Here is a 57,671-nt window from a genome sequence, read left to right as displayed (position 1 = left end):
CAGGATTTATAAGCAAATTTTGTAGATTATACTTTTTGTTTTTAATTTGCTCTTCGGACAATGCAACTGTCAATATTGCCCCTTTATCGCTGAACTTAAATTTATTAACTTGCGCTGCTTTTTCATCAATAAACAAAGGCCCTAATTGAATTGCATTATTATGTATCTTACCCATTTTCTCAAGTGAGCCAAACAAGCTATCCTCTTTCATGTCGGAAGTTTCAATGTTTTTATTTTCATTTAAATGCTCGTAGTCTCCAATGTTTGCAGAAATTATCATACTGTTCAGCTCAACCATTTTACCCTTTCCAATCTTTGGATTAAAGTAATTATAGAAAGCTACATCAATCGAATCATCAGATGTTACTTCTTCCAGATTCATTATTATCTCCTGCGATTTATCATTGAACAGCTTTAATGGATTGTGAATCTGCACATTTTTAAAGCAGTACTGCTCTTTCCTTCCGAAAATTAAACTATGCGCCTGAGCCCCAATTTCCATACAACCAACAATAGGCATCAAAGGTGTTTTACCAAGTCTATGGTTATTAATAATCGGATCAGCTTTTACAGAAAGAACCTTGTACACATTATTGATTTCTCCATCTTTTTTACTTACCCAGTCAATCATTGGTACCACATTCTTTATATTATACCACTTTTCCATACCTGTCAAAGAGCCAAGGCCCTTGCTTACAACAATTTCATCCAGATTCAGATTACTGGCTAAAATATTCAAGAACTCGTTTGTTCCTCTTTCCGGCTCTATCAAATGCAGCCCCATTTCCTCGGAGTTTTCTTTAACAAACTCATTCCTCCAAGCCATACCTGTGTCTTTCCAACCAGACCATGATATACTTAAAGCTCTAATTCCCTTATGCTTTGATTTTACCATAGACATAAAGCTGCTTATAAAATTGTTCGCAGAACAATAATCCAATTGGGCCTCATTTCCGAATCTTCCGGATATGGAAGACAAACCGATTAGCACTTTTAAAGCTTCTTTATCTGCCAAACGATACAAATTGCACAGCCCATTAGCTTTAACAGCGAATATTTCATTAAACTCTTCTTTTGTTTTCTGTCCCAATAATCTGCTCTTTTCAATTCCAGCTCCATGAATGATAACATTAGCAGGACCATACATTGAAGTAGCTTTATTAATGACAGTTTTTAAAGCTTCATAATCTGCTACATCACAATTTAAGTAAACCGCTTCACTCCCATTTTCCCGTATGTCATGTAAAAGCCTGTATACTGAAATTGCTTTTATGAGCTTTGAATGTTCTTTTTGTACCTCTGCAGGAGTTGCCTTCTTTCCTTCTTTCTTCAACTGCTCATATATTTCAACCTTTTTTTCCTCTAAAGAAGCTTCATCAAGTTTGGAAAGCTTCTCGATATCAGCAGGAAGGTGAGTTCTACCGATTATTGTATATTTGCCCCTTATCCTCTTTGAAATTCCAAGGACAATTTCTGCTGTTATTCCATTTCCTCCGCCAGTGATTACAAAATGGTTTGAATCGAACTTTTCAACCGGTGTCATCTGCGAGCGATCTACATTATCCAGTTTTAATGTCACTCTTTTATTGTCCATATACCCTAACTCATAGGACTTGAATTCTACCTCAAATTCTTCTTTAAGCCTGTTTAATACCTTATCTGTCAATTTAAATTTTTCAGAACTACCCAAATCAATTATTTTTACTTTAGACTCTCCAAACTCTTTCCTAAGCCCTTTATAAAAACCACTCAGAGCACCATAAAACGGATCAAATTTTAAATTCTCTTGCTCTGTAAATCCAAAGCATCCGTCCATAGCTACAGCACATATAATTCTCAAAGCAGGATTAGATGCCTTTTGAGAAACATTTTTATAAAACAGGAATCTGGATAAACTGTTTAGAATAAGTATGTTCTTTTCTTTTTCACCGGATAAGTTTTCAAAATCAATGGCTTCTCCCAAATGACTTAAGTCAAGAATAACATCTACGTGATTCACATTCTCAGTAAAATATGAAATTCTATTTTCCAGTTCATCAAGGCTCATTTTTTCGTCGAATACAAATTCACTCACGTTTCCTGAGGCCTTTTTAAAATACGCAGCAGCTTTTTTTACAGTCTCAGAACGATCACCAATAATAACTACATTTTTGTTATTCAGATCAAAATCCTTGTCACCTGATTTTTCTTCAACAATTACAGGGTACTGCACACACAATTCTCTTTCGAACTCATTCTCCCTAGTGTTTTCATTGTTATTGGAAACTGTTTGTGGGTAATCAGCTTTATGCTCTGCAGGAAGAACCTTTTGTACAGAATTACTACTCTTATCAACCAGATTTGTACCAATATTCTCTTCCAAAACATTAATTATTGATTTAATTGTTTTTAATTCTGAAGGATTCATAGTTACACTTTCAACAATATTAAATTTCATGATTAATTCTGAAAGAATTGTTGCTTGCTTGATAGTATCAACACCCAAGTCAGCTTCAATTTCCATATCTTCATCAAGCATTTCAACAGGATATTGAGTAATTTGAGAAATCAAATCAAAAACCTGTTTTCTGATTGAACCAATGTTGACAGTCGCAGTTTCTGCTTTATAAGCAGTGTTGCTACTACTTTGATTTTCAATTGCATCCAGTTGGTCACTCTTGTTGTTTTTACTAACCAAATCAATTAATGCCCCAATTGTACGATATTGTGAGATATTACTTGACATTTCCTCAGTCAATCCATACTTGTCGCTTAGAATTGAAAAGATTGTTGCCTGCTTTACTGTATCAATTCCCAAATCTGCTTCCATTTCCATATCCTTTTCAAGAAGCTCAACAGGGTATAAAGTAATTTCTGAAACCAGTTTTAGCACTTCTTCCTCATAATTATGCGATAATGCTCCTGTCTTAACACCTTCAAAATTGTTTGATATAGCCACGTTCTTAAAATCTTCAATCTGACCGTTGTTTACAGGTTGCTTTGAATAATTACTGTTTTCCAATATTAGCTCAACTATTTGGCCAATTGTAGTGTAATTTGAAAGAGACTGTCCTTCTGAAAATTCTAAATTAAACTGTTCTGCAAGCATTGAGAAAATTGTTGCCTGCTTTACTGTATCTACGCCAAGATCAGCTTCAAGCTCCATTGATAACTCAAGCATTTCTTTAGGATATTGTGTTACATTAGCATAGATAGTTAGTACTTCATCTATTATTGCCTGTGGATCTGCCGCAACTTTAGCATCAACACTAAGCTCTGGCGAGCTGTTTGCTTTTAAAGTTTTATAAGGTGCTGTACTAACCGTTTTCTCTGATGTAATCTCAGCAACTACTGCAACTTCCTGATGCCCTGTTTCATGTAAATATATATTCTCACCATAATCTTCAGCCACCATAATCCTGCCGTGATTTTTAAGCTCGGCATTTTTGGAAGAAATCCTGTCAATCCATTCTCTATAAGCTTTCTTATCGACAATTCTTTCATCCCCGTTTGCAATCCTTTGCATAAGATGGTAATTACCCTGTCCTCCGAAAGCAGCTACAGCTCTTAAAACATATTCAAAATCGTAGGCCCCGCCCTTTGATAAATTAAGGCCTTCAAGTTCAGGATCAAGTTCCTTTAAATTTACGACAGGAGGAATCTTTTGATACTGTAATGCTTTTGCAGATACAGCTTCATCAATTGATGCGCCCATTATATGTCCGGTCATTCCCTTTGTATTAATAACTTTAATCTCTCTGAATTTTTCACCGAACGTACTTTCCAAGGAGGTCTTTTCCATGTATGAACAGCCTGGCTTGTGTGAATAGGTTTCATGTGAGCAATATACCAATTTTGAAGTTATATCGTTTCTATTCAAATTATGCTCGTTTTCCATCTTTGAAACAAACCTGTCAAGTTCAATACAGTGCTTATTAGTATCGATTTTTGAAATGTGACCGGCAGCATTAAACGCATGTGTTCCCAAAATACGACAGATACCGTTCATACCTCTTTTCAAAACATCGTCCTCTTTTTCAATTATAAGACCGGAAGCTCCGGAACTAAGAATCATTCCGCTTCTTCGATTATCAAATGGAACTGCAGCGTCAAATAAACTGTCAGACTCGGTCAGTGCACCAATGCTCGAGAATCCGGCTCCAAACCATGGCAGCAGATTTCTGGTACTTGATATATCTGCACCTATTACAATCATTCTGCGTGCATGACCTGCTCTTATCATATCCTCAGCAACAGTTACAGAACTTGCATTTGATGCACAAGCAGTGTTGATGTACATATTTGGTCCTGTAGCACCAATAAACTGAGCCAACCTGTTATTTGCCTGACCGGACAGGAGGTTCATGAAATTGTGATTAAACTCATAAACGTCTGATTCTCCTGGATTAGCGGATAACCTTGAATAATATAACGCAAACCAATCACCCAGCATTTTTTTTGTTTCAGGATCACTTACTCTTGAAATAATTGACTCAAAGAAGTTCAAAATTTCAGTTCTTGTTTTTGAGCCAAATTTAGCTGCTGTATATTTTGAAACTTCCGCTATTACCGATTCAATTGGCCATAGTCCATTTGCGTAAATTATTCCCGTATCATCCTGCATTTCTGAAGGTAATACAAGCCTTCCTGGCAGCATGGAACCTCCTGAAGTCTTCCTATACTCCCTCACAAGTGGAATACCTGCATCCTTTAATGCCTCATACCCTGCTGCAACCCCGGCACATACTGTCTGAGTCATCTGATTTAAAAGCTTTTCATCAATCAGATAATCATTTACCATATCCATTTTTCCAAACTTACCAACAAAATGTATAACCTCATTTATTGATGATATTCTTTTAAAGACAGTTTCCTTCTCAGTTTTTATAAGTCTAGTGATATTCAAATCATATATACTCTGTGCTTCATCATCAGTCAGTAATTCAATTTGATTTTTACCCTCAAATATGTAATCAAAATTATCATCACAAAATGCTTTTTTGAATGTTCCAGGCAAGCCTATTGATACGCCGCTGTATACTATGCTTTCTTTAGCAGTATTTATATTATTGATTTTTGAACTTTCAGCCCTTTGCTCAATATTTGCCCATGCATCAACTTCAGGAGCTTTAGTCTCTGCATGATAAACAACAGTAGTTATTCCTTCTTCCTGCAGCCCAAGAATACTGTTTGAAGGTATAGGTGAAACCTCAACACCATGTGCAAAAAGAACTGCCATCGCCTGTTTAAAACCATCCACAGAAGACTTGGTTTTGCTATTGATGTTAACTATCTTAACCTCTTTGTCAGAAAGAATGGTTTTAACAAGGTTGGTTAAAACATTTGAAGGACCCGCTTCAATAAATACTCTGACGCCTGCTTCATAAAGCTTTAAAACGGAATCTACGAATTTAACAGGTGATAGAATTTGCTTCTTTAATATACCAGACATTTTATCTGAACTTGATTTTATATTGTTATAAAAATCCGCTAAATGGCAAGCCATTATTTTATATTCCGGTTTATTGAATTTTACATCTTTTATACTTTCACCAAAGTCATTAGCTGCTTCTGATACAACATCAGTATGGAAAGCATGGGATACATTAAGCTGTGTAAATTTATAGCCATTCTTTCCTAAGAAATCTATAAATTCAGCTATTTCTTCACTTTTTCCGCCAACAACAGTCTGCTCTGGAGAATTAATATTTGCGATACCTACTTTAAAGCCATTATCTTTAATTATTTCTTCTACTTTGTCTGCCTTCTCTTTGACACTTACCATCTTGCCGCGGTTATTCACAGCAATCTTGTCAAAGGAAAATCCTCTTTCTCCAATGACCTTCAAAGCTGACTTTAAATCAATCATTTCACCGGCATACAGTGAAGTAATCTCTCCCAAGCTATGTCCTATCATATAATCGGCCTTTACACCCGCTTCGCACAATAGCTTGTAAACAGCCATATTACTAACAAACATAGCAGGATGAGTGTTCTTGGTATCTTTAAGCACATCTTTCAATTCTTCTTCGTCTTCACCAAATACCAAAGGCATAAGCGAATTGCTATACCTTGCTTTCCAGAGAGCATCGGTCTTTAGGTAGAAAGACTTAACCTGAGGATATGTTTCATACATTTCCTTTAGCATATTTGGATATTGAGATGCCTGTCCAGGGAACATAAATGCAATTTGTGATGAATCTATTTTAGGACCATTTCCAATATAAATACCCTTAACACTCAACAAATGGGAATCTTGTAATTTATCTTCTCTTATATTTTGTTCTAAAAGCTGAACTTTCTCCTTTAATTGTTCCATTGAAACCGCACAGATTGATATACGCCATTCCTTATCTGAGTTGGTTGATAAGTTATTCATATATACAGCTTTTTCAAACGAAACATCACTGTTATTATCAATAAAGGACTTCATTGCCGTGGTTGCGGCTTCTATGGAATCAGCTGAAAAGAATACTGCTTCTTCTTTTGCTTCAGTTTTAATATCATTGTTTTTTGCCTTTTTGTTATTAAAACTATATGTCTTTTGTAAAAACTCAGGCCTGAATTCTTCCACACAAATATGGCAATCGGCTCCCCCAAAACCATAGGAACTAATATTCGCTCTTCTAGGATGCAAAGCATTTTCAGCCCATTTCTTGTTCTCGCTCAAAACATAAAAAGGCGAACCTTCCAGCATAAGCTTTGGGTTAATTTCCTTTATATTTGCAGTTGCCGGAAGCACCTTGTTGTCTAATGCCAATGAGGCTTTGAGAAAACCTGCAATTCCAGCTGCATTTCTTAAATGACCAACATTGGACTTAATTGAACCAAGACCACAGTTATTTTCCTTTTGTGCACCAAGACCCAAAAAGGCTTTTTTCAAAGAAGCTACTTCAACTACATCTCCAACAGTGGTTCCTGTTCCATGAGCTTCAATCATTTCAATGGTATCAACAGAATAGCCTGCCATTTTACAAGCATCCTGTATAACCCTTACCTGGCCTTCTTCACTAGGAGCAGCGATGTATTTACCTTTGCCGTCACTTCCTAAACCATAACCTGATATAACAGAATAAATGTAGTCTCCATCCCTTAATGCATCTGACAGTCTTTTAAGTACAACTATACCGCCTCCAAGACCCATTACAAAACCACACGCCCTTGAATCAAAAGGATATGAACCATGCGGAGACAGGGCATTTATTCCACAAAAAGCTGCAAACCCAACTTCTGAAGAGGTTACTTCCGATCCACCTGTAACAACAGCATCATATTCATAGTTTAAGAGTCCTGCAACACTATCTGAAATAGTTATCAAGGAAGATGCACAAGCACCATCAACTACATAGGATGGACCCCACCAGTCAAATATATTTGAAATTCTTCCTGCTGTTATATTTTGCAAATAACCCGTCGTAGTATCTTCTGTTATGGGCTGAGTGTATTTTAGAATTTCCTCTTTAACCTCTTCTAGAACCTGGTTAATCTGCGGAAGTTTACCGCTATTAACCAGAGGATGATTGAGAATATGACTTTCCACATTTCTGTAAAAAGTTCTTCTAACAACATTTTCAAATTTTTGTCCTGGTGCACCAGCACACAATATAACAGCTGTTTTTTCCTTAGGCAAAGTGCTTTTCAACTGATTTACAACCTGATCAACACAGAATATTGTAGCCTTTTGGTTATTATCCAAATAAGACGCAACCGCAGGAGGAATTTTATATTTCCTGCTTAGTCCCATAAAATCAAAATCATCAGGTATAGCAGCATATTTTGTATAAGTCTTGTCATTTTTGCTTGTTTTTCCGAAAACATCCGGTTCATAGAATACTGATTTATTAAAGACATTATCTGGTACTTCTCTTATTGAAACTTTTTTATTTATAATATTTTCCCATAATATATTTGTATTAACAGCATCAGGCATAAGACAGCCCATTGCCACCACTGCGATTCGTTCCGCAGGATAGTAATATTTATTCATTAAAATAGCCCTCCAAACCATTCAATTAAAATTAAGTAATATTAGTTTTCAAACCATTCTTTAGGCTCTTTTATCTCTTTAAAGCCTAACTACCCTTAAAAAATCATTTAAATTTCAACCCATATTTAGAAATTCTTTAGCGCATTTTTATCAATCTTACCAAGATTGTTTCTTGGAAATTCGTCAAGAAATGCTATATATTTTGGTACTTTGAAGTTTGCTATTTTTGTTGATACATACTTTATCAAGTCTCTTTCTGATGTTTTTGCATTATCCTTCAAAACCACGAACGCTTTTACTATTTCACCATAAACATTGTCCTCAATACCAACTGCAGCTGAATCAACTACATCTTCATGAGAGTTTATCGCAGCTTCTACTTCAAGCGGCGAAATCTTTAATCCGGCAACATTTATAACGTCATTCTTTCTGCCGCAAATTACAAAAGAACCGTCACTTCTTCTATATCCATGATCTCCGGAATACATCCATCCATCTCTTAATCGTTCTTGAGTTTCCTTAGGTCTATTTAGATATCCCAGCATTAATCCTTTTCCTCTAATCCTAAGTTCCCCAATAACTCCATCCTCACAAACATTACCTTCTTCATCAACTGCGTTTATTTCTAAAACACCCTTAGGTGGAAAACCAACATTTCCAGCTGGCTCAGGCAACATATTCATTCTAGTGGAAATAAGAGTAGTTGTCTCTGACATACCATACCCTTCATCGAGGTATATTCCTGTTGTTTTATACCAGGCCGAAGCTGTCTCGAAGTTTAGTGGTGCTGCTGCTACAAAGGCAGCTTTCAACTTTCTGAGTGAACCATGTATGGCTTCATATCGTAGAAGTTGCTGGTAATGGGTTGGAACCCCAAAAATATGTGTAATATTTTCATCTTCTATCGCTTTTGCAATTTTAATAGGCTGAAATGATCTTAAAAACACAATTGCTGATTTTCCATTCAGGGAAGGAATAAGAATAGAAACAGAGCCAAACCCATGAGAGAACGGCACAAAACATAGTATTCTATCCTCTTTGGTATAGCGATACATTGAACAATTACTTTTTTCTAAAAACACAAAGAAACATCCAGCTGTAAGCATAACACCCTTAGGCTTAGATGTTGATCCTGACGTGTAAAGAAGCAGTGCAAGTTCATCTTCCTTATAACAGTAAAATTCCTTATTTTCGTATACATATTCCTTTATTTCATCATTGAAATCATTAATATTAATTATATCAGTTTTTACATTTTCAGTCAGATTTATATCAACACTTTTTAAATGTGTAATCAGGCACTTGGCACCAGAGTCTTCCAGATAATATATTACCTCATTCGCTTTAAAAAGCGGATCTACAAGACATATAACACCACCAATGTATTGAATGGCCAGCAAAATAACCGCCGCTTCAATGCTGTTATACAAATGAGTTGCAATTACATTTCCACTTTTATATCCCTTTGATTCTAATAGACCTGCAGTTTTTTTAACTTCCTCAATTAATTCTCTGTAGGTAAGTCTTTTTCCATTTTCCGCATCAATAAGTGCTTCAAGATCCAAATCCTGTTCCTTTGTATCAAGTAATAACTCACAATAGTTCATAATATTTTATCCCTCCAAAAAAAAATAATTTAAATTAAATTGAATTAAAACAATTTTTGTGCAATTAATATCTAAATATCATACCGCCACTGCTGGCTCCTGCACCATGAGCTTGCATCATTACAAGGTCTCCCCTTTTTAATCGTCCTGAAACTATCAGTTCATTCAGATTTAAAGGGCTCATAGCAGCAACAGTATTTCCATGCTTATAAAACAAACTAACGCTCTTCTCTTTAGGAATTCCCAACTCTTTAAGCTGAGCTTCCCATATCTTTGTGGATTGGTCTGAAGTCACAAAAAAATCCATATCATCCAACGTAAGACCAGTCTCACCGAGCAGCTTGTCCGCGATAACTTTAGCATACTGCGCAGAACTATTAAAAACTAAGTTTCCATCAGCTATTTTCATGAAGAAAATGTTATGGTCCAATTTTTCCAAATCAGCTTGATTAAAACTGCTTCCAAATGTTATTTTAGCATTGTCATACAAAAAGTGATTGGTAAGCAGGTACGATGCCATAAAGCTCTTGATTTCTGAATACCCTATGAGTGTAGCTACTATCGCATCTCCAAACAAAAACACAGTTTTTGGGTCAGGCTTTCCCCAATACCTTGTACATTTTGCAGAAACGCTTCCTCCCAGTATAAGCACATAATCATCACCAGTTGCTACATAACGTATTGCCAGGTCCATTGCATGCATAAACCCGCTGCATGCCGAACATATATCAAAAGCAGGTATTCCCTTTTTGGCATTAAGCTTTTTTAGTAATCCTATAGAAGACGCAGGAATTTGATAATCTCCAAACAGCTTTGTATAAATAACCCTATTAACCTTATCAATATCAATACCTGCTCTCTCAAGACATTGACTAACTGCCTCTGCCATAAGGTCCTCTACCTTTTCGTCAAACTGGGTCCATCTTCTCTCCTTTATTCCTAAAGAATATTGAACTGCTCTGTCTGTTGCAACTATTTTATATTCATCAATTATATCCTGATTTGTAACCACATTCTTCGGAAGGCCGATTCCGGTAGATACGATCCTCGCGTATCTGTCAATATTAAGTGGTCTTATTTCAGGAAATTTAAATTCTGTATACATTCTTCCTCCGATCAAAATCGCCACAACTGCCTATATGTTGTTCTTCATTTTTTCTGTAATAAAATCTGTAAGATTCTTCATAATAAAGAGATCTGAATCCCCTTCGACCATAGGAATGGAGAAAGTCTCCGAAAATCTGAATCCCAGCTCTACAAGAGCAATAGAATCTGCACACAGCTCTTCGACAAGATTGGTTTCAGGATTCACTTCGCTTTCATTCACATTTAAGTAATCTACTACTATTTCTTTTACCTTTTCATAAACTTCATTTTCTTTCATTTCGATTTTCAACCTCCATAAATTTTTTTTAAATTTAAACTTTATATATTAAACCTCCACCGCTTAATCCTTCTCCATGCGATATCAGCATAATATTCATACCTTTTTGAATTTTACCCGTGCTAAATCCATGATCTAAAAGTAAAGGCAGCATTGCGGACATGGTATTTCCATGATCATTCAAAAGTGTGAGGCTTTTTTCCTCTCCTATTCCCAATACTTCCAACGTTAGCTCCCATATCTTGCGATTATTTTCAGTTATGAGCACTAAATCAATGTCCCCAATTCCCAGACCACTTTCTAAAAATAGATTTTTTGACACGGTAATTATAGCTTCCCTGTAAAAAGCTTCTGCCTCTTTCCAATTTTCCATCCTGTATGTATCGTGAATCAAATCTATCTGCCCTTTGATATCTAACGTTTCACGCATATCGATAAGTGTTAATGGAGTTATAGCTGTTGCAAGTTCATAGTATTCATAATTTGAATAAAAATAGCTTGCTAAAATATGTTGCTCATCTGAGTATCCAAGCAATATCGATGCTGCTGCATCTCCAAACAAAAACGCAACTCTTGGATCGGTTTTGCTAATAAGCTTATTGCAAACTCCTCCTGATGCTATAAGGATATTGTTGTCCCCAGTACTAATAAATCTTGATGCTGCATCAAAGGCATGCAAAAAAGATGATACTCCTCCATCAATATCAAAAGCATGAACTGCTGTATTACTTCCAAGCTTTCGCTGCAATATACTTGCAGTCATAGGCAGAATATTATCCCCATAAAACTTATTAACAATAAGCCTTGATAAATTATCAACCTTTAACCCATAACTCTTAAGACACTTGTCAGCAGCTACCATTAATATATCGCTGTCCGACTCATTCTCCTCTGCCACATGTCTTGATTCAACTCCTATAGATTTAGCAATAATGGAAGCTTTAAAAGGAAGTTTGTACTTACTGATAATATCATCATTATTGATTGATTTTTCTGGCGTATAAGACGCTGAAGCTTTAATTTCACAGTAACGATTAATATTTTTCCTTTTATATTCAGGAAAAAAGTAACTCATATTTTTCATATTCACCCCAAAAAAAAATAGTAAAACAAATACTAAACTACACTCTATCTATTAGGTCGCTGATAAATCACTTGAAAATTCCTTTCACTTTATTATAAACATAAGCACTTCAACGATTTAACGGATTATTGGATCTAGTTAGCATTATTTCCAGTATTTATTTTATACATAAGATTTCGACATTTCAACAGTTTTTTCATTTATTTTACTTAACATTTGGTTAAATGTAGGTTAATCTCCGTTTAAAAAACGCTTGAAATGTAGGTTTATAAATATTTATGTAGCAATTTAGCGAACATGGCAGCACCTCCTGTTTTTCTCAATATTAGTTTATCTTCCTTATTTTCATATAATACGAAATATCTACATTTTTCGTCAGGAATTTTGATAAGAAATAATCAAATGCAGATTAGGCGCATCCACAACCGCATGAGCTTTCAAGGCCACTAAACAGTACATAGTCACCGCCCTCAATTCTTAAAACTTTTCCATTGACCAATGATTCTGCAAGTTTTTTTCTTGCTTCATTATAAATGCGTTGCACAGTTGCACGTGCTATATTCATTTGTTCAGCTGCTTCTTCCTGCATAAATTCGCTAGACTCCAATCGTATCTTACCACGATTTTGATACATCTTACCCTAAAATAGTAGAGCAAAAACTCAGCATAATCTATCATAAAAACAAATAAGAAAGGAGTTTCAAATATGGCTATTATTGAAGTGAAGAATTTAAAAAAGAATTATCATACACTTGAAGCGGTTAAAGGAATTAACTTTTCCGTTAAGGAAGGAATCTTTTTCGCTTTTTTAGGTGAAAACGGTGCTGGTAAATCAACCACCATTAATATTATTTCAACTCTTCTTAGAAAGTCATCTGGCCAAGTCATTGTAAATAATCATGAACTCGATAAAGATGATCATGGTATACGAGATAGCATTGGTATTGTATTTCAAAATAATATGCTGGATCACTTCCTAACAGTACGTGAGAATTTAATCTCTCGCGGGAGAATGTATGGGTTAAGTAAAGAACAATTAAAAAAAAGGATCATCGAGCTTTCTTCAGATCTTGATGCAGGCGAAATAATAGATAAGCGCTACGGCTCCCTAAGTGGCGGGCAAAAAAGAAAAGCAGATATTTGTAGAGCATTAATACACTCACCTAAAATACTCATATTAGATGAACCCACTACAGGGCTTGATCCTTATACAAGGCAAAAAGTTTGGGAAATGATGAATAAACTACGGCATGAAAACAAACTGACTATCTTTTTAACTACTCACTATATGGAGGAAGCAGCCCAAGCGGATTATATTGTGGTAATAGACAAGGGTATGATTAAGGCAGAAGGGACGCCTGAATCATTAAGACTAAAATATAGCCATGACCGTCTAATTATAATCCCTAAGGATCAAGCAAAAATGGTTAAGCAACTTGAAACATTGACTCAAACCTATGTTTTAGATAGAGATAGGATAATAATACCAATACAACATGCTTTCGAATCCCTTGACGTCATTCAGATGGTCAAAGATAATTTGGACAGTTTCGAAGTCATTAGGGGTAATATGGATGATGTATTTATCAATATCATTAAGGAGGAAGCGTAAAATGGAAACATTGAGTTTTGCATTAAGAAATATTAAACGTTATCTAAGAGAACCAGGAACAATAATATTTTCGTTTTTAAGTGTTTTTATTGTCGTTGGCTTATATATTTTTTTCATGGCCGACATGCAGATAAAAAATTCACAAGCAATGATGGGACAGTTTGCAGACATGGATCAAATCATTATAAATTGGATTTTAGGTGGACTGGTATGTATTCCTGCAATTAGTGTGCCACTTATGATTTTAAGTTTCAAGGTAGATGATGTCGTTGACTGCACACAAGATGATTTTTTTGTCACATCAGCAAAGCGGGTTCATTTTGTACTAGGCTATATTCTCTCAGCTTTCATTTTAGGTCTTCTTATGACGTTGTTGACATTACTGCTAGGTGATTTATTTATTGTTGCCAAAGGCGGGCAATTTTTATCACTTAACGCTTTCGCAAAAGTCACAGCAATCCTTGCATTAACCATATTTTCATTTTCAGGTTTTTGTTTTTTCATTATAACATTTTTAAAATCAAAATCATCTCTTACAATTTTAAACGTCATTTTAAACACTTTGATTGGTTTCTTTGCAGGCTTATATGTGCCACTTGGCATGCTATCTGACAGTGTTTCAAACGTTATTAAGTTGTTCCCCCTTGCACAAGTTGCTGCACTTTTACGACAAATTTTGATGGATAATTCGATTCATACTATTCTAAAGGATGTACCAGCCAAGCAATTATCTGATTTTAAAACACAATATGGCATAGAATTAGTTATAGGAGGGCATCTATTAACTCCATTTGAAATATTAACTATACTTGTAAGCTTTGGTATCATCTTCTATGTAGGTTCTATAATAATCATTAAACGTAGTAAAAAATAGTCTGCTGCTCTTTTTGGGATTGACAATTAATGATATACTATAAGAAATTCGAGAGTAGAGGATAAAAAATGATTGTTAAACTAATATGCCAAGACCAACATAAGTTGATGCTTGAAAATATTTTGCACAATCATCGTGTCACAATAAATGAAGCTGCTGACATTATCATTGTTGAAAAAGGTATGGATTTTAAAGACGACTATCATCTGATTATAGTTTTTAGTGTAGATTATATTCATACCTTAATCAATTTTCTTCAAGGTTTTCAATGTGATGATTTGCAAACAAATATGTTCCTAGGTAAGCAAGGGGAAGCATGGGTCCCTATTGCAGTAGATGATGTTGCCTATTTCAATGCACAAGACAATGATACTTTTGTAAATCTTAGCGATGGACGTAATTTAAAAATCAAATATAAGCTCTATCAATTAGAAGAAGGGCTACTCCCAAATAGTTTTATTCGAATTAATAAATCTGAGATAGTTAATATTAAAAAAATTAAATCTATCTCTCCAATGTTTAAAGGCAATTTGCTTATTTATATTGATAGCTACAAAATGCCACTTGATATCTCAAGAAACTATGTCAAGAGTTTTAAAGAAAGGTTGGGCATAACATGATTATCACTAAAGATACTTGGATTCGCTTTATTTATACCATAACCATTTCAGCAGCCATATATTTGTCGAGCACTCTGATATTTACTAACGGTACAGTCAAGCTACTTAGTCTACTTCAAAGTATATTATTAGGTGTTGGTATATGGTTTTTTGCCGAGGTAATGTTTGCATTAGCTCAAAAAGTTTGGCCTCTAAGCAATTTGCCTAGCTATATAGTGCTTATCTTGATTATTGGTATAGGTACTTCTTTAGGCTCCTATATATTAGGTGTTCATTCTATCCTTCTAATGCTTACAATTTGCCTATCGGCTGAAATATTTGGTGTTCTTATAGTATTTTTATATCAAAAGCATTACAAGAGAGTATTGAATGAAAAGTTAAAATCTTTTAAAGATGAAGTTCATTAACCCAGCCTTTAAAACGTTAATATAGATGGAATTAGATTGACTATTGGAATCTGGAATTACAGCGTTCGAGAATTCTACTTTGATTGTAGCCTTATGCTGCTAATAAGCAAATACCATTTTACCAACGCTTAATGCAATAGGCTTCGAGCGTATCGACTTCTTTTTTGAACTATTATCATAATAATACAATGCGCCATTCGTTGGGTCAGCTCCATTAAGTGCTTCTAGTGCAGCTTCTTTTGAAGATGATGTTGCAAGTTTTTTTATCGCGCCATTCTTAACAGGAGTAAACTGATAGTTTCTACCATCGTTCTGATTAATGACCTCACTGATAGTGTTTGGAAAACGGGAATCCTGTACTCTGTTTACTACCACTGCGCCAACAGCAACCATTGCTTGATAAGATTCGCTTGCTGCTTCAGCATTTATCAACCTTGCAAGTAGATCGAGTTCATCAGATGAATAGGAAACTACCGGTTTTGAAGCTTTAATTTTTGTACCTTCCCCATTCGTAACAGGTAATATTAACTTCTGTCCAATATAAATTGAATCATCCAACTTATTGTTTATTTTTCTCAAGGTTGAAAGTGAAATTCCAGCACTTTTGGCAATATGGCAAAGTGTGTCTCCTCTTTTTACTGTGTAATCTACAGTAGGAACTTTTAGTACCTGACCTGGATAGATTATGTTGCTTGACAGATTATTGTCTGTCTTGATTTTTGATGTACTTGTATTGAATAATTGACTTATTGCGTAAATGGAATCATTTTTTACAACAGTATAATTACCAGCAAGAACTGGTATAGCCAGTATCAAAGTAAAGACTATAGCGGCAAGAAAAACCGATAACTTTTTTATAAAATACATAATATGTCTCCTTAACAGCCTCAATTTATGAGATTTTCCCAGTTATTAGCTTCCAAGAGTTATTTTAGCAGAGTCTATAGAGTAACTCAATGCAAAATATGGTAACTAGATAATAAATGAATCCTTTGCCAGTACATTTCAAGTATTAAAATTATGTCAGAGTCAAACAAATTAAGTACTGGTACTGAATTAAAAACTATACCCATAAAAAAAAGAGATGTTTTCACTTTCCTGAAAACATCTCTTTTTCATTTTACTGCTCTATATTCTCATTTCCATTAGGGAGTCTTATGAATTTGTGCGTTCCAACTGCTTCTTCAATCCACGTATATGCCCAGTGGGTTTTTGGTACATCCGAAAAACTCTGTTCTGCATTCATAAGTGGACCTCTGAACAACATCTTATTAATCATAACAATAGCTTCAGCACGTGTTACTTTATTATCAGGTCTGAAAGTTCCATCTTCATATCCATTTACTATTTCAAACCTGTAAATGCTTTCAATACACTTACTAGCCCAATGCTTGTTTATGTCCTTAAAATGAATCTGTATCGGCTCTTCGTTCGAAAGCTTCAAGTATTTAAATATTACAGCTGCCAGTTCAGCTCTCGTTATATAAGCATTCGGGCGGAATTCTCCATTTCCATATCCACCGAATAATCCGGCTTTTGTAACTGCCCCTATATACGCCGCTGCCCAGTTATTCATATCTACGTCCGTATAAATAGCTTTCGTGCTTTCGCTTGTATCAAGTCCTAAAGCCTGTGCAAATATAGTTGCTGCTTCAGCCCTTGTTATTGGTTTGTCAGGTTTGAAAGTCCCGTCAGCATATCCCTTTATGTACTGATTATGAGCTTCTTCCGTTTTATAACGGTTTGAGTAAAGTAAAACTTCAACCGCTGATTTAGAATACTCTTTGTTTTCTATTTTCTCAATACATGTTATCACTGCACTTACGGTTTCTTTCACTTCTGCTTTTTTGAGCTCGTTAACTTTTACTTTAAAAGTTAACGTACCAATTTCGTTTATTCCAATTTCGGATATATCCCAAACAATCCTGTTTTCATTTACTTTACCCACACCACATTCTGTAACTGTCATATACTCTGAAATACCAGCCTCTACAACTACATTGGATAAGATTGCCTTTGCCCTATTCTTGTAAGTTATTGTGAAATCCATAGTTTGCCCTTCTTCACCCAACCTGCTGTCAGCTGTTATTTCAACCAGCAAATCGGAAGGTATGAAGTTTGGTATATCAGTTTCCGGAGGTTCTTCCGTCGTTTGAGGCGGCAAAGTTGGTGTAACTTCCGGCACCACAACAGGAATATCTATTGGTGGTTGCCCAGCGTCTCCACCTAATGAAGGAACATCGCCACCAGATGTTGAACCTCCATTATCCGATGGTGTACTTGGTGTTGGTGTTGGTGTCGGTGTTGGCGTCGGTGTTGGTGTCGGTGTTGGTGTCGGCACGTTAATTACTGTTATTGATTGATTTTTAGTTGCACTGTTTCCATTTGCATCGACTGCCCTCCATGTTACTACGGTTGTTCCAGCATTGAATATTTCAGGAGCGTTATTAGTTACTGCAACTTCAAATATATCATACGCAGATGCTTTACCAATATCTACTGATACTTGAGTCTTTTCTGTTTTCACAGTTACGTCTGCTGGCACACTTAATACCGGTGATGTAGTATCTGCAATCGTCACCTTCTGAATTTTGCTGGAAGTATTCCCTCTTGCATCTACAGCAGTCCATGTTACTTCTGTTGTACCTAACGTATAACCCACCGACGGTGCATTATTTTTTATAGTAAACTCAGATTCATCTTTCGCTGAAGCATTACCTATATCCACCTTGGTTAATTTGCCTTCCGCCTCTTTAGTTATATCTTCTGGCACATGTAGTACAGGTGCTTTATTGTCCTCTGTTTCCTCAATCTCAACTTTGTATTTCTCTGAAGGCAAACTTTCAGTTCCATATGCATTTACTGCACTTACATAAACCTCATGAAGCCCCTTATCAAGTAACAAAGATATATCAAATTTACCTTCCTCATTTACATCATAGACTCCCTTTGCCACTTCATCAACCCATACAACTACATTTGTTTCTGATGAAGCTTTACCTGTCAAATGCATGGTGTGAGAATTTTTATCTGATGACTGTTCTAAAGGCTCTAATAAAGGTGTTTCAGGTATTGATTTATCAAATCCTATTACAATTGGTACTATATATTCAAACTCTCTCCAACCGCTTGTAGATGAGTCTTTTTCAAACCAACCGTATACTGAATTTGTCACAGACATTATTTCAGTCTGATTAACAAGCGCAGGATTCAATTCACTTCCTGCCAACTCTACTTTAACCAGTCCTTTATAAATCCCTTCAACTGCATAATCGGATATTTTAGCATGAGCATAGAATGAACTTCCATATCCTGCAGGAATAGCTTCCATAATTGGTTTTCCGTCTATATCTGTAAACTTGAAACTGCCTTCAGGGATTTTATTTCCCTTCTCATCTGTGAGTTCGCCTACAGTAATTTTAAATTTCTCAACATCACTATGTCCTGAAGTTTCAAATATATCGACCTTAAATTCTACTTCACCGTTATTGGTTGAAACAGTCGCAGGTGTATACACATCAGGTACAGCTCCTAGATCAGGAAGTTTAACAACGCTTAGCGCATACTTCTGATTCTCCTCAGCTTCTGGTGAGCTTACAACTACACGATACTTTCCTTCCATCGGATTTAGTATTCTTATACAATCCAGTTCGTTAATCAATCCTTTTACATTTGCTCCATCTATTTCACTTACCGCAGCGCTGTCTTTGAAACCAACTTGTTTTCCATCTTCAGTATATATATGGAGTTGCAACTTTGAGCCAGGTTCGGCAGCCATAAATACTCTCAACTCACCTGTGTTGCTGCTTACATTAATAATTTTTTCATCCTGCTCCAAGGAAGCTATTTCCCTACCTAGAGGCTGAGTAGCTTCATATTTGCCATGGTAAGCTTCAATCTGCTCTTTTGTTCCTGCAAAGAAATGAGCAATATAAGGTCCTTCTACTGCACCTACAGACATTGTAGCAGGTTCTGCCAGGTTCAGATTTATAACAGCGTAGTATCCTCCTGCATCCAACAAAGTAGATCTTGGAATTATAAACGGTATTTCTATTGCAGCAGTTTCACCTGAAAGCACACTTACTGACTGTACCTCAGGTACATCAACCAGACCATTCGTGCCGTATATCTGAACAGAAGGTGATATGCTCAAAGTTCCAGTATGAAGGTTTTTAATCTGTAAAACTGCTTTTCCTCTTCCAACATAACTATCTGCATCAACTATAACATCAGGTACAACACTGCTCATAACTTCCACAGGCAGCGGCGGGTCAATTTTTTGCCACTCATCAACAGCTTCGAATACTCCGTTTACGGAAGTACCTATTTCAAGTGCCTGCATATTTGCAATCCCTGTAGTTGACATTAATCTCACCATATTCATTGAAATATCTTTAATATTATCCCACTCCCTGGTTGTCAATACATTCTCAGTCATTGCGAGTTCATTTCTTGCTCTGTTTATCATTATTGAGTATATTGCATTGGTACCGCCTAATATCAATGCTCCGGCAAAGGTGCTGGCACTTGCTAATCCATAAGCAGTATTCATACTATCAGCAGCCCACAACATAGTCTTAAGCTGATTTATCTCCCATCTGTCCACAAGACCGCCATATCCCTTCGTAAGATTTTTAAGCAAATCCAACTGAGGTTCATATAATTTGGTCAATTCAACTTCCTTAGGTATTAGGTTACCGCTATTGTCAGGATTGTATATCCATACATTCTTATACCTTCCAATTGACTTTATCATATTGCCCTCTCCATCACTCCATATGGATTCAAGCTTGCTATTAAGATCCTCCAAATATTCTTTCAAAGGCTCAATAGGATAGTATGCAGGAGCAGATCCTAAATCACTGCCATAACCCTCTAAAATTTGCAGAGATTTCATAAGCTGTATTCTAACTTCATCACTCAACTCACTATATTTTACTGAACGGGCATTTTCCGCTATTTTAAGTAAGCCTTCATCAATATCACCTTCAGCTATAACAGAGGAATCCATAAATAACCCTTCTACATCATCAATGTCAACAACTTTTATAGTTGAGTTGTTAATTCTTTCTTTTATCATTTCATATATTTCTTCTCTGGAATAACCTTGCTTTAATAGAGCATTTGCATAATCTCCGAGGCCTGTCATCCATTCCATTTGAGTATCTCTGTTAGCTAAAAATTGTGCTATATATTGGCTATAACTTATAAAGTCAATTGTATCCTGAGATCTTGTAAAATCTGCAACAAGCTTGTCGGCACACTCTGATGCAATATGTAAATAGTGAGCAATCTTGCTTACTCCCTGACCTGTTTCATGCATATACTGTTCCAACAACTCTTTATATCTTGCTTTTTTGACTTCCAACGCATCTTCAGTCAATTTCCTGTCTAACTCGGTTAAGTCTTCTGATTTTAGCTTGTCTTCATACTCCTTCAATTTTTTGTCAACCTCATTCAATTCAGCCAATATAGCCTTAACCTGATTCTTTGTGTCAAGATCCTGCTTGGATAACCAGCTAAAGAACATTGTAGACATAAAAGACCCTATCCCCTCATCAAACAACAAATAATCGGCAGCACTGGTTGCTAAACCTTTATATACCCCCAAATATGTAGTTATGAATGAGTTTATTCTGAATAATCCTTCCAAAGTATAGGAATAAGCTTGAGCCTGGTACAAATCCATCGTAAATTCAGTTACGGAAACTATATTTCTTGCCAAGTCATCAGTAGTCTTTTCCATTACCTTCTTAATATTTAATTCAAGGACCTCAATTTCACTCTGCAGATCATTAAAATCACTCGTCCATACTGACTGTATCGCAAATGGTGCAATTACAATATTAGCATTAGTTTTGCTTGCCTTAACAGCTACATAAGGCAGTTTATCCCAATTTTCAAGTCCTGAACCCGATATTACGAAAGTACCTGTCTTTGTAGCATTTGGTTTAACATCTCCAATATCCATTCTTGTTAGATCAGTCTGATACTTTCCGTCTCCGGACATAATGCTTAAAATCTCCAGGCCGGCAGCGTTAGCTATTGAAGGTAATCCAAGTGTTACGTTATGTGCTGAACCCTCACCTGTATTTGTCACTGTCGCCTCTAGTTTATAACGATCTTTTCCGTCCGGAATCAGCTTATAGCTTACATAAAGCTTTGGTAGCGGCTCAATGTGGAATTTGTTAGGAGATGTGACACCCTCATGTACCTCTCCATCCGCTTTATATCTGTAAATCATATGGACATAATAGTCACCGCCGATATCACCAAGTCCCGGAATACTTTTTATACTATATACGATTTCCCTGCTTCCTAAAGCTTCTATTTCTGTAACCACAGCACTTCCATCTATGTTTTGCACTCCGTCGGCATTAAGCAATTCGACATTGAACCAATCGGTCAGAACTTTTGCATTTGCCGGCAGTTTTCCAGCTTCATCAAAAGGCTTATCGCTTATAATTATATCAACCTGTACATTTTCAAGTTTTTCTTCTTTATAAGGATTATACATTGTAAATTTAGCTTCAAACGCCTCATCAACTGTTGCACTATCCTGAGAGAAACCAAATGAACCAGCCGCAAATCCTAAAGGCTCCGGAATACTTCCCAAATCCAAGCCACATCTCTTTTCAAGGAAGCTTCTACTGAAGTTTCGAATAACAGGATTCTCAGCTTCTAAATTCTCTTCAACCCTGAGGTTTTTCCTATTTTCTTCAGGTATTGAATCTGCGCTTACGTCTGAAGGGATGTAATTAACCCTCAGCGGAACATTACAGCTGACTTCCTCTTCCTTGCCTTCTTTATTCAATATTAATCCAGTAACATTAACCAGCATATCAAATACATAGTTGGTACCGTAAAACTTTTGTATATTTCCATCCGGTTTAATGTATATGCCATCTTCGTTCATCGGAACTTCAATTGTATAAGTATTTTCCTCAATGTTATAAACAGAATTTGTAACAGTCTCTCCATTGTATAGAGCAGATGACAGTCCTTTAATCCAGGCACTTACATTTTCATAGGTTACTCCTTCAGGTACTTTTACCTCATACTGTCCCGGCTTTTCTCCATCTGTCACATCTGCTTTGTAGTATAAGCCGGATAAATCCAATGCCCAATTGATCTTCGTTTCCTTATTGGCATCAAAAGTGCCTAAATTCAGGTTTTTGCTGCTTACTTTTCCGTAACTTAATGTCACACTGTTTTCCGGCAGCTTCGAGTCGGACTCAACAACCTGCACACGTACATTACGAACTCCCTCTAACTGTGAAGGATTTTTAATTACAATAGTTCCTCCCGCTTTAAACTCTTCCCCGATGACATCCCCTACTGAAATCTCATCTCCTGGGAACTGGGATACAAGGTCCGGACTGTTAGTATCTATGCTGTCCGACTTAATTAGAATACTTTCGGCATCCCTCGTAAGTGCACCCTGTATTACATTTCTAATTCCACTGACATCCCAGCCCAGTGAAAGTTTTTTCTTTTGAAGGACTACTTTTTGAGGGATAAGGTTAATCAATGCAGGTACTTCTATACTTTCTTCATAGTCTTCATATTTAGATGCCGTAGCCTTAACAGTATAAGTTCCTGCCGGTATGTTCTCAAACCTGTACCTTCCATCCTCGTCCATTCTGCCGGTGTAATATTTTGCGTCCACAGCCTGTAGACCACCAGATAAGTGAGGTCCAACAAGCTTAAGCTTTGAATCTTTTACAACTATATTCTTATTATCTGTAACTTCAAATACAATCGTTCCAACCTCAGCAGCACTTACATAAACTGTTACAGGAATTTTAACAACTCCTGCATTTGAGGATATGTCCAAAGTGGCATTATAAGTTCCTTCTTTCACATATTCTGATGGAGCAATATTTACTGCTATTGTTGCACATCCGTTTTTATCTCTTATAGAATAGCCTTTGTTCAGTGGTTCTATAATATCTGTACCCGATGTAGTAACAGTTATCCATGGAAGCTTTTCAAGGCCTGAAACTTCCAAATTCAAAATCGGTGCTGTTCCTTCATTAACAACAGTTATAAGTTTTGTTATCGTTTCTCCTGGTCTGATTGCAGCATTGAGTGCAAGGTTCTCTCTGTCTCCATCTACTTCTATTCCCATTTTAGGCTCAGGTTTTTCAATAACAACCTTCATTTCACCTGTGTAATCATGTCCATCTGCACTCTTAAGTACAATCTTCAGCATCTTAACACCAGGTTGTACATCGGCAGTTGAACTTATATTTAGTATTGTGTTAATCGTCTTACCTGCCTCGATTTCTTTTGGCAATACTTCGGCAAACTCAACCTTGACACCCTCTGCATCACCGCTCAATTCCTTATTAACTTCGACAGATTTCAAACTTATGGTGCCTACGTTGGTCAATGAAATATCCACCTTCTGGCTGTACCCAGCTGTAAGCTTTATCTCCTCCGGCAATGACAGGTATGCACCTTCAACATAGAACACCTGTGATTTGCTGGATTTTGAAGCTTTATTAACATTTCCTATAGCTCTTAAAGAGTAAGACCCTCCAAATCCTTCAGGCACCTTGAACTGATAAGCAAAATCACCTTTTGCATCAGTTACAACATTTTCTCTCCACTCCTGCTCTCCTACAATTACTACTGTAACCTCTGCTCCCTTGATAGGAGTCACTTTATCAGTTTCTCTTACAGTTCCTTTTATTTCAACAACATCACCAACATTGTATGTAAGTGCTTTTGTCTCAACATCTATATAATAATCTTTAACTATATTAAAGGTACTGTATACGCTTTGCTGTACTGTTTCACCTTCAAATACGGTAGCATAAGCTTTGTAGCTGCCAATCGGCAAGTTAAAGTCAAGAACAGTTCCAAACGCTCCGTTTACCGTGTTATAGTCCATCTTCTTAGACACTTCCGGTTTCGCTGCTTCTTCTGTGCCATTTCTATATATATTGAGTTCAGCAGTGATGTTTTCAGGTGTTCCAAGAGGTCTCCATGGCTGATCGGTGGACACTGTTTTTAATTCAAATTCAGGCTTTTCCTCCACTGTATAATTTTCTTTTCCCACTTTAAAGTTTACCTGTAACTTGTCCTCAACATGGTATTTAACTTCTCTCTTTGCATGAGCACGATCGTTTAAGTACAAACTGCTGTTCACATCTGCGTAAACAGTAAGCGTATAATCCGGTGCTGTCGGCAGATAGTCTGCCTTCCATTCAACCACACCAGATACTGAAGTCCCCGGCATAATTATAGTACTTGTTGTAAAGGTTCCTGCATTTATACCATTTACATATAGCGCTGTTGTAAATGGCTTGTTCACTGCAGCTGTTCCAGTATTTTTCAGTGTAATAGCAGTTTTTAACTTATCTCCAAAGGATGCTGTTACACTATCAGATTTTGTCTCTATCTTTTCAACTATCAAATCCGGAATCTTCACATCCATCGGTGCTTTCAAACTATACGTATAAGTATTGTTTTCGTCATTGCTTTCATTTACATCATTTCTTTCATCCAATACCACACGTATGTTTTTAGTTCCATTCAAAGGATGCTTCCATACAACTGTTGCAAATGCACGTCCGTTTTTATCAATTCCTTTAATTTCGGCACTTCCAACGTAAATGTCATCTGAATAAACCGATACGTTAAATGTATTGTCAACCTTTGCATGCAGGTCATTTGCTACAGTAACACCCACAACTACAGGTTGCCCCTGCTCAATACTTATTTCTTCAGGATTTAAAGATACGCTTTCCACCCACAAATCCGGATGCACTAACTGTAAATTCTTTATTACAATTTGTTTTTCATTATCGCTTCGGTCAAGTTCCACAACATGAGGCAGAGGCCCGTCAGCAATTACTTTTATGGTATGTAAACCTTCTTTTCGAGGTCTCCAATCGGCTGAAACCTTCACAGAGTTATAACCGCTGGTATAAGACAGATTTTCTACCTTTTCTCCTTTGATAAACGCTCCGTCAACCAAAAATGCTATCTGGAAATCTTTTGCATTTGCAAATCCATCATTTTCAACAACTGCTGAAAGTGTAACCTTTTCATTCCATTCAAGTGTTTCACAATCTTCCCCACTCCATGTAAATTCCTTTACTTTAAGACTTGGGAAGAAGGCGGTCTTTGCATTAACAGCTTTGCTCTTTTGGTTGTTGTCAAAATCCGCTTCAATAACCGGATGCCCCATATCGTTCGCAACTACCGTAACCATATGGTTTCCTGCAGTATTAGTCCATTCAAAGGATACATCGTAAGCTTCTCCAGGTTTAATATTTTCTGCTATCTTAACAGAGTCTTTAAACATATTGTCTACATAGAACCCAACAATAAATGGCGCATTTGTATCGGAATACCCTCCGTTATAAACCTTTGCCGTAACTTTTAACTTTTCTCCCTCTTTAGGTTCATCTTTATCAAATACAACATCATTAATCCTTAAATCAGGTCTTGTTTCATTAACTGTAATCTGCATCTTAGATGTGCTTTCCACATGGTCATTGTCAACTACAGTCAGCGTCACCTTATATGTACCGGAATTCTGATAGGTATATATCGGACACACTCCATAGCCCGATTCTCCATCTCCAAAATCCCATATGAAGTTCAGCAAATATCCGTCTTTATCGTAGGAACGTGAAGCATCAAAACGTGCAGGCTTCATAACATCTACAGAGAAATCAACTCCGGCATCGGCATATGGTTTTATGTTTATTCTAGCTCGGGTTTCACCGGCACCATCCTTGCTTTCATTCTCCACAATATCTGCAATTAAACGGTACTCTCCCCCTATTTCAGGTATCCAGTCAGTATAAACATACTGTGTGCCATATGGAGATAGATTCTTAAACTCTGCTTTTCCTATAAGTATAGGCTCTCCTTCTTTCCCCATACTGCCAACTAATGCTGCATAAAACTCAACGGTTCCATTTTCAATACCAGACCCCTTATTTGTAATTGCAGCTCTTACGCTTGTAAGTTCACCTTCAGTTGTATTAACTCCAGTTTCATAGTATGCAAATTTCTTTATTGCTTCAAACTCGTCTCCGTTTTTCTCTACCTGATAATATATACGTGCATACTCAACTGCTTCAACAACAGCCCCTGAGCTGAAATCCACATTATATGCTGCAGGTTGATAACACCTTTTTTCTGTATCTTTCCCATCTTCTTTTACATAGGACATTGGAATTTCATCTATAATATATATATTTCCAAAGTCTTTCCATGTATTGCTCTTACTGAGATTTGAGGTTTCAGTAACCTCATCATAAAGTTCCCTTGTAACTGAGCGGATATTTGTACCAGTCAAAGGATCTTTGAGCATTAATACTTGATAACGCAGTGCATCAGGAGTATTTGCATCTAATTTCGGAGCAGGTACTTTAAACTTAAGTGTACTGCTATCAGGATCAGGCTGTTTTAACACTTCAAGGGATTGAGGCACATATATCGGTATCTTGAGCCCTGTCTTCATATTGACCAGGTAATCTGGGAAGCCTGTACCAGCTTCACTGATAAGGGTTAAAGCATCTTCACTGCCCTCAAGCAGTATATTATCCTTACCTATTATCTCGGTAGTAACATCTACTATCAGAGGATTAAGTTCCACACCTTTATAATCCAGGTGCTTTAATGAAGCCTTAAAGGATAGGAATTCTCCTTCTAGAGCTTCTGCACCCTCAACCTCTTCATACATTGTCCATTTAACAAGCCAGTATCCGGTAACCTGGCTGTGAGGTGCAATATCACCCAAGTTCAGGCGGAAACTGTTACTGCTTGTACTTCCAAAGGAAGTATCCACAATATCAAATTTGGTCAATAATCCGGCTTGATTTGTAGTTATTTGAAGATTTCCGGAATCTATAACCAGATTCTTTGCAGCCCCGTCACCTATGTTTTCCGCTGTTACGCCAAGCTTAAACGGTTCTCCCGCCTTCACCTTGCCTGGAATATAGTAGTGAAGGATAATCTTAGGCTGTGGTTTTATTGTAATCTTTTCAGCCTGGGTCTGTGTTTCAATATACCTTCCGTTTACATAGTAGGAAATCAATGCTTTAACAAAATAAGTTTCACCTTCGGGATTGGTACCTCCCAAACCTTCTCCGGGAATTATACTCCAGTTTGACACCATATTTTCGCCTGAACCCAATGAGCATGATCCGTCAAGTGTTTCCATACCTTCTGTACCGGTTGGAATTATGAAGTTTTTAGCTGTAACATCCTTTCCATCCTTATCAGTCATAACTACTCTGACTGAAAGATTATTAAGTGAGTATGCAGGATAAGAATTTGATATTTTTAAATTTGCATCAAATGCCTGTCTTTCAAGCGTAGCACTCTGTGCCAGCTTAAGCTTTACTATCTCATAAACTCCACTGCCTGTATCTGTTTCTGCTTTATCTCCCTTTTCAGGAATCGGAACAAAATAGTCCAATTCAATTAAAGGCATATTTTCTTCGCTTTCTTTCTCATTACCGCTGTTGTTATCCTTAACTTTTACTTTTACCTTTCTGTTAGTATCAGGGTTATATACAGGTATTACTGCATTTACAATCTCTGCAGGGTACTTAGGCAGTCCTGTATCAGGATCAAAGCTAACATACTTACCGCTAAGCTTAATTCCATTATGCGGTTTCCCTGCACTCTTTTCTCCGGTTATTGCATCTATAAATGATGTATCACCGGCTGTAGTACCATAAGGCAATTCATAATACCCTGGCTGAACCAGTATTTGAATACGTTTACTGCCGTGGGCCGGTATTTCTCCTAAATACCCTCCCCCTACGATACTTATTCCCGTTGCGCTTGAATTTGAACGAAGCACTGAAGCAGTTACATCTGTAATAGCTACCAATCCTGTATTAATTACCGTAGCTTCATAAATTATAGGCTCTTCAACCTGTTTAGGTATTGTTATCCAAGGCGGAACAAATCCAAACTGCGGTGTTGGAATATTTGTAGCAAAGGTCATTGCAAGCTCTATCTCATATTTATCTTCTATTGTTGTCGGCGTAACAGTCCATTCTATCTGAACCGGCTGTGCTTCCATTGTCACTTCTTCAAGCAAGGCTTCTTTTGTCGGCATAACATAAGTTTCACCAACTACTTTATTTCTGCCTTTCGCCATAACCGTATAGCTGTATTGTCCAAGAGGTTTATCGAGGAAGGTTACAATACCATTAATATCGGTACGTCCGAAGTAGTTTTGATAATATACTACTTCCTGACCGTTTAACACCTGAACATAAGGCTCTTTTCCAACAAGAGTAACTTCAGCATTTTCAACACGCTCTCCTGCATCGTCCGTTATCATAAAGGAAAGTGAACCCACATCGGAGGTAGATACCTCTACAGCAACAGTAGCGACAGCCTTGTATTTTCCGTCCGTTATAATTATATCATCCTGGTACTCTCCCAATGAAATAGCCTTAGGAGGATTAACTGCAACATCAAAAGTTGTAGACTCACCAGGTTCCAAGTTAACCTTACCAAGATTTAAAGGCGTAATCCACAGAATACTTTTTGGTGCTTCAAGGCTTATACCTGTCATCCTTCCAAGCCCTTTATTGGTTACCTTAAAGGTTTTAACCATACTGTTGCCTGGATTTATGCCAAGCTTAACTCCCCTAGGTTCTACAATAGGATTAGGTACTGCTGGTCTTAAGTATAACTTTATTCTGCTCTCGGAAGACGCACCTTCCGCAGTACTGAATTTCACAATATATTCAGCAGTGTCAGCACAATCTAAAGGCACATTGAAATTAATTGTTACACCGCTCTCCTGATCCGCATCCAACGCAGCAGACAAAGTAGATGTATTCATTACAGCACGAACTCCACTTTCAGGAGTAAGGTTTACGAGTACTGCACTTAGTCCTGTTAATGGCATATCACTTGCTTCAGCCAAATTCTTAACAGCTACATATTTTGAAAATTGATAATTTTTTGATGTTGCCACATGTACTTCCTGCTGTGAGGCTTTTAGGCCCCATACTGTAAATCCTGCATTTGCTCCCGTTCCAAGGCCTTTTTTGAATGGGAATGCAACAACCCTCCATTTACCTGCCTCTCGTTCTTCCGGTACAAACTCAAATTCGAAATGACCTTTTTCATCAGTAGTCAAGAAACTCAAGTGCTCTGCATGCCACATCTTCATATAATCTCCCTTAGCATCATGAACATAGATAGGATCTTCAAGTGCGGGCTCTAATATCAGATCAAGTGCAATTTGTTCATTTGCCATCGGATTTCCGTCTCTATAATTGAAATTTCCTGTAATTCTAACGATTTCACCACTCTGATAGGTTTCTTTATCCGTCTCAACTACTCCAACGCTCTCCATTACAAGCATTATATTTGTAGAAACAAATAAGTTTTCTGCACCATCACCAATATCAAAAGTCAAATTATACATTCCGTCATCAAGGGATATGATAGGTATCTGGGCCTCAAATTTACCTGTTGCACGGTTATAACCTATTTCTCCATCTAATATAGCTTCTGTTCCTTTTCTAAGAGTATATTTTGCATAAACCCCATCATCCGGACCTAACAGCTTATTCAGCTTGCTTGCTCTTTTAACAGCAGCACCTATAGATATGAATTTATCAGAAGAAGCATAAATATTTTCAGTCATATACTGGTCAGGTTCTTCTACTTCCGGCCAGACATCCACAGTCAAAGCATCACTTATATCAAATTTTTGCTTCCAATTCCTAGTCTCGCCTTCAGCTAACGCTGCTTGTTTTACTTCTTTCAGGTTGTCGACAATAACTTCAAAATTGTGTTCTCCAACCAAATCAGGTTCCCAAGTCAAATCCACAATTGCTGTACTATGTCCTCGTAACCCTTTAACTCTCTTACCTGCGACTGCCTTACCGTCAACATATAAGCCCACGTTGAAATCGTTAAATACTGAAGATACACTTTGATTGCTCACCCTTGCAAGGAATGTAACAGTACTTCCATATTTCAAACTGACAGGAGACCACTGAACATCCGATAATCTAAGATCAGGATAAATTATAGAGAGTTCCGGTACTTTAGCAGAAACCGAATTATTATATACACTGTCTGTAACGGATTGGTCCCTGTCCAAAACCACATTAACCTTATGCTCTCCTGGTACTGCAGTCCAACGCGCCCATACTTCCTTCTCTTTACCCATATCGAGACTGTCAATGGTAAAGCTCTTTATAATGGTGCCGTCAACTTCGAAATCAACATCAAATTTATGAGTTATATTTACCTTACCTGTATTTCTTACCTTTGTCTCAAAGGTAAGTGATGTACCCTCTGTAAGGTAAGTTTCTTTAGGCCTCCATGTTACAGGATCTATTTCAAGTTCAGGATAGATTACGCTAAACTCCTTAGTAACAAAGGAAGCTTCATTGTTCTCTCTTACCATTTCAACCAGCATTGGAGCAGGATCATCAGCTTTTATAGTTACATTGTGTACCCCGCTTGAAGGTTTCACAAAAAATGATAGCTGTCTGTTCTCGCCCACGTCAAGTTTATTTATATTCTGCTTTGCAACCCATTTTCCGTCTACATACAAGGACACAAAGAACATCTCTGCCGCAGCAGTTCCTAAGTTGGCAATCTGTGCAGTGTACGCAAAAGGTTCTTCACTTTGTAATTCAGTTTTATCTCCATATGACACTCTAAGGTCTTTCACTTCTACATCTGGGAAATTAACCTTTTGGGAAGTCATAGCCTCAATATATTCATTATTGTTCTTGTCCATCTCTTTAAGATTGTCAAGAATATCATTGGCAACTACTTTAACTACATGAATTCCAGGTTCTGCAATCCATGTAAAAGGTATTTTTTCAGCTTTTCCCGGCTCTATACTTTTATCAACTCTGGTATAACCTATATACTTGTTATCTATATAGAAACCAACTAAAAATCCCTGCTTGTTGGAACTCTTTCCTATGTTTCCAACAATCGCATTTATTGTTACTACATCTCCTTCTTTCGGCTCTAAAGGCAGCCACTCTAAGTCAGTTACTATAATATCCGGACGGTTGTCATATACGTGCATTGATACAGTCTCATAAGACTGGGTGCCGCTGTTGTCTGTAACAGTGAGTTTAATATTATAGTTACCGGGATTTTGATATATATAAGTAATCTGTTTTCCCTTTTTAACGGTCTTATCGCCCATGTCCCAATCATATGTAGCTATGCTGCCGTCAGGATCTTTTGACTCACCGGCATTCAAGGTAAAGTTGTCACCTGAGTACACCCATTCATCTGATGTTATAACTGCCACTGGCGGAGCGTTCAGTCTAAAATCGTCGGTAAAGGAATTATTGGTGCCATCAATATCATCTGTTCCTTTAAGTGTTTCTATTTCTGCCTTTATATATGTGACTGCATCTAAAGTTTTAGCTGGAGTCCATGTTATTGTTGCTTCAGCTTTTTCTGAGCTTATTACTTCAACATTTGAGCTGTCTATATACTTCCATGCCTCACCAGTTTTATAGTAGAAGTTTACTTTTCCCTGGGCCTTTGCAAAACCAAGATTCTTAACAACTGCTGTTATATTTCCGCTTCTTTCATAAGCAAGTGACTTAGGCACAGTAATTCCTGCTACAGTAAGGTCACTTATTGCAGACGGCACACCTGAATTCTGAGTAGATAATCCACTTTCATTTCCAGCGGTATCCACTGCCTTTATTATGTAATAATATGGCTTGCCATCCTCTAAGCCTACATCTCTATATACAAGGGATTTGCTTTCTGCTATTTTGACAAAAGTCCCACCACTTGTTGTAGATCTTAAAACAATATATTTTTCTATGTCATTTTCTTCATTCTTATCCCATGAAAGCTGAAGCTCTCCACCTGTCTTGGAGTTTTGAACAACAAGTCCTGCTGGAGTCTTTGGAGCAACACGGTCTATTATATATTTCTTTATTGTACTTCCCTCTTTATTTCCTTTATTGACTGCCGTTACACGAACAGCATATACACCGTCTGGAAGGGAATTTACATTCCATGTAAGCTTGGATAAGAAGCGCTGATCTCCGCTATTTGCATCCGGCAGGATCTCCTTACCTGCAAGGAAATCTTCCAAGATCTCCAAAAGGTCCTGTTCCTTCATTGTTTCTATGCTTCCGTTGCCTATATGCTGCCAGGTTTCAGCTCCTGTTAATGCAGCTGACGGGTCATGTCCAACAAATCCGTACTCATATCTGACCTCAACTCCAACACTATCACCTATTATGGTCGCTAAATCCAGAGAGTCATTCGTTCTTGACAAGCTAGAAGGCTTCATGTCAAGAATAACCGGTATGGTGGTCTGATGCAGTGACTTTGTATCGATTTTGTCACTTATCTCTGTATCCTTGGAATAATCATAAGAAGGCTCACTTTCCCTTCCCAAATCATTTACAACCGATACCCTGTAGAAATACTCAAATTTAGGATCTTTCATTGCATCGACGTATATATTGGAAGTGGTGTCTTCAACCACCTTCTCCCATATGCCGTCCTTGCCTTCTTTTCTATAAAGCACGTAGTGATCAAAATCAGGTCTTACTACAGGAGACCAGCTTACCACCAGTTCCCATTCTCCTGCCTGTACATATAATTTATCCGGTGCATTTGGCGGGTTATTTGCAAGCACATAATTTTGTATCTTCTCTGACTTGTTGCCTGACTGGTCACAAACCGTCAGTCTTATCTGGTAATTTCCGTCTTGGTAAAGAATCTCTTTGTCTTCACCTATAGCTAAAGTATCCCATGTAACCTCAGCCTTACTATTGGTGTTGTTGTTTATCTCTGCAATGGTAATCCATTCTTCCCCTTCAAGAAGTTCCTTATTTTCATCCAATCTCCTGAATTCAAAGGCGTAAGAGCTGACTTTGTCATTGTCTTCTGCATATGCAGTCAAGTTGCAGCCGTTTCTTATTGCAACCCCATCCGCAGGCTCAAATCTCTTTATGATTGGAGCAGTAGTGTCCTTTCCTGCTCTTGCTTTTACGATATTAGAACCTTCACTTTCGTTTCCAAGTTTGTCAACCACGCTGACTTTGTACCAAATATCCTTATCCGCTGTCACAGAACTATCAATATATAACGTCTTTTCAAGCCTTGCAATAAGTTCAAATTCTCCGGCAGCTTCTGTTCTCCTATAAATCCTGTAATGGTCGAAATCTTCCTTCACTTCTGAGGGTTCCCAATTAAGAGTGATTTTCAATTCCGATCCAGCAGCTGTAAGTATCGGAGCCTGTCCTGCAGAATTATCTATGTTGTATTTTGCTATTATCTCTTTAGTGTTTCCAGCAGCATCTTTTACAACTGCTTTAACTTTATATGCGCCATCCTTAAGCCCTTTGGTATTCCAGCTTATTGTACCGGCATCACTGTTTCCCATAGTTGTCCACTCTTCGGTTTCACTATCAGAGGTCGTATAGAAAAACTCTATGCCGCTTACTTTTACATTGTCTAAAGCCATTACACTTATATTTACTGTAGCATTTATATTGCTTCCATCCTCCGGCTTAATTCCAACAACTTCCGGCGGTGTTATATCGTCATAAGCAATTGCAAATTCACTTACAGTACCAGCACTTTCATACCCGAAGGTGTTTAGTGCTGTAACTTTGTACATGTACTTTTTACCTAACTCCATAGATGTGTCTGTATAAGAAGTCAAAATGGTTTCATGTAATAAATTATAATTTGTACCATCAACACTTCTATAAAGCTTATATTTACTAAGGTTGCTATCTTCAACCTTTGCCCATGAAAGATCAATTTTAAATTCTCCAGACACAGCACTTATCTTTTCAGGTGCTGGAGGCGGTGTTCTTACTATTACTACCTTGATAGTCTTTGTTGCCATATTTCCAGCTTTGTCAAACAAGTCTACTTTTAATTCATATGCACCATCTGGAATTAAAGATATATCCCAGTTATAACTTGTGCCAATTTGATTACCATTCTTTGCTGCAACAAAGATCTCTTTTACCAGTTTCCATTCACCATCCTGGTACCGGTAATAAAGTTTCATACTTTCAGTAGCTACATTATCTTTAACTACAGCTCTTAAAGTTAACAAATCCAGTTTTCTCACAGTATCAACACTTACAATCTCGGGCTCAACTGTATCTGCAACAGGAACTGCACTTACAGCTTCGGATAATCTGCCCTCATTGCCGTATTTATCAACTGCTGCCACCTGATAATAGTACTCCGTATTTGCTGTTACATTTAAGTCCTCTGCACTTAAAGCATATACATAATTATTTATCTTTTCCAAAGCACCATCACCATATCTTCTGAAAACACGGTAATAGCTGACATCACTGTTTTGTACAGCTGTCCATTTCAATGACACTTTTACCTGTCCTGCTTCTGCACTGAGTCCTAAAGGTGCGTCCGGAACAGAAGGAACTACATCAATCGAACTGCTAAGTTGTGATAAATTCCCTGAAGCATCATAACTTCTTACTGCATATGTATATTTTACCTTTTCAGTCAAGCCTACATCCGTAAACTTCACTGTCTCTGTTTTTCCAACTGATACTCCGTCCCTGAATATCTCATAACCCTTAACAGCAACATTATCTGTTGAAGCTTTCCATGTAAGAGTAACTGTTGAAGCACTCTTTGAAACCATTGACAAACCACTCGGCAGCGTAGGTGCATTTGTATCTTTTATTGCTGTAGCTTCAATTCCACTGCTTTTTGCCGAGACATTTCTTGCCTGATCGAAGGCACATATACTATATGTATATGTAGTATATGGGGTAAGACCCTTGTCTTCATAATAGGTATTAGCTGTAGAATAAATTTTTACATTATTTCTGTATATCTCATAACCTATTGTTCCCACATTATCGCTAGCAGCAGTCCAATCAAGTCTAATAATTGTCTCACTAACCGGCACAGCCTTTATATTTTCCGGAACTTTTGGCTTATCATTGTCATAAACAACCGTACTGCTCTCTTCCGACTTTTTACCAGCTATATCAAAAGCCCTTACAGAATAAATATATGTTCCCGGAACCAAATCTTTGTCGGTGTACTTAGTAGCTTCTGTAGTACCAATTATTGAACCGTCTCTTTTTATTTCATATCCGGAAACCTTTGCATTATCTTTTGAAGCTGTCCAGTATAATGTTACGGAAGAATCTGTTCTTGTATAGATATCCAATCCCATAGGCTTTGTAGGTGCTTCGAGATCTTCTAAAGTCTGTATCACAAGGCTTGTTTGTTCCGATTTATTTCTTGCAACGTCATAAGCATTTACTTTATATGTATATTTAGTCGAAGGTGTAAGATCTATATCTGTATAATGAGTCTTATTTGTCCTTGCAATTCTTTGGCCATTACGATAAATTTCATAGCCTGCAACTATAATATTATCTTTAGCTGCAGTCCACTCAATTGAAACACTTGTTACCGTTTTTGATACCTCTTTAAGAGCAACAGGAACTGTAGGTGCCTCTTTATCATCCTCGCCCTTTTCAAGAGTATTCCAATTACCTGTAACATTAAAGATGTAACCTTCTTCAAATATTTTAGAAAGAATCAGAATATTAAACTTTGAATTAGTCTTATTCTCAAAGGTCACCTTTTGTATGTCATCACCACTAAGCAAAGTTTTATGTGTTCCTGATGCACAGAAATTATTCGCAGTTGACTTCTGTGAAAAGTCTCCTTTCACTTCTAATACACCCGCTGTAAGACATTCATTAGTATAAGAGCTTGATGTTGTAAAATTACCTTCTACACATACATAGTCAAATTCATTTACCATTTCTAGTAATGAATAATTGCTTATAGTATAATCTCCACCTACAACAATCTCTCCACCATTTACGTTGAGTGTTCCGCCTGTCTGAATTAAATCACCTTCAACATAAAGCCTCTTTCCGTTTAAATTCATATCGCCGGTTACATACATATCCCCTTCAATAGTCAAATCCGATTTAAACGTATAATTTCCTTCAAAACTTAAATCATAGTACCATGTATTGCTGTTTAACTCTACACCGGTATATAAGCTCAAATTTTTAGAATTTATAAGTGCTGCTGATGTCTTCTTAAGCTCTTTAGTAATAACTGTTTTAGTGTCAAAACGCACTTCAAAATCGTTAGGTATATCGAGTATATTAATACATGATTGTAAACTGCTCGGGCTATCAAACATTACGTGCTGTACTCCATTACCACTTAGTACAGTCTTATGTGTCCCTCCCGTTTTGTAGTTATTATATGCATTATATCTTTTTTGGCTGAAGTCTCCCTTTACTTCAAGGACTCCTGCTGTGAGGAAATTATCCTGGCCGTATTGGGACTGTGTTACAAAATCACCTTCAACTTTTACATAGTCCGCATCATTTATCATTTTCAAATATCCATTACTGTAGCTATATGTTGCCAAACCATTTGCATTCTTTGTTTCTGTTTGTATTCGATAATCGCCTTCCACCAGAAGATTTCCTTTATTTATGTTTATTGTTCCTCCGGCCTGTATGAGTTTGCCTTTTATTATTAATTTGTAACCATTGAGATCGAGTGTACCTGCTTCAAGGTATAAATCACCCATATACACTTCATCCTTTTCAAGCTTCCAACCCATAACACCTGAGTTTTTAAACTTAACTTTGCAACCATTATCTATAAGCTGATCGGCATTTAGTGTAGTGGTAATTTGTACTCCTTCTTCAGAATAGTTCTTTATCTCCAATATTCCGAATTTTGAATTGTAATCTTCAAAGCTTACAGTTTGAAGTTTGCTTCCAGTCAATACCGTCTTATGATTTCCGCTTGCATAGAAGTTAAAACTATCTGCGTAGCTGTATGTTGTTTTTTGTATGAAATCACCCTTTACCTCCAACACTCCTGCTGTGAGGTATCCACTATTACTATTATTTGAATCGTCTACAAAGCTTCCGCCTACAACAACTCTATCCTCTAAAGCTGTCATCTGAAGTCTTCCATTTCCATAAGTATAACTGACACTTCCGTCAGCCGATTGACTTTCATTCTGTATTCTATAGTCTCCGTCTATAGTCAATAGCCCCTTATTTATACACACCACACCGCCGCATTGTATAAGATTACCTTTTACGATCAACTTATATCCACTTAAGTTTGTCGTTCCACTGTCTATATACAAATTTCCATTTATCGTCATATCATTTTGAAGAGCTAAATCCCCTGCAATTGCCAAGCAGTAGTTCCACACATTTCCTTCTATCTTTGCATTATTTGCTAAGGATATATATCTACTATCTTTAATAATCGATTCCGTTTTATTAAGTTGATTTACTATTACTGCCTTTGTATCAAATTTTACTCCATCTTTAGAACTGTTCTTTATTTCAAGTATATTGAAGCACGAATATGAAACGTTCGGATTATCAAACTTTACACTTTGTACCTCTGTGCCGCACAATACCGTCTTATGAGTTCCTTCAGCCTTAAAGTTGTTCAAGGCACTATAATTTAACTGTTTGAAATCCCCACAAACCTCCAAAACTCCGGCTTTTAAATATCCGCTGTGACTGTACTGAGACTGGGTTATGAAGTCCCCTGTTACATTTATATAATCCACTTCATTTACCATTTTTAAATATCCATTGCTGTAACTATAACTAAGACTTCCATCCTCAGCTTTCTTTTCTGTCTGAATCCTATAATCCCCTTCAACATAAAGTTTACCCTTGTTTATTTCTACAGTTCCTCCTGATTGTATCAAGCTTCCTTTTACTGTTAAGCTAAATCCATTTAAATCAAGCACCCCTGCTCCAAGATGTAGATTTCCTTCATACACCTCATCTTTCGTCAGCTTCCACCCAGACAACTCAGAGTTCGGAAATACTATCCTGCATCCGTTATCTATAAGCTGATCAGCATTTAGTGTACTGGTAAATTTCACTCCATCTTCAGAATAGTTCTTTATTTCGAGTATTCCGAATTTTGAATTAGCATCTTCAAAGCTTACAGTCTGAAGTTTACTACCACTCAATACTGTTTTATGACTTCCACTTCCATAGAAGTTATAAGTATTTGATTTGCGGTATGTTGTCTTTTGTATGAAATCACCCTTTACCTCCAACACCCCTGCTGTGAGGTATCCACTATGGGTGTAATATGAATCGTCCACAAAGCTTCCACCTACAACAACTTTATCCCCTGCAGCTGTCATCTGCAGTCTTCCATATCCATAAGTATAACTGACACTTCCATCAGCCGATTGACTTTCATTCTGTATTCTATAGTCTCCGTCTATAGTCAATAGACCCTTATTTATGTACACTGTACCGCTACTTTGTATAAGATTACCTTTTACGCTCAACTTATATCCGATTAAGTTTGTCGTTCCAGCGTTCACATACAGGTTTCCATTTATTGTTATATCCTTTTGAAGTGTAAAATTTCCTGCAATTGACAAGCTATAGTTCCACACATTTCCTTCTATCTTTGCATTATTTGCTAAGGATATGTTTTTACTATCTTTAATAATCGATTCCGTTTTATTAAGTTGGCTTGCTATTACTGCCTTTGTCTCAAATTTCACTCCATCTTTAGAACTGTTCTTTATTTCAAGCATATTAAAGCAAGAATTTGAAACGTCCGGACTATCAAACTTTACACTTTGTGCCTCTGTGCCGCACAATACCGTCTTATGAGTTCCTTCAGCCTTAAAGTTGTAGTAGGAACTATAAGTTAGCTGATTGAAATCCCCACAAACCTCCAGAACTCCGGCTTTTAAATATCCGCTGTGACTGTACTGAGATTGTGTAATGAAGTCCCCGGCTACATTTATATAATCTCCTTCATTTATCATTTTTAAATATCCATTGCTGCAACTATAACTAAGGCTTCCATCCTCAGCTTTCTTTTCTGTCTGTATCCTATAATCCCCTACAACATAAAGCTTACCCTTGTTTATGTCTACAGTTCCTCCTGATTGTATCAAGCTTCCTTTTACTGTTAAGCTATATCCATTTAAATCAAGCACCCCTGCTCCAAGATGTAAATTTCCATCGTACACCTCATCTTTCGTCAGCTTCCACCCAGACAACTCAGAGTTCGGAAATACTATCCTGCATCCGTTATCTATAAGCTGATCAGCATTTAGTGTACTGGTAAATTTCACGCCTTCTTCAGAATAGTTCTTTATCTCCAGTATTCCGAATTTTGAATTAGCATCTTCAAAGCTTACAGTCTGAAGTTTGCTACCACTCAATACTGTTTTATGATTTCCGCTTCCATAGAAGTTATTACTATCTGCGTAGCTGTATGTTGTCTTTTGTATAAAATCACCCTTTACCTCCAACACTCCTGCTGTGAGGTATCCACTATGACTGTTATCTGAATCGTCCACAAAGCTTCCGCCTACAACAACTCTATCCTCTAAAGCTATCATCTTCAGTATCCCATATCCGTAAGAATAACTGACAGTTCCAGCAGTCGATTTGATTTCATTCTGTATTCTATAGTCTCCGTCTATAGTCAGCAGCCCCTTATTTATGTACACTGTACCGCCATAATGTATAAAATTACCTTTTACGGTCAACTTATATCCATTTAAGTTTATCGTTCCACCATTTACATATAAACTTCCCTCGACTGTTAAATCATTCTGAAGTGTATAAGTTTGTTCTATCGACAAATCATAACTCCACACATTTCCATCAATTACTGCTCCGGATGCTAAAAATATGTTAGCTGAATTTTGAAGAGTTGATCCTGAATTTATAATTTTATTTGTTACAGTTACCTTCGAATCAAACTTTACTCCTTGTGCTGAAGTATTGCTTATTTCGAGTATATTAAAACATGTATTTGAAGAAACATCAAATTTAACAGTTTGTGGTTCTGCACCGTTTAAGATAGTCTTATGAGTTCCTGTTGGCTTAAAGTTATTATATGAAGAGTTATAAATCAACTCATTAAAATCTCCTTTAACTTCAAGAACACCTGCTTTCAAGTATCCGGTGTGATCACACTGAGACTGTGTTATGAAATCTCCAGCTATGTTTACATAGTCCTGCTCATTTTCCATTTTCAAATAACCGTTGCTATAACCGTAAGATATGCTACCAGTACTGTTTTTAGTCTCTGACTGCAATCTATAATCGCCTTCAACAAACAACTTACCTTCATTTATATCTATGGTTCCTCCTGATTGTATCAGTCTTCCCTTAACAGTTAGCTGATAACCATTCAAATCCAGTATTCCTGCCCCTAGATATAAATCACCATCATAGGTCTCATCTTTCGTCAGCTTCCAACCTACCTTTTCGGAGTTTGGACTTTCTATTTTACAGCCATTATCTATAAGCTTATCAGCACTTAATATACAGGTTAATTTTATACCTTCTTCAGAATAGTTCTTTATTTCTAATACGGCAAATTTTGATATAGCATCTTCAAAACTAACAGTCTGCAAATCGCTTCCACTTAAGACTGTTTTGTGATTGCTCGTTGCGTAGAAATTGTCAATATTAGAGTATCGGTATGTTGACTTTTGTGTGAAATCACCTTTTATCTCAAGTAACCCAGCCGTTAAATAACCACTATGACTATAACGTGAGTCATCAATAAAGCTGCCTCCCACAGTAACTCTATCCTTTTCATTATTCATTCTAAGGTAACCGCTACTATAGCTGTAACTTACAGTTCCGTTCGTCTGTAGGTTTTCCTTCTGAATTCTGTAATCTCCATGTACATCTAACTGCCCGTTATTAACATACATCACACCATTAGATTGTATAAGATTACCTCTTACAATTAATTTGTAACCATTTAAGTTAATTGTCCCACTATCTATATATAAATTCTGATAGATTCTGTCTTCATAAAATGTTGTATCTGCCGCAATATGTACACTATCTTTAAGGTTAACAATTAATGTATTGCTTAATTTCGAAATGTTTCCTGCTGCGTCTTTTGCCCGGACTCTAAAATTGTATTCACCGTCAGCGGATAAACCGGTTATTGTACACGAAGTTTCTCCGCCATACACTGCTTTGACTACAGATATGCCTTCGTATACCTCGTATTTTGCTACTCCAACATTGTCAGTAGAACCTAACCATGACAAATCAATAGAAGTACCTGTGTTTGAATCAGATGATAAATGTGAAGGTGCTGTAGGAGCCTCCTCATCCACTTGTTCCTCAATCTCAGACATAAACATAGGTTTTTCTATCAAAGTCGATTCACTAACAGGATTTGCACTTTCTCCATATACACTTCTCCCAACAGTAATGTCATTATCAGTAGTTCCGCTTTTTGTTATGTCTACTAATTTTATCTCTGAAGTTTGGTCTGATGTAGGTTTGGAATTTGGATCTGAAATTGATTCTAATTCGACTTTAGAATTTTGTTCTGAAGTTTCCCCTGTTTTGGTTTCAGAATTTGATTCTAAAGTATCTCCAGATACAGTTTGGGAATTTGAATCTGAATTTACATCCGATTTAATTTCCTGAGTATAAACCTCTGGATTTTGCGGTTCAATTACACCTGCATACACACTAAAGATTTGATTAGTTAGCAAAACTAATAATATTAGTATTGCTAAAAAATTACGCTTACTCTTCATTAATTGTAAATCCTCCCTTTTTAAAACTCTATATCTATAATTAAAATATTTAAAATAGTATTTGTTGCCCTTATGATAGTATTTATTAAGAAGACAGAAGTTGACATAATTAACATGTAGTTCTACAATTGTTTAAGGCGACATAAAAGCTTCGGTCATCTCTATCCCTTTGTTTTTGCCTATTTTACTTAATTCAAATGAGGCTAAATAAAAGTTAGGTATACCATTTAATGCATATACCTTTTGTTCGCTTTTTAGTGATGTCCACATGATAATCTTGATTTAATATCATGGTCACCTCAATTTATTATTAATTTGTTAATAATACTCTTACGGTCTTAACGTGATTTTGAAAAGGCGAGATTATGCTTAGCCGGATAACTTCCTATGAAAGTTGACCTATCTATTGTAGTTCGTCTTTTACTTACCAAACAACCGCTTAATTTTTCTATTATTCGACATTTTAATTCTAACTTATTTTTCCCCTTCTGTCTTTAATGTTTTTATTCTTTCTCGTTTATTCTGACACATTTAAGTTAGAATACCTTCTTTTTTCTTCTGTTTTTATACCAATATGACAAGGGACACTGATGCTTCTACTATGGATATAGAACTATATAAAGCAACTTCTGAATCTCAAGAAGAGTTTATTTATGAATCCAATTTATTAGAATTTGATTCAAATGATTCTTCTAGAAAAATTGGTTTGTCATCCGGAACTTACTACATAAAAATCACTAATCTTACTATGAAATACAGCCAATATAAATTTTCTGTTAATAAATAGATACAAACATGTTAAAAATAGTTAGAAATTAAATTATTACATGAATGAAAAAATAACTTCCGCCTTTTTGCTGAAGCTATTTTTTCATTGTCTTTATAATGTTTTTCAACTATCAAATTTCCTCACATTTATCCTATTTAATTTAACCAGTCAAAATGAAAAATCAAGAAGGAATCTTTTCTACGCACATCGAATAATTATGTTAAGAAAAAAAATTCATTAGCGCTAATTTAGCCTATCATTGAGTAATCGACACTTAGTTGCTACAACTCATGCAAATCTTACTAATATTTTGGCAGGCATATGAATGATATAATCACAGAGTATTGTGTATATAATTAATTATCAATTCTTCATCGTTCCAGCTTAAACAAAAAATACATTTTATTGCATCCATGTCATATGATCAAGATTTTTTAAAGGTACAAATTTATGTAAAACTCACGGGGGCAAGATTTGTTTAATTTTAGTAGAATTATCAATAAAATCTTTATTAAAAAATTAATAATGTTTATTCTGTTGACTTTTTTGGCGTTTTTAGGAAGAATTGCTGGCATACATATAATTTTTGAGATAGATTATATGATAAGCAGTATCTTTTTTCTATTGATTTTAAAGGTTTATGGATCAAAGGGAGCTTTATTTGCTGTTGCAGCAGTTAACGGCTTGGAATATGCGTTTTTTAATCATGGAGTACAGCCTATATTAAGCTTTATGGAAGTTGCATTCGTATGTTTGATTTATGATAGAAAGAAAAAGTTTTTGGTGGTTTGGGATGTATTATATTGGATATTTATAGGGAGCATGACTATACTGGCTACGCAATATTCATTAACGGGATTAATAAATAATGAAACATATTCCCTTATTTTCATGTGTGCTGCAAATGGAATATTTAACTCAGTATTGGTAGACATACTTACTTCATATATTCCTTTTGAGAGATTATGTGGATTTGAAAATGTATCTGTTAAGTATCACACAATTGCAACTTATTTAATTTATATAGCTATTACAGGAATATTGGGTCCATTCATAGTATATACAGTTCTTGATGGTAGAAATTACGAAAAAAGAATAGAGATTAATGCTTATGACAGCACCAAAAATACTGTCAATAAAATAATTGAAGAGATATCAAATTGGTCGTATGAAGACTTAAGAGCACTTAATCTCAAATCAATAATACAAATGGGACGTATTGAAGATTTGATAAAAATAAGTACTGCATCAATACCATTAAATATACAAGTAATCGACAAGAATGAGAAGGTTCTTGTTCCTGGTGATTTAGCCGAAGATGAGTTTTATTATAATTTGACAAATGGAGGGAAATTCAGGTACATATCAGAAGGATTTTTCATGTGGCAGCCCGATTTAAAAAGTATATCCGGCCTTTTGTATGATTCAGATGGTGCTCTTTATATGTATGAATCTGAATTTTATAATTATAAAATGGTTGCAATATTACCTATAAAAAATTACAGAGCTGAATATTTTAATACATATTTATCACATGTTCGTGTTATATCATTATTTTTGATATTAATATCCATACTTATATTAGCGATGAACAGAATTGTTCTTCAGTATCTGGGAAGGCTTATGAATGAGAGTACCGGACTTACTGAAAAGCTAAGATCCCAGGAAAAGATTGAATGGCCTGATACCAATATATTTGAGCTTAAAGTTCTTACGTCAAATTTTAAAGTGATGTCTGAGGATTTAACAGGAATGATATCCGATTACCGAAAAATGTATGGAGAATTGGAAAAAAGAACATATCAACTTCTACAATCAGAACAAAAACTTCAGCAATTAGCATATTATGATAATCTAACAGGTCTTCCAAACAGGTCGAATTTTACAAATCATTTAAAACTGATAATTGAAGATAAAAAACAGTCTGAATCGAACAATATTGAAGATACTGCAGTTATAATGATTGACTTGGACAGGTTTAAGCAAGTTAATGATACAATGGGGCATGCTGCTGGAGATTTACTGCTGAATTCGGTTGCTGAAAGGATGAATAAAGCGTTATCAGGTCTTGACAGTAATAATTTTTTTATAGCCCGTTTAGGTGGCGATGAGTTTGTAACTGTACTTAATGGGCTTAATATGAGTGAAATCGAAAGTGTTGCCATATCCTTAATTGATTCGCTGAAGAAACCTTTTTGGCTGGAAGGTAAGGAAGTGTTTATCGGAGGAAGCCTTGGAATAAGTGTGTATCCTTATGATGGTGATGGGATAAGTGATATTATTAAAAACGCAGATATAGCAATGTATTCGGCAAAAGAGCACGGTGGGAATAAGTATTGTTTTTATTCCCAGATCAATAGTTTGGGTATACCGGACAAAATGCGAATTGAGAATGGTATGCACCGGGCACTTAAAAATAATGATTTTGCATTATATTATCAGCCAAAGATTGATGCAAAGTCCGGAATGCTTATAGGTGCAGAGGCATTAATTCGTTGGCATGATCCCGAAAATGGGTTGATATCACCAGATAGATTTATTTCTCTTGCTGAAAAGACAGGACTTATTATACCTATTGGAGAATGGGCATTGCGAGAAGCAGCCAGACAAATGATGGAATGGAAAAGAGCAGGATATGATAAGCTGAGAATATCCGTAAACTGCTCGCCGATTCAGTTTAAAAATAATGACTTGTCTTTATTACTCCAAAATATTATCAATGAAACAGGATTAGATCCTGAATGTCTGGAATTGGAGATAACCGAAGGGTTGAATATTGAAAACAAGGAACTGGTTATTAAGGAGTTGACGAGTATCAGAAATATGGGGTTAAGCATTTCAATTGATGATTTCGGTATGGGATATTCTTCACTGTCAGCACTCAAAGGGCTTCCAATTACAGGGCTAAAGCTGGATAAATTATTTGTTAGCAATATACCTTTTGATAAACATAATGTTGCAGTTATTAAGTCTGTTTTGAGGTTGGCAAAGGATATTAATTTGAAGGTAACTGCCGAAGGAGTTGAGACTATCGAAAGTGTGAACTGTTTAAGAAAAATGGGATGTGACGAACTGCAGGGGTATTTTTTCAGCAAACCTGTTCCTCCTGCGCAGTTTCTCGTATTTCTGGAGGAAAGAAAAAAATCAATATCAATTGATAAGGGATGGTTTTAGAAGGTATTATTTTACTCTTTTATCTCAGCATGTATACCACTTTGTTTGCAGTTACCATTGCGATATGTAATTCCGATAACACTCAAAAAACTGGAGGTAAGAGTATGAGAAAACTGTTTAGGTATATGCTTTTAATGTTAATGGCATCACTGCTTGTATCCTGTAACTCAGTTAAATTTAATGATGCAGAAAACAAACAAGTTGACTTACAACCGCGCAATAGCACTGAACCTATTAATAGTATTGAACCGGCAAAAACTCCCGATGCAAATTCCAGTAATTCTGATAAAATCAGCGTATGGGGGTATTATCAGGATTGGCTGCCATATAAAGATGAGTTTGAGAAAAGTCACCCCGGAAAAACTATAGAATTTCAAACTATAGAGGGAAATGCTGCTGAAAAGTATCTTAGTGCTATTGCATCAGGGACAGCACCGGATGCATTATTATTGTTTAGTGACACAATGGGGCAATTCAATTTTATAGAAGGTCTTGAAAATCTACTGCAGGCTCCCTATAATGCCAATAATGACTTGCATAAATTTGCTGACCATCAGTTAAGCTGGACAATGACATTCGATGATAAAAAGCTCCTGGCACTTCCATTGTATCATAGTCCTTCAGTTTTGTATTACCGTACTGATATTCTTGAGCAGTATGGATTTCCGACTGATCCTGAGGAACTGGGCAATTTTATGGAAGATCCGGAAAAATGGTTTGGAATGGTCAAAGAATTGAAAAAGAATAATAAATGGGTTTTCCAATGGAGTAACGATACAATAAATATGGTTTCATCAGGACAAGGATTTTTTGATAAAGATTTAAATTTTGTACGGAATACTGATAAGTATGAAATTGCACTGGATTTGACAAGACGTATAAAGAATGAAGGACTTGCGATATCAAAAACTATCTGGGATGCAGGTGGTCAAGAGGCGATAAAAAATGGTGAGATAGTAATGGTTCAATTTGGGTGTTGGGGTGAATATCTCCTGAATCAATGGGCTCCGGAGACAAAAGGAAAATGGAAGGTCACAAGGCTACCTTTAGGTGTTTACTCTACAAATGGGTCTCCAGCACTTGCAATTACCAGTCAGAGTAAAAATAAGGAATTAGCTTGGGAATTTGTAAAGTTAGTGGTTCAACGCGAAAGGGAAGATTATGAAAGCAAACTTAATGTTCAGAGCGATTTCCTTGGAGGTCAATACTCTAATAAACTTTACGAAAAGCTACGTGAAAAAACCCCTTTAGTATTTGCTACTCCTATGGATGCAAAGCTTTTTGGTTGGTGGAATGAAAGAATAGAAGATTTTATTGAAAGCAATGAAGGTGATGCGAAAACTGCTTTGGATAATATGGAACAAATCATAAAAAATGATTATGAAAAGGATATCAATTCAATCAAGAGCAGTATTAGTAAAAAATAGAGGATAAAAGGCTATAATATAAGCACCGGGTGTTACCCGGTGCTTTGTCAGGTTGAAAACTTTTTTCGAAACATTTTCTCATTATACTCAAGCCGCAGGTTGAACCGTTTCAGCTTCGGAATCTGTAATCTTTTGTCCCGGAATCTCCATTCCCAACTGGTGCAATACCAACCCTATTACTTGCCCGTTCTCATCCCTTGTGAAAGAAATCTCCGCATCAACAATTCTATAAAAGAACTGAGTTTCTGATTTAGCGAATATTTCATACTTTTCCTGGCCGGTTAATTGAGCATATAAATGGTTTTCTTCCCTTGAAATTGTAAAGTTTATACCAGGTGCAACTTCATATGTACCAGTTAGGCCGTCAAGTATTTCTGTATCTAAAGTTATTGATTTTTTCTCAACAGGTAATTCCACATCCTGTCCAAGCAGTATAGAGTTTAAATCATTCTTGATGTCGTATATCCCTGAACCAGCTGTACTGTTGTTACTTAGAATTATAATACTTGTATCCCTATCCACGAATCTCGAAATTATAGAACTGAAACCAGGTACAGACCCATCATGATAGATTTCTTTATCAGCTCCATCTCCGACAATAACCCATCCATATCCATAGTAATTATCAGGTGCAATTTCAACATGGGGAGTGAAAATCAGATCCATAGTATTTTTGCTGACCAATTTATCGGAATTTAAAGCCTTGTCCCAACGATTAATATCTTCAACCGTTGAATACAAATACCCTGCACCGAATAAACCATTCAAAGCAAACGAATCATCTATGGGGACAATGTCTAAAAAGCCGTCATATGCAACAGTTTTTATCATCTTTTTGTCATTTTTGTAACACACCCCGGTGTCCTTCATTTTAAGTGGCTTAAAAATGTTTTTTTCCATATACTTCTCAAGGCTATTTCCTGTTATATTCTCTACAATATAGCCAAGCAATACATATCCTGAATTGCTGTAATTCCAGCTCTCCCCAGGGTTAAAATCGAGAGGTTTGTCCTTTATCATACTAATTATACTATCCAAATTAAGATCTTTTTTATCCATAGTCCAAAATTCAGGCAACATGGTGTAATTTGTTATACCTGAAGTGTGAGTAAGCAACTGATGGATTGTAATTTCTTCTCCCCTAGCAAAATCGGTTATATATTTTGAAAGCTTATCGTCAAGATTTAGCTTTCCATTTTCATAAAGCTGCAAAATAGCCATGGCTGTGAACTGCTTTGTCATAGATGCTATTGCAAATCGAGTATTCGGCATGTTTGGTATATTATTCTCATAGTCCGCCATTCCATAACCATTTGCCAGAATCACTCTGCCATCTTTTTTTACAAGAACGGAACCGTGAAAGTTTCTATAATCAGCACAAGCATTCAAGTATTCCTCAAGATTTCTTTTGATTTCCAAGTCATCTTTTGATATATGCTTTTTACACCGTAAATCAGCCAACTTGCGTTCAGCATCAATTTTTGCGTTATTTTCTAGCCTTCTACTATCTGAGACATAATTTTTAGTGTTTCTATTACCTTTATCATCCATTCCGGAAGCAAAAGCGTTTACTGAAACACTAAATACCATGAGGCAAACAATCAAAATCGAAGATACTTTTCTTAACATATACATCACCCTTTCTCAAAATTGTAATTTACGACATTTTCTAGATTATAATGCTAGTGTTTATATAATTCAAGAATAATTAACAAAAATTAATATTTGCAATCATCCAAGGGCAAAAACACAGCTATCCTTCTGTTCCGCATCCTTGTTTACGCTTTGTTCTATAACTGTTCCAAATTCCATCTTAATAACTTTATCTGCTGTATTGAAATACCTGTCATCATGAGTTATGGCAATCACAATTTTGCCCTGTTCTTTTAAAGCCGGGAGCAGTGACATGTAAAAAAACTTTCTGAATTCCGGATCCTGGTCTGCTGCCCACTCATCCAAAAGAATTATGGGGCGGTCTTCAAGATAAGATATCATAAGCCCCAGCCTTTTTCTTTGCCCGGTAGAAAGTTTTACCGTGCTTAATTCTCCATCGGTTATCTCAATTTTGTCTTCAATCCGGAGCAATTTTAAGTACCTGGCGATATCCCCATCCTTTTCTTTATAATCAATACCATACAGCTTTTCAAAAAGATAATAGTCGCTGAAAACCGCAGAAAAATACTGGCTTAAATTTTCTGGCAATATTTTTGTCCCGTTAATGGAAAGTTCTCCATTATCCGGACAATATAAACCGGTAATTAGTTTAGCTAGCGTAGATTTTCCGCTTCCATTTCCTCCGGTAATAAAAGTAATTTCACCCGACCTAAATGTACTGTTGACGGGCCCAACTTTAAATGACTCCCCGCTTTCACTTTTGTAGCTATAGGAAACATCTTTCAATTCTAATGTTATAGGATTTTTAACCCCTTTTTGATCTTTTGTATCTTCCATAATATGTTCGAATTCATTAACTTCATTAAGCAGCCCTTGAATTCGTCCTAAGCTTGTTCTCACCTGTATCACGCTTGGAATCATGTTTAAAATCACATGTACCGGTCCTACAAGATAAAAGAAAGCGAATACATAAGTTTGCAGCTCTTTACTGTCAATATCTTTAAATATCACTGGGAAACCAAATGCTATAACACCTATTACAAACGTAAACATAAGCTCCCCTATAACATATACATTGGCAAACTTGAGGTCGAATAACACTCTTGAATCTCTATAAACTTTAGAATTTCTGTCTACATCCTCAATGAAATCTTTTTGTTTTTCGGTATTCAGGCTTAATTCCTTAAATCCTCCTATAAGATTATATATAAATTTGAAAAATGTATTTTGGAGATCCCTTGTTTTTTCCCAAAGTCTGTCAGCTGAGCGTCCCGCCACATAATAGCAGGTTGCTGCAGCCAAGCTCACACCCAAAACCAGAAAAAGTCCATAGAGGCTAATGGTACCCATGTATACAACTACACAGAGTGAAGTTGCAATCCCGGTAATTCCGCTTATTGCAAGATTTATAAAATTACTTACCACCTCTGTATCATTATTTAACACTGCCTGAACTCTACCCTGTTCAATGGCCTCTATCTTGTAGAAGTAGGTTTTCAAAAGTTTGTTCATTATCTCCATACGCTTTTTATATATAATATTGGACGTTGTCTTTATAAGACTTACCCTAACCAAGCGCTGTCCACATACATAAATGACCATGCCCATTAAAAATGCTATAAAAAAACTAAACCTTGCATTACCGTTTACTCCAAAAGATTGATTGATTACAAATATTATAAGTGCATTACCAAAACCGCTGGCAATACTTAAAACAATATTAGGAAAAATATCGCTGCTATCAGGGTTTGGAAAGAGTCGGTTAAATATTAAATACAAAAGAAATACTGCAACTGCAACCAATGCAAACAACGATGCCGCTATAAAACTGCCAGACAGCCATACACTTATATCATTCCAATCACCATACCCAAGAACTATATTTGGTATCGCACGAAAACAGACTGTTAATCCCACTGCAAAAAACAGGTATAAAACCAGTTCAGATATGAAACCCGGGTTTAGTCCGATAAAAGAACGATGCTTTCTTCTTATATCTCTTATAAGTAAAATAAAAAACAATAAAGTTAGTACGATAAAAATACCCGCAGCACAAATAACCAACACCGACAAAAAGTCAAGCTGTTTTAGTAGATCCCCGGCAAACGCGGCCGGAGTCTTACCCATTACTACATCTATTATTCCCCACCCTATATTCTGAACATCAGAGCTGTTGATATTTGCGAACACAGCAATTCCCAGCTTTTCTTCAGGACTAAATGCCATAAATGAAGTGTAATTTGGCAGCGTACCCGAATTGAAAAGCCAATTTTTCCTCCCTTGAACAGTACTCCAGCCCATAGTCCTGAAACTACCTTGAGAGTTTCCGCTGTATATTTCGGGAGCATGTCCAGTTTCAAAAATCTGCTCATCTTCCTTGATATTTGCCCTAAGCCACTTTGCGGCATCATCGGTACTTGTAATCATCCCCTCTGTTCTTAACTCTCCAATTAATTTAGGAGCATCATATCTAACTGGATGCATGTACTCAGTTTTGTAACCTTTTGCAAGTTCGGACTTAGAATATGAATCTTCAGCTAAAAATGTGTTTTTCAACTGAAACACCCCAAATACCTGTTCCTTCATAAAACTGTCATATGCTTGATTTGACACCTTTTCAATAAGTTGTTCCAAAATTATGTAGTCAAGAGCTGAATAGGAGTATTTCTCTCCCGGCGTAAAATCCAGTTTAAGTCCTTCGAAAAGCTTTTTAATTTCTGTTTTTCCTTCGGCTTTACCTGAATTTGCACCCTTTCGTGGTTCTGGCAAGCCTCCAGTATGGTGAAGAAGCTGCTCGACAGTAACATCTTTAATTCTTTCATCTGCAAAAGTAGAGTTAAGCCATGGCAGGTATTTAACAACAGCATCGGATAAATTAAGCTTTTCTTGCTCTACCAGCTTTAAAACGCCTGATGCTGTATATGATTCTCCGTTCATACCTAACGGAAATAACATATTTTCAGAAAATTTTTGGCTGCTTTTTACATCATTAAATCCAAAATCACCCTCATATACTGTCTGCTCGCCTTTTACAACAATCACAGCCATTCCGGGAATTCCTGCTGTTTTCATGCGTTCTTCAATAAACTGTTCAAGTTTAGCAGCCTGTGTCTTTTCAGTTTCATTTGATACTTTAGTGTTTTGCCCATAGAATACTTCAGTATTTATCCCGATGAGCGCCATAACTAAAATCAAAACAATCCAACTCTTTTTTATATTTTTCATAGTATTTTACCTTTCATATTTTTTGGAGAACCCCTGATTTACTTTCGTGGATATCTTTTTCATCAAAAATTGTTGGCTTTTGTGCTACAAACATATATCTTTTGTCAGAAGCTCCGAATTCAAGATAATTCTTGCGGGCCTGGCTAAGTGAAACCTCATTTGCACCGCCGTCATAATTAGGATTTATAACCTGATCAATATCATTCTGCCAAAAACATATTTTGCAGATTTCTTCATCATCCCTGTCATTTACAAAAGTTTTATAACCACAGCAGGGACACATGTATTTTTTGCTCACAGATTCTTCCCTCAAATAATTGCGCAGTGGTCCGGGTATCAAAAATCTAAAAACAGACAAACCGGCACATGCCATATTGGAAAGCACTCTGTTATTTATATTAATTTTTCCGTTCTCAATATAATAAGACATTCCTGCAAGTTTTGAAAGACGTTTGTTATAATTGTATCCAATAGGGAAAAATACGAAATACGCAGCTTTGAACAATGGGGATTTTGACAGTTTTTTGTTTAGGTACTCACTATCCTTTTCATAGCACAAATTTAGGTTATTGCAATAACCTGCTACAGCCTGCCCTAAGCGTGTTCTCAAAAGTAATTTCTTAATTCTGTTTTTGAACTTAAGATCTGAAGGTGTAAAATCCATCCACGGACTTAATGCCGTATACTTTAAGTATTCCTTCTTCATTGGATGGAGATTCATATAATGCCAAGGTTTTGACGGCTCTGAATAGTGAATAATTGCGGGGTTATGAACAGCTTCCAGCAAGTCCTCCCTTATTACCCATTTCTTCTTATAAAACAACTGCAAAGTAGCCTGCTGGTTCCATTTAGGATGTAAAAGCTTCCAATTGTCGCATAAAACAGCATTCAAGGCGTCCTGATCGGGAAGCTTTACATCATTGTGATGAGTTAAAAGGTAGTTTCTAGTTCGATCGGGTATGTTGTGGTTACGCCATAGAGTCATATTAATTACCATAACTCCGGCATTAAAATACTTTGATCTGCGCTTTATACCAAGGCTTCTTTTATGTTGAATCCCATACAATCCGTCATTTTCCAAGCCTACATCCTCAACAGCTGCCATGTAATACCCTGAAACATCCGTTTTCCAGAGTTCTGCAATATCACCTTTTATAATCATGTCACAGTCAAGAAAAACAATTTTTTCTACTGAAGGATCAAAAAGGTCTGTTACAAAAATTCTGAAAAACGTTGCCTGTCCAAAATAGGACATCACATTAAACGATTGATACCGCTCAGGGCTGAGCTGCAAAAAGTGCATTTTCAAGCCGTATTTTCCAACAATAGATGCTAAGATTTCTTTATTTTTATCTGTTATACCTCCATCAATCACAAAAAACTCCAGACTCTCCCGTGATGCCGTATTCATTAAGAGTGATATCAGCATGATTCCAAGATGCTGAACATATCGATCATCGGATGATGTAACAATTTTAATAGTTTCCATTAAAAAGATCTCCCCCCTAGTATCTAAATAAATATGTATTTGTTAGGGAATGTAAAGACTGAGATTTTACAAAGTACTAGTCCTTCATTCTTCTTATTTGTTCTCATTTTTTAGAATAAACAAAGTTCAAATATTTCCTGGAAACCTTAATAAAACCTGATTGAAGCAGATCGTTTACGTTTTCCAATCTTTTTGCAGATGATGAATAGAAATTAATATTTTCATTGTCCTTCAAAACTTTATGGTATTCTTCATGTTCGCACCTTCCAAAAAAATCATAATCATTCTTACTGCTGTTAAGACGCTCCTTAAATGAAGAAGTAAACTTGTAATGCTTTATCACACAGCTTACATCTGCAATGTAGGCTTTATTGCAATAATGTGGATCAGTTACAGGTTCTATTTTTCCGTCCATAAACATCAAAGGGTGCTTAATAAGAACATATCTGTTTGATTCACTTCCGAAATGTTTAAGCCGGATGCCCCCAAAGTAGTACTTCATTGACCTATCAGCTAAATTATTATAGTTGCAGAAGTTATTATTTTGAGCAAAATAGTTTGCCTTCTTAATTTTAGTTAGATCATAATAAACATATCTTTCTTTCCACCCGCTGTCTTTTTCGCTGTTATTGAAATCCAGCATTGCAGGAAACATATCCAGCATATATGAAATCACGGCAGTATACCTGTTAAAGTTCAAATACTCTAAAAAGCTTTTAATAGAAATTCTGTCTGAATAAGGATAGTCCCATAATTCATCAACATCCACACAAAGGCACCAGCTATCTCTTATAAGGTTTTGTATAACCGTCCTTCTAATCTCATTTTCATAATATTTGTGTGGAATTTCGGTACCAAATACGGTCACATTGTGTTTATCCCTTAGAAATTCAACAGTACCGTCTGTAGAGCCATTGTCAACAAATATGAAATGCCTGACTCCAAGATTATTGTAATGCTCCAAAAAATCAGGAAGGTACTCCATTCCATTCTTCACCAGACAAAACACTGCAACCTCGTTCTTCGAATGCTGCAACACAGTTTTCCCGAACAAGTGCTTAATGTCCCTACAAAATACTGTAGCCTTTCTATCTGTTTCCAATTCTGAAGATATGCCTTTTGTCTCTGTTTCCATTGTATTCATATACTTTCGAAAACTTATATCTTTTGTTTCCTGCATAAGAAGACATAGAAACCTGTCCTTAATATTCTGAAGACTGTAGTACTCAACTTTATGAGAAGCTGTTTTCCTTATATATTCGCATATTTCCCTATCGCCTGCCAACCATCTGTAAATAAGCCCATATCCTTTAAGGGATTTATATGTGCTATAAATCATAGGAAAGCATCTCCTTGAGGCATCTACTAAGCTGTTTCCTATATAAATACTTCCGACTGCCGCCGCATAAATAGGCCATTTGCCATAATTTCTATAAGCATATGGTCCAATGACGACATCCCCTTCAGACAGTGCCCTGCAAAGCTCCTCTTCACTCCGGCATTGCACAAAATCTATTTTACTTTTACTCAATTTTTCAACAGTTTTTTTCTCTGCCAATGAATAAAAAACGACTCTAAGTCTGGCACCTGATTTTTCTGCAATACGTTTAAGATTTGACAGGTTTTTAAGTTTGCTTTTATATAATACATTTATAATATTCTTCTTTTCTTTTTGTTCATATTCTTTAAGTCTATCAATATCAGCAGGATAAGGAAGCTCATATACAAGTTTTCCGATGAGTTTCTCCAGTTCACAGCAAATGGAATACTCCGTAGCAAATACAAAATCCGCTTTATCCAAAGCTTCTTTCACTCTAGTCATATCTTCAAAGTGCCTCTTCCAATATATAGGTGGATAATCCATTGACACAACAAGCTTTGTCTGCGACTTTTCTCCGATTTTACTGCGTATCGAATGAATCAAAGTGAAATGCGAAGCCGTTAGGCGAACATGAATAACATCATAATCACAATCCTTTAATACCGGTAATATTTCTTCCGCACCTAAACGCTCTCCGTGAAAAACATTGACCCATTGATAAAAACCCACTGCCTCCATATTTATCTTATTTAATTCATCTTGACTGTTGTCGGTTATTATGCAGTACTTCAATGAAATCTCTCCCTTTTGCAAAATCAATAATCATTGGTAATTTATCTAAGCTTATTGTTTATACCCACCAAATACAGTATCAATGTAGATCCTAATAAAAACTCCGGGACTTCGAGTCCCTCCGTTTTTGCCTCTTTCACTTCGTTCGAAAGAGGCTTAATAAAACTCTACGATAGATTTAATAAACCTTTATGAATTAACTCATCGCAAATTGTCTTTCCTTTTGTAAACTTTCATTATATTCAAAATGATTTATGCATGTGCCACAGTTTGCCTCAGAAAAACTCTTCGAATTCTCATCTCCTGTTATAAATGTAAATTTACTCCCTGCACAATCACATTTAATTTCTTTCACATTAATGCCATCTTTCATAATTCTATAAACATAACCATTTTTATAAAAATCACATGTAAAGTTTCTTTTGTTATTATCAAATATGTATTTCCATCTTCTGAAGTATTCTTCTGACGGGATAAAACTAGCTTTTACTAACTTGTCATAATCTAAATATCTATTTAGGGGAGTATTTGCAAATCTGCAAGGGAAAATATGTAATGCTCCTTTAAAGCCTTTATCTTTAAGATATAAAATAAATGAATTCATTTCAAATACTGACTGTTCATTGAAAACACATTGAATATCTGCATTTGTTGAAAATATGTTATTTAGAATATTTTCTATTCTCTGTAAGTCCAGTTTTCTATATTTGTTCATTTTGACTGTGTGCCCATCTAGAGATATGCTCCACTTAAATAAAGAGGCAATTTTTACATCTACTGTTTTTACTCCATTTGATAATATATGAATCTCGTATCCATCCTCTTCAACTTTACTGCCAAGATACGATAGAATTTCAGGATACAGTGTAATTTCTCCAATGCATTCAACTTTATATATACATTTTGGACCATTCTTTTTGAATATTTCTTCCATGTGTTTAATCATTTTATCTGTATCTATTTTTACCCTATAGTCTACAAAACAATAATCACAAGATAAATTACAGTTGCCTTCGAATTCAATTTTTATGTATTTATTCATAATTTTACTCCCCCTTGTATAATTATTTTTTAGTTATTTGCGAAATGCTATAACGCTTGAATTTACTGCATTTCAAATTGATATTTTTATTGTTTTCCCCCTCTGCTTCTAGTAAAATATAGGTATCTAATCCAATTTTAAACAAGAGAAAGAGAAAACAAATGGTAAAACTTTATAAACAAATTTCTTTTGCTGACACATTCGAAGAATGTAAAGATGTTTTTCAAAATAATAAGCCAAAATTTCTTAAGCTACTCTCACAACATCTTGATTTATCTTCGCTTATACCACAGGATTTTTATTGGTCTTACCACAAAACTCTAGGGAGAGACCGTAAATATTCACTCTCTTCAATGCTTTCAGCATTAGTTCTGCAGAAAATTCTTGGCATTCCTACAGTTTCGCTACTCATTATTTTTCTTAATTTATGCCATGAAGCCCGTGAATTCTGTGGCCTTCCAGACGTCCCTCATAACTCTCAGTTTACACGGTTCAAACAAGATTTCGTTATTTACCTGGAAAACTTCTTTAACCACCTTGTAGATATTACAGAACCTATTTGCCAGGAAATTAACACTACTCTTGCATCCACTATCGCTTATGATACTTCAGGGATTGAAACCTTTGTAACTGAGAATAACCCAAAGTTCATAAATTCTATCATAAAAAAA

General features: G+C 36.2%; 20 protein-coding genes and 1 pseudogene (1 of these 21 running past the window's edge). 8 read left to right on the top strand and 13 right to left on the bottom strand.

Annotated features, from left to right (window positions below):
- The 6 genes and pseudogenes from ACECE_RS0218670 to ACECE_RS28115 all read right to left on the bottom strand — a co-directional run.
- A protein-coding gene (locus ACECE_RS0218670; RefSeq protein WP_010249996.1) for a type I polyketide synthase crosses the window boundary here: on the bottom strand, positions 1-7,966 show its 5' portion. It extends 251 nt beyond the left edge of the window; 7,966 of the gene's 8,217 nt are visible here — the first part of the coding sequence; its start codon is at positions 7,964-7,966; the stop codon falls past the left edge of the window.
- A 125-nt stretch (positions 7,967-8,091) separates the two neighbouring features.
- Positions 8,092-9,573, bottom strand: a complete 1,482-nt coding sequence (locus ACECE_RS0218665; protein ID WP_010249994.1) for a class I adenylate-forming enzyme family protein — start codon at positions 9,571-9,573, stop codon at positions 8,092-8,094.
- 64 nt (positions 9,574-9,637) lie between these two features.
- On the bottom strand, positions 9,638-10,678 hold the full coding sequence (locus ACECE_RS0218660; RefSeq protein WP_010249992.1) for a ketoacyl-ACP synthase III: 1,041 nt from the start codon (positions 10,676-10,678) through the stop codon (positions 9,638-9,640).
- Positions 10,679-10,708: 30 nt separating this feature from the next.
- Entirely contained in the window at positions 10,709-10,957 is a 249-nt protein-coding gene (locus ACECE_RS0218655) for an acyl carrier protein (RefSeq protein ID WP_010249990.1), read from the bottom strand.
- A 34-nt stretch (positions 10,958-10,991) separates the two neighbouring features.
- The gene (locus ACECE_RS0218650; protein WP_010249989.1) at positions 10,992-12,032 is read right to left on the bottom strand and encodes a 3-oxoacyl-ACP synthase III family protein; all 1,041 of its coding nucleotides are present in this window, start codon (positions 12,030-12,032) and stop codon (positions 10,992-10,994) included.
- A 418-nt stretch (positions 12,033-12,450) separates the two neighbouring features.
- Positions 12,451-12,654: pseudogene (locus ACECE_RS28115) on the bottom strand (DUF134 domain-containing protein); the annotation flags it as partial.
- A gap of 93 nt (positions 12,655-12,747) precedes the next feature.
- On the opposite strand from ACECE_RS28115, the gene ACECE_RS0218640 reads away from it, so the two are divergent.
- From ACECE_RS0218640 to ACECE_RS0218625, 4 genes are all read left to right on the top strand, one after another.
- Positions 12,748-13,653, top strand: a complete 906-nt coding sequence (locus ACECE_RS0218640; RefSeq protein WP_010249987.1) for an ABC transporter ATP-binding protein — start codon at positions 12,748-12,750, stop codon at positions 13,651-13,653.
- 1 nt (position 13,654) lies between these two features.
- The gene (locus ACECE_RS0218635) at positions 13,655-14,527 is read left to right on the top strand and encodes an ABC transporter permease (RefSeq protein WP_010249986.1); all 873 of its coding nucleotides are present in this window, start codon (positions 13,655-13,657) and stop codon (positions 14,525-14,527) included.
- A 68-nt stretch (positions 14,528-14,595) separates the two neighbouring features.
- A complete protein-coding gene (locus tag ACECE_RS29615) occupies positions 14,596-15,147 on the top strand; it encodes a LytTR family DNA-binding domain-containing protein (RefSeq protein ID WP_010249985.1) in 552 nt (183 codons plus the stop codon).
- Positions 15,144-15,554, top strand: a complete 411-nt coding sequence (locus ACECE_RS0218625) for a hypothetical protein (RefSeq protein ID WP_010249984.1) — start codon at positions 15,144-15,146, stop codon at positions 15,552-15,554. Before ACECE_RS29615 ends, ACECE_RS0218625 begins: the two co-directional genes overlap by 4 nt.
- 99 nt (positions 15,555-15,653) lie before the next feature.
- Here ACECE_RS0218625 and ACECE_RS0218620 read toward each other — a convergent pair whose 3' ends face one another.
- Both ACECE_RS0218620 and ACECE_RS28105 read right to left on the bottom strand, forming a co-directional pair.
- Complete coding sequence (locus ACECE_RS0218620) at positions 15,654-16,421, bottom strand: cell wall hydrolase (RefSeq protein WP_010249983.1); 768 nt, start codon at positions 16,419-16,421, stop codon at positions 15,654-15,656.
- 253 nt (positions 16,422-16,674) lie between these two features.
- Positions 16,675-42,147, bottom strand: a complete 25,473-nt coding sequence (locus tag ACECE_RS28105) for a CARDB domain-containing protein (protein WP_010249981.1) — start codon at positions 42,145-42,147, stop codon at positions 16,675-16,677.
- A gap of 574 nt (positions 42,148-42,721) precedes the next feature.
- Between ACECE_RS28105 and ACECE_RS32665 the strand changes: the two genes are divergently transcribed.
- From ACECE_RS32665 to ACECE_RS0218600, 3 genes are all read left to right on the top strand, one after another.
- Positions 42,722-42,934, top strand: coding sequence for a hypothetical protein (locus tag ACECE_RS32665; protein WP_162862588.1), 213 nt, complete (start codon positions 42,722-42,724; stop codon positions 42,932-42,934).
- A gap of 456 nt (positions 42,935-43,390) precedes the next feature.
- Positions 43,391-46,090 (top strand): putative bifunctional diguanylate cyclase/phosphodiesterase, encoded by a 2,700-nt coding sequence (locus ACECE_RS0218605; RefSeq protein WP_010249977.1) that lies wholly within the window; start codon positions 43,391-43,393, stop codon positions 46,088-46,090.
- Between the two features lie 104 nt (positions 46,091-46,194).
- Entirely contained in the window at positions 46,195-47,517 is a 1,323-nt protein-coding gene (locus ACECE_RS0218600) for an ABC transporter substrate-binding protein (RefSeq protein ID WP_010249975.1), read from the top strand.
- An 87-nt stretch (positions 47,518-47,604) separates the two neighbouring features.
- Here the strand turns inward: ACECE_RS0218600 and ACECE_RS28100 are convergent, their stop codons facing one another.
- From ACECE_RS28100 to ACECE_RS0218575, 5 genes are all read right to left on the bottom strand, one after another.
- Positions 47,605-49,146: a serine hydrolase gene (locus tag ACECE_RS28100; protein WP_010249973.1), complete on the bottom strand. Its 1,542-nt coding sequence runs from the start codon at positions 49,144-49,146 to the stop codon at positions 47,605-47,607.
- 102 nt (positions 49,147-49,248) lie between these two features.
- The gene (locus tag ACECE_RS28095) at positions 49,249-52,356 is read right to left on the bottom strand and encodes a cyclic peptide export ABC transporter (protein ID WP_010249972.1); all 3,108 of its coding nucleotides are present in this window, start codon (positions 52,354-52,356) and stop codon (positions 49,249-49,251) included.
- 13 nt (positions 52,357-52,369) lie between these two features.
- Positions 52,370-53,845: a glycosyltransferase gene (locus ACECE_RS0218585; protein ID WP_010249970.1), complete on the bottom strand. Its 1,476-nt coding sequence runs from the start codon at positions 53,843-53,845 to the stop codon at positions 52,370-52,372.
- 103 nt (positions 53,846-53,948) lie between these two features.
- Positions 53,949-55,958: a glycosyltransferase family 2 protein gene (locus ACECE_RS0218580; protein WP_010249968.1), complete on the bottom strand. Its 2,010-nt coding sequence runs from the start codon at positions 55,956-55,958 to the stop codon at positions 53,949-53,951.
- A gap of 196 nt (positions 55,959-56,154) precedes the next feature.
- The gene (locus ACECE_RS0218575; RefSeq protein WP_010249966.1) at positions 56,155-57,000 is read right to left on the bottom strand and encodes a radical SAM protein; all 846 of its coding nucleotides are present in this window, start codon (positions 56,998-57,000) and stop codon (positions 56,155-56,157) included.
- A gap of 161 nt (positions 57,001-57,161) precedes the next feature.
- On the opposite strand from ACECE_RS0218575, the gene ACECE_RS0218570 reads away from it, so the two are divergent.
- Positions 57,162-57,671: transposase (locus tag ACECE_RS0218570; protein ID WP_010249964.1), on the top strand; the 510-nt coding region annotated here is incomplete at its 3' end.

This window comes from Acetivibrio cellulolyticus CD2 (assembly GCF_000179595.2).
GTDB classification, from domain to species: Bacteria; Bacillota; Clostridia; order Acetivibrionales; family Acetivibrionaceae; genus Acetivibrio; species Acetivibrio cellulolyticus.
Note: the sequence above shows the minus strand (reverse complement) of the source record. Positions and strands in the feature narration are given on the sequence as shown.

Bases quoted from the DNA above. Each gene is read 5' to 3' on its own strand.
- ACECE_RS0218650 (WP_010249989.1), bottom strand. From the start codon at position 12,032: ATGAGTTACTTTTTTCCTGAATATAAAAGGAAAAATATTAATCGTTAC.
- ACECE_RS28095 (WP_010249972.1), bottom strand. From the start codon at position 52,356: ATGAAAAATATAAAAAAGAGTTGGATTGTTTTGATTTTAGTTATGGCG.
- ACECE_RS0218575 (WP_010249966.1), bottom strand. From the start codon at position 57,000: ATGAATAAATACATAAAAATTGAATTCGAAGGCAACTGTAATTTATCT.
- ACECE_RS0218660 (WP_010249992.1), bottom strand. From the start codon at position 10,678: ATGTATACAGAATTTAAATTTCCTGAAATAAGACCACTTAATATTGAC.
- ACECE_RS0218625 (WP_010249984.1), top strand. From the start codon at position 15,144: ATGATTATCACTAAAGATACTTGGATTCGCTTTATTTATACCATAACC.
- ACECE_RS0218640 (WP_010249987.1), top strand. From the start codon at position 12,748: ATGGCTATTATTGAAGTGAAGAATTTAAAAAAGAATTATCATACACTT.
- ACECE_RS0218655 (WP_010249990.1), bottom strand. From the start codon at position 10,957: ATGAAAGAAAATGAAGTTTATGAAAAGGTAAAAGAAATAGTAGTAGAT.
- ACECE_RS0218635 (WP_010249986.1), top strand. From the start codon at position 13,655: ATGGAAACATTGAGTTTTGCATTAAGAAATATTAAACGTTATCTAAGA.
- ACECE_RS0218665 (WP_010249994.1), bottom strand. From the start codon at position 9,573: ATGAACTATTGTGAGTTATTACTTGATACAAAGGAACAGGATTTGGAT.
- ACECE_RS0218620 (WP_010249983.1), bottom strand. From the start codon at position 16,421: ATGTATTTTATAAAAAAGTTATCGGTTTTTCTTGCCGCTATAGTCTTT.
- ACECE_RS32665 (WP_162862588.1), top strand. From the start codon at position 42,722: ATGACAAGGGACACTGATGCTTCTACTATGGATATAGAACTATATAAA.
- ACECE_RS29615 (WP_010249985.1), top strand. From the start codon at position 14,596: ATGATTGTTAAACTAATATGCCAAGACCAACATAAGTTGATGCTTGAA.
- ACECE_RS28105 (WP_010249981.1), bottom strand. From the start codon at position 42,147: ATGAAGAGTAAGCGTAATTTTTTAGCAATACTAATATTATTAGTTTTG.
- ACECE_RS0218600 (WP_010249975.1), top strand. From the start codon at position 46,195: ATGAGAAAACTGTTTAGGTATATGCTTTTAATGTTAATGGCATCACTG.
- ACECE_RS28100 (WP_010249973.1), bottom strand. From the start codon at position 49,146: ATGTTAAGAAAAGTATCTTCGATTTTGATTGTTTGCCTCATGGTATTT.
- ACECE_RS0218585 (WP_010249970.1), bottom strand. From the start codon at position 53,845: ATGGAAACTATTAAAATTGTTACATCATCCGATGATCGATATGTTCAG.